Source organism: Campylobacter sp. CNRCH_2014_2452 (assembly GCF_025772865.1).
Taxonomy (GTDB): domain Bacteria; phylum Campylobacterota; class Campylobacteria; order Campylobacterales; family Campylobacteraceae; genus Campylobacter_D; species Campylobacter_D lari_D.
In genome coordinates this window covers 57,672-115,342 of record NZ_JAKMSX010000004.1, presented here as the reverse complement: position 1 = coordinate 115,342, position 57,671 = coordinate 57,672, and the positions used below count along the sequence as shown (strand labels likewise).

Annotated in this window: 60 protein-coding genes (2 of these 60 cut by a window edge); 21 read left to right on the top strand and 39 right to left on the bottom strand. The window is 28.6% G+C overall.

The genetic code is table 11. The features are described 5' to 3' along the window. On the bottom strand, positions 1-1,340 hold the 5' portion of the coding sequence (locus L8X38_RS03710) for an ATP-dependent Clp protease ATP-binding subunit (RefSeq protein WP_263661336.1). 1,234 nt of this gene lie to the left of the window's left edge; 1,340 of the gene's 2,574 nt are visible here — the first part of the coding sequence; it begins with the start codon at positions 1,338-1,340; the stop codon falls past the left edge of the window. A gap of 206 nt (positions 1,341-1,546) precedes the next feature. On the opposite strand from L8X38_RS03710, the gene L8X38_RS03705 reads away from it, so the two are divergent. From L8X38_RS03705 to L8X38_RS03660, 10 genes are read left to right on the top strand one after another with little or no spacing between them, the layout of a single operon-like run. Beyond that, on the top strand, positions 1,547-2,863 hold the full coding sequence (locus L8X38_RS03705) for a S41 family peptidase (protein ID WP_318529583.1): 1,317 nt from the start codon (positions 1,547-1,549) through the stop codon (positions 2,861-2,863). 7 nt (positions 2,864-2,870) lie between these two features. Continuing rightward, on the top strand, positions 2,871-3,578 hold the full coding sequence (purC, locus tag L8X38_RS03700; protein WP_263659703.1) for a phosphoribosylaminoimidazolesuccinocarboxamide synthase: 708 nt from the start codon (positions 2,871-2,873) through the stop codon (positions 3,576-3,578). An 8-nt stretch (positions 3,579-3,586) separates the two neighbouring features. Further along, positions 3,587-3,823, top strand: coding sequence for a phosphoribosylformylglycinamidine synthase subunit PurS (gene purS, locus L8X38_RS03695; RefSeq protein WP_133318938.1), 237 nt, complete (start codon positions 3,587-3,589; stop codon positions 3,821-3,823). Continuing rightward, on the top strand, positions 3,820-4,470 hold the full coding sequence (gene purQ, locus L8X38_RS03690; RefSeq protein WP_133318939.1) for a phosphoribosylformylglycinamidine synthase subunit PurQ: 651 nt from the start codon (positions 3,820-3,822) through the stop codon (positions 4,468-4,470). The genes purS and purQ overlap by 4 nt, the downstream gene beginning before the upstream one ends. Then, positions 4,464-5,669 carry a hypothetical protein gene (locus L8X38_RS03685; RefSeq protein WP_263659677.1) on the top strand — a complete coding sequence of 402 codons (1,206 nt, stop codon included), beginning with the start codon at positions 4,464-4,466 and terminating at the stop codon, positions 5,667-5,669. Before purQ ends, L8X38_RS03685 begins: the two co-directional genes overlap by 7 nt. Continuing rightward, the gene (locus tag L8X38_RS03680) at positions 5,647-6,336 is read left to right on the top strand and encodes a lysophospholipid acyltransferase family protein (RefSeq protein ID WP_263660309.1); all 690 of its coding nucleotides are present in this window, start codon (positions 5,647-5,649) and stop codon (positions 6,334-6,336) included. Before L8X38_RS03685 ends, L8X38_RS03680 begins: the two co-directional genes overlap by 23 nt. Next, positions 6,333-6,701, top strand: coding sequence for a fluoride efflux transporter CrcB (gene crcB / locus L8X38_RS03675; RefSeq protein WP_220566236.1), 369 nt, complete (start codon positions 6,333-6,335; stop codon positions 6,699-6,701). Before L8X38_RS03680 ends, crcB begins: the two co-directional genes overlap by 4 nt. 11 nt (positions 6,702-6,712) lie before the next feature. After that, positions 6,713-8,542, top strand: a complete 1,830-nt coding sequence (gene htpG, locus L8X38_RS03670) for a molecular chaperone HtpG (RefSeq protein ID WP_263661335.1) — start codon at positions 6,713-6,715, stop codon at positions 8,540-8,542. Continuing rightward, entirely contained in the window at positions 8,539-8,874 is a 336-nt protein-coding gene (locus tag L8X38_RS03665; protein ID WP_263661334.1) for a rhodanese-like domain-containing protein, read from the top strand. The genes htpG and L8X38_RS03665 overlap by 4 nt, the downstream gene beginning before the upstream one ends. Continuing rightward, on the top strand, positions 8,874-9,251 hold the full coding sequence (locus L8X38_RS03660; protein WP_220566233.1) for a rhodanese-like domain-containing protein: 378 nt from the start codon (positions 8,874-8,876) through the stop codon (positions 9,249-9,251). The genes L8X38_RS03665 and L8X38_RS03660 overlap by 1 nt, the downstream gene beginning before the upstream one ends. A 12-nt stretch (positions 9,252-9,263) precedes the next feature. Here the strand turns inward: L8X38_RS03660 and mog are convergent, their stop codons facing one another. The 17 genes from mog to L8X38_RS03575 all read right to left on the bottom strand — a co-directional run bounded on the left by mog (position 9,264) and on the right by L8X38_RS03575 (position 27,394). Further along, a complete protein-coding gene (mog, locus tag L8X38_RS03655; RefSeq protein WP_039618174.1) occupies positions 9,264-9,791 on the bottom strand; it encodes a molybdopterin adenylyltransferase in 528 nt (175 codons plus the stop codon). Positions 9,792-9,793: 2 nt separating this feature from the next. Further along, positions 9,794-11,392 (bottom strand): AAA family ATPase, encoded by a 1,599-nt coding sequence (locus L8X38_RS03650; RefSeq protein ID WP_263661333.1) that lies wholly within the window; start codon positions 11,390-11,392, stop codon positions 9,794-9,796. Beyond that, positions 11,382-12,638: a tRNA (N(6)-L-threonylcarbamoyladenosine(37)-C(2))-methylthiotransferase MtaB gene (gene mtaB, locus L8X38_RS03645; protein ID WP_263661332.1), complete on the bottom strand. Its 1,257-nt coding sequence runs from the start codon at positions 12,636-12,638 to the stop codon at positions 11,382-11,384. Before mtaB ends, L8X38_RS03650 begins: the two co-directional genes overlap by 11 nt. Then, positions 12,635-14,164 carry a mechanosensitive ion channel family protein gene (locus L8X38_RS03640; RefSeq protein WP_263661331.1) on the bottom strand — a complete coding sequence of 510 codons (1,530 nt, stop codon included), beginning with the start codon at positions 14,162-14,164 and terminating at the stop codon, positions 12,635-12,637. Before L8X38_RS03640 ends, mtaB begins: the two co-directional genes overlap by 4 nt. Continuing rightward, positions 14,161-15,219 carry a 3-dehydroquinate synthase gene (gene aroB, locus L8X38_RS03635; protein WP_263661330.1) on the bottom strand — a complete coding sequence of 353 codons (1,059 nt, stop codon included), beginning with the start codon at positions 15,217-15,219 and terminating at the stop codon, positions 14,161-14,163. The genes L8X38_RS03640 and aroB overlap by 4 nt, the downstream gene beginning before the upstream one ends. Before the next feature lie 7 nt (positions 15,220-15,226). After that, positions 15,227-16,633, bottom strand: coding sequence for a COG3400 family protein (locus tag L8X38_RS03630; protein ID WP_263659668.1), 1,407 nt, complete (start codon positions 16,631-16,633; stop codon positions 15,227-15,229). Positions 16,634-17,546: 913 nt separating this feature from the next. After that, positions 17,547-17,918 (bottom strand): hemerythrin family protein, encoded by a 372-nt coding sequence (locus L8X38_RS03625; protein ID WP_263661329.1) that lies wholly within the window; start codon positions 17,916-17,918, stop codon positions 17,547-17,549. A 108-nt stretch (positions 17,919-18,026) separates the two neighbouring features. Continuing rightward, entirely contained in the window at positions 18,027-18,332 is a 306-nt protein-coding gene (locus L8X38_RS03620) for a hemerythrin family protein (RefSeq protein ID WP_263661377.1), read from the bottom strand. 181 nt (positions 18,333-18,513) lie between these two features. Then, positions 18,514-19,728 (bottom strand): MFS transporter, encoded by a 1,215-nt coding sequence (locus L8X38_RS03615; RefSeq protein WP_263661328.1) that lies wholly within the window; start codon positions 19,726-19,728, stop codon positions 18,514-18,516. A gap of 2 nt (positions 19,729-19,730) precedes the next feature. Next, positions 19,731-20,528: a cysteine ABC transporter substrate-binding protein gene (locus L8X38_RS03610; protein ID WP_375154872.1), complete on the bottom strand. Its 798-nt coding sequence runs from the start codon at positions 20,526-20,528 to the stop codon at positions 19,731-19,733. Positions 20,529-20,636: 108 nt separating this feature from the next. Continuing rightward, a complete protein-coding gene (locus L8X38_RS03605) occupies positions 20,637-21,374 on the bottom strand; it encodes an amino acid ABC transporter ATP-binding protein (RefSeq protein ID WP_133318954.1) in 738 nt (245 codons plus the stop codon). A gap of 1 nt (position 21,375) precedes the next feature. Further along, positions 21,376-22,035, bottom strand: a complete 660-nt coding sequence (locus L8X38_RS03600) for an amino acid ABC transporter permease (RefSeq protein ID WP_133318955.1) — start codon at positions 22,033-22,035, stop codon at positions 21,376-21,378. Further along, positions 22,028-22,675 carry an amino acid ABC transporter permease gene (locus L8X38_RS03595; RefSeq protein WP_133318956.1) on the bottom strand — a complete coding sequence of 216 codons (648 nt, stop codon included), beginning with the start codon at positions 22,673-22,675 and terminating at the stop codon, positions 22,028-22,030. The genes L8X38_RS03600 and L8X38_RS03595 overlap by 8 nt, the downstream gene beginning before the upstream one ends. A 44-nt stretch (positions 22,676-22,719) precedes the next feature. Next, the gene (locus L8X38_RS03590) at positions 22,720-23,322 is read right to left on the bottom strand and encodes a Crp/Fnr family transcriptional regulator (RefSeq protein WP_263661327.1); all 603 of its coding nucleotides are present in this window, start codon (positions 23,320-23,322) and stop codon (positions 22,720-22,722) included. After that, the gene (gene recG / locus L8X38_RS03585) at positions 23,315-25,138 is read right to left on the bottom strand and encodes an ATP-dependent DNA helicase RecG (RefSeq protein ID WP_263661326.1); all 1,824 of its coding nucleotides are present in this window, start codon (positions 25,136-25,138) and stop codon (positions 23,315-23,317) included. The genes L8X38_RS03590 and recG overlap by 8 nt, the downstream gene beginning before the upstream one ends. Next, a complete protein-coding gene (locus tag L8X38_RS03580) occupies positions 25,128-26,348 on the bottom strand; it encodes a M16 family metallopeptidase (protein ID WP_263661325.1) in 1,221 nt (406 codons plus the stop codon). The genes recG and L8X38_RS03580 overlap by 11 nt, the downstream gene beginning before the upstream one ends. Beyond that, on the bottom strand, positions 26,348-27,394 hold the full coding sequence (locus tag L8X38_RS03575; protein WP_263661324.1) for a dehypoxanthine futalosine cyclase: 1,047 nt from the start codon (positions 27,392-27,394) through the stop codon (positions 26,348-26,350). The genes L8X38_RS03580 and L8X38_RS03575 overlap by 1 nt, the downstream gene beginning before the upstream one ends. 105 nt (positions 27,395-27,499) lie before the next feature. On the opposite strand from L8X38_RS03575, the gene L8X38_RS03570 reads away from it, so the two are divergent. Beyond that, positions 27,500-28,693: an MFS transporter gene (locus L8X38_RS03570; RefSeq protein WP_133318961.1), complete on the top strand. Its 1,194-nt coding sequence runs from the start codon at positions 27,500-27,502 to the stop codon at positions 28,691-28,693. On the opposite strand, the gene L8X38_RS03565 is transcribed toward L8X38_RS03570, so the two are convergent. After that, positions 28,690-29,472 (bottom strand): CheR family methyltransferase, encoded by a 783-nt coding sequence (locus tag L8X38_RS03565; protein ID WP_133318962.1) that lies wholly within the window; start codon positions 29,470-29,472, stop codon positions 28,690-28,692. The two genes, L8X38_RS03570 and L8X38_RS03565, sit on opposite strands and share 4 nt — an antisense overlap. 11 nt (positions 29,473-29,483) lie before the next feature. Further along, positions 29,484-30,035, bottom strand: coding sequence for a CheB methylesterase domain-containing protein (locus L8X38_RS03560; protein ID WP_133318963.1), 552 nt, complete (start codon positions 30,033-30,035; stop codon positions 29,484-29,486). A gap of 143 nt (positions 30,036-30,178) precedes the next feature. On the opposite strand from L8X38_RS03560, the gene rpiB reads away from it, so the two are divergent. The 6 genes from rpiB to ychF are packed head-to-tail and all read left to right on the top strand — an operon-like array spanning position 30,179 to position 34,621. Continuing rightward, complete coding sequence (gene rpiB / locus L8X38_RS03555) at positions 30,179-30,616, top strand: ribose 5-phosphate isomerase B (protein ID WP_133318964.1); 438 nt, start codon at positions 30,179-30,181, stop codon at positions 30,614-30,616. Continuing rightward, positions 30,613-30,945 carry a hypothetical protein gene (locus L8X38_RS03550; RefSeq protein ID WP_133318965.1) on the top strand — a complete coding sequence of 111 codons (333 nt, stop codon included), beginning with the start codon at positions 30,613-30,615 and terminating at the stop codon, positions 30,943-30,945. The genes rpiB and L8X38_RS03550 overlap by 4 nt, the downstream gene beginning before the upstream one ends. Continuing rightward, positions 30,942-31,481: an adenine phosphoribosyltransferase gene (gene apt / locus L8X38_RS03545; RefSeq protein WP_412175234.1), complete on the top strand. Its 540-nt coding sequence runs from the start codon at positions 30,942-30,944 to the stop codon at positions 31,479-31,481. The genes L8X38_RS03550 and apt overlap by 4 nt, the downstream gene beginning before the upstream one ends. Position 31,482: 1 nt before the next feature. Next, on the top strand, positions 31,483-32,076 hold the full coding sequence (locus tag L8X38_RS03540) for a DedA family protein (RefSeq protein WP_263661323.1): 594 nt from the start codon (positions 31,483-31,485) through the stop codon (positions 32,074-32,076). After that, complete coding sequence (locus L8X38_RS03535; protein WP_263661322.1) at positions 32,073-33,524, top strand: leucyl aminopeptidase; 1,452 nt, start codon at positions 32,073-32,075, stop codon at positions 33,522-33,524. Before L8X38_RS03540 ends, L8X38_RS03535 begins: the two co-directional genes overlap by 4 nt. Then, positions 33,521-34,621 (top strand): redox-regulated ATPase YchF, encoded by a 1,101-nt coding sequence (ychF, locus tag L8X38_RS03530; RefSeq protein ID WP_258109061.1) that lies wholly within the window; start codon positions 33,521-33,523, stop codon positions 34,619-34,621. The genes L8X38_RS03535 and ychF overlap by 4 nt, the downstream gene beginning before the upstream one ends. Before the next feature lie 7 nt (positions 34,622-34,628). On the opposite strand, the gene L8X38_RS03525 is transcribed toward ychF, so the two are convergent. The 12 genes from L8X38_RS03525 to L8X38_RS03470 form a co-directional block, all read right to left on the bottom strand. Continuing rightward, positions 34,629-36,392, bottom strand: a complete 1,764-nt coding sequence (locus L8X38_RS03525; protein ID WP_263661321.1) for a tetratricopeptide repeat protein — start codon at positions 36,390-36,392, stop codon at positions 34,629-34,631. Positions 36,393-36,600: 208 nt separating this feature from the next. After that, the gene (locus L8X38_RS03520) at positions 36,601-37,353 is read right to left on the bottom strand and encodes an autotransporter outer membrane beta-barrel domain-containing protein (protein ID WP_263661320.1); all 753 of its coding nucleotides are present in this window, start codon (positions 37,351-37,353) and stop codon (positions 36,601-36,603) included. Between the two features lie 43 nt (positions 37,354-37,396). Then, on the bottom strand, positions 37,397-40,867 hold the full coding sequence (locus L8X38_RS03515) for a hypothetical protein (protein ID WP_263661319.1): 3,471 nt from the start codon (positions 40,865-40,867) through the stop codon (positions 37,397-37,399). A 187-nt stretch (positions 40,868-41,054) separates the two neighbouring features. Then, a complete protein-coding gene (gene cmoA, locus L8X38_RS03510; RefSeq protein WP_263661318.1) occupies positions 41,055-41,759 on the bottom strand; it encodes a carboxy-S-adenosyl-L-methionine synthase CmoA in 705 nt (234 codons plus the stop codon). Continuing rightward, the gene (locus L8X38_RS03505; RefSeq protein ID WP_263661317.1) at positions 41,749-42,600 is read right to left on the bottom strand and encodes a bifunctional riboflavin kinase/FAD synthetase; all 852 of its coding nucleotides are present in this window, start codon (positions 42,598-42,600) and stop codon (positions 41,749-41,751) included. The genes cmoA and L8X38_RS03505 overlap by 11 nt, the downstream gene beginning before the upstream one ends. After that, positions 42,566-43,288, bottom strand: a complete 723-nt coding sequence (locus tag L8X38_RS03500; RefSeq protein WP_263661375.1) for a TlyA family RNA methyltransferase — start codon at positions 43,286-43,288, stop codon at positions 42,566-42,568. Before L8X38_RS03500 ends, L8X38_RS03505 begins: the two co-directional genes overlap by 35 nt. After that, positions 43,278-45,233, bottom strand: a complete 1,956-nt coding sequence (gene ligA, locus L8X38_RS03495; protein ID WP_263661316.1) for an NAD-dependent DNA ligase LigA — start codon at positions 45,231-45,233, stop codon at positions 43,278-43,280. The genes L8X38_RS03500 and ligA overlap by 11 nt, the downstream gene beginning before the upstream one ends. Before the next feature lie 2 nt (positions 45,234-45,235). Beyond that, a complete protein-coding gene (folP, locus tag L8X38_RS03490; RefSeq protein WP_263661315.1) occupies positions 45,236-46,378 on the bottom strand; it encodes a dihydropteroate synthase in 1,143 nt (380 codons plus the stop codon). Beyond that, a complete protein-coding gene (locus L8X38_RS03485) occupies positions 46,365-46,976 on the bottom strand; it encodes a DNA polymerase III subunit delta' (protein ID WP_318529545.1) in 612 nt (203 codons plus the stop codon). Before L8X38_RS03485 ends, folP begins: the two co-directional genes overlap by 14 nt. Before the next feature lie 41 nt (positions 46,977-47,017). Then, positions 47,018-47,554 (bottom strand): HobA family DNA replication regulator, encoded by a 537-nt coding sequence (locus L8X38_RS03480; protein ID WP_263661313.1) that lies wholly within the window; start codon positions 47,552-47,554, stop codon positions 47,018-47,020. Next, positions 47,555-48,757 carry an aspartate kinase gene (locus L8X38_RS03475; RefSeq protein WP_263659611.1) on the bottom strand — a complete coding sequence of 401 codons (1,203 nt, stop codon included), beginning with the start codon at positions 48,755-48,757 and terminating at the stop codon, positions 47,555-47,557. Next, positions 48,757-49,227, bottom strand: a complete 471-nt coding sequence (locus L8X38_RS03470) for an RNA pyrophosphohydrolase (protein ID WP_133319199.1) — start codon at positions 49,225-49,227, stop codon at positions 48,757-48,759. Before L8X38_RS03470 ends, L8X38_RS03475 begins: the two co-directional genes overlap by 1 nt. 80 nt (positions 49,228-49,307) lie before the next feature. Between L8X38_RS03470 and hemW the strand changes: the two genes are divergently transcribed. Then, a complete protein-coding gene (gene hemW / locus L8X38_RS03465) occupies positions 49,308-50,357 on the top strand; it encodes a radical SAM family heme chaperone HemW (RefSeq protein ID WP_263661312.1) in 1,050 nt (349 codons plus the stop codon). On the opposite strand, the gene L8X38_RS03460 is transcribed toward hemW, so the two are convergent. Both L8X38_RS03460 and L8X38_RS03455 read right to left on the bottom strand, forming a co-directional pair. Continuing rightward, on the bottom strand, positions 50,354-50,671 hold the full coding sequence (locus tag L8X38_RS03460; RefSeq protein ID WP_263661311.1) for an ArsR/SmtB family transcription factor: 318 nt from the start codon (positions 50,669-50,671) through the stop codon (positions 50,354-50,356). The two genes, hemW and L8X38_RS03460, sit on opposite strands and share 4 nt — an antisense overlap. Before the next feature lie 8 nt (positions 50,672-50,679). Beyond that, positions 50,680-51,660, bottom strand: a complete 981-nt coding sequence (locus tag L8X38_RS03455) for a permease (protein ID WP_263661310.1) — start codon at positions 51,658-51,660, stop codon at positions 50,680-50,682. 154 nt (positions 51,661-51,814) lie between these two features. On the opposite strand from L8X38_RS03455, the gene tatB reads away from it, so the two are divergent. From tatB to queA, 3 genes are read left to right on the top strand one after another with little or no spacing between them, the layout of a single operon-like run. Then, entirely contained in the window at positions 51,815-52,207 is a 393-nt protein-coding gene (gene tatB / locus L8X38_RS03450; RefSeq protein WP_133319203.1) for a Sec-independent protein translocase protein TatB, read from the top strand. A 2-nt stretch (positions 52,208-52,209) separates the two neighbouring features. Next, positions 52,210-52,950: a twin-arginine translocase subunit TatC gene (gene tatC / locus L8X38_RS03445; RefSeq protein WP_133319204.1), complete on the top strand. Its 741-nt coding sequence runs from the start codon at positions 52,210-52,212 to the stop codon at positions 52,948-52,950. Further along, on the top strand, positions 52,937-53,965 hold the full coding sequence (queA, locus tag L8X38_RS03440; RefSeq protein WP_263661309.1) for a tRNA preQ1(34) S-adenosylmethionine ribosyltransferase-isomerase QueA: 1,029 nt from the start codon (positions 52,937-52,939) through the stop codon (positions 53,963-53,965). Before tatC ends, queA begins: the two co-directional genes overlap by 14 nt. Here queA and mrdA read toward each other — a convergent pair. The 5 genes in view from mrdA to L8X38_RS03415 are tightly spaced (at most 1 nt apart) and all read right to left on the bottom strand, a layout consistent with a single transcriptional unit that may run on beyond the window. Next, entirely contained in the window at positions 53,958-55,784 is a 1,827-nt protein-coding gene (gene mrdA / locus L8X38_RS03435; RefSeq protein WP_133319206.1) for a penicillin-binding protein 2, read from the bottom strand. The two genes, queA and mrdA, sit on opposite strands and share 8 nt — an antisense overlap. Position 55,785: 1 nt before the next feature. Further along, positions 55,786-56,277, bottom strand: coding sequence for a hypothetical protein (locus L8X38_RS03430; protein ID WP_263661308.1), 492 nt, complete (start codon positions 56,275-56,277; stop codon positions 55,786-55,788). Beyond that, a complete protein-coding gene (gene yihA / locus L8X38_RS03425; RefSeq protein ID WP_133319208.1) occupies positions 56,267-56,866 on the bottom strand; it encodes a ribosome biogenesis GTP-binding protein YihA/YsxC in 600 nt (199 codons plus the stop codon). Before yihA ends, L8X38_RS03430 begins: the two co-directional genes overlap by 11 nt. After that, positions 56,863-57,321: a lipopolysaccharide transport periplasmic protein LptA gene (gene lptA, locus L8X38_RS03420; RefSeq protein WP_133319209.1), complete on the bottom strand. Its 459-nt coding sequence runs from the start codon at positions 57,319-57,321 to the stop codon at positions 56,863-56,865. Before lptA ends, yihA begins: the two co-directional genes overlap by 4 nt. Next, positions 57,303-57,671, bottom strand: partial view of a hypothetical protein gene (locus L8X38_RS03415; protein WP_263659606.1) — the 3' portion only. The gene runs 138 nt beyond the window's last position; only the last 369 of its 507 coding nucleotides appear in the window; the start codon falls outside the window, past its right edge; it ends in the stop codon at positions 57,303-57,305. The genes lptA and L8X38_RS03415 overlap by 19 nt, the downstream gene beginning before the upstream one ends.

The following is a 57,671-nucleotide window of genomic DNA, read 5'->3' as shown; positions in this document are numbered from 1 at the left end:
TCTTTTTTAATCTCTTCTAATCTTTTTTCATTAACTTCATTTTCTTCCATTTTTAAAGCTTCATTTTCTACTTCCAAACTTTCAATTTGTTTTCTAACCTTTCTTAAAGAATTTGGCTCACTTTCTATTTGCATTTTTAATTCCGCTGCAGCCTCATCAATTAAATCAATTGCTTTATCAGGTAAAAATCTATTAGTTATATAACGCTTAGATAGCTTTGCAGCTGCCACTAAAGCACTATCATTGATAGTTACATTATGATGAATTTCTAATTTTTCTTTTATACCTCTAAGCATAGCCAAAGCTTCATTTACACTAGGTTCAGCTACATTTACAGGCTGAAATCTTCTTTGTAAAGCTGCATCTTTTTCAAAATATTTTCTATATTCTTTTAAAGTTGTAGCACCTATAGTATGAAGCTCACCTCTTGCTAAAGCAGGTTTTAAAATATTTGCTGCATCCATGCTCCCTTCATTTGCACCTGCACCTACAATGGTGTGAATTTCATCTATAAATAAAATTACATTCTTATGTTTTATTACTTCATTTACAACTGCTTTTAATCTATCTTCAAATTCACCTCTGTATTTTGCCCCTGCTATTAAAGCACTCATATCTAAAGCTATAACTTTTTTATTTTGCAACGAAGTAGGAACATCTTTTTTTACTATCCTTTGTGCTAAAGCTTCCACCACAGCAGTTTTTCCTACCCCTGGCTCACCTAATAAAATAGGATTATTTTTAGTTTTTCTGATTAAAATTTGCATTAATCTTTGAATTTCTTCTTCCCTACCTATAACAGGATCAAGCTCATTGTTTTTAGCTTTCATAGTCAAATCAATACCAAATTTAGATAAAGAATCAAGTGTTTCATCACTTGTTTTGGTTTCTATTTTAGCTCCTGCTCTAATGAATTCCAATTCTTTTTTAAACTCATTTAAATCTACAAATTTAGACAAAAGTTCCTTAATAACCCCGCTAGCACTTTCTGAAACAAGCCACATATCCACAGCTAAATAACTATCTTTATTTTCTAAAGCCAAGCCTTTTGCTTTTTCTAAAGAATTAATAAATTCATTTGAAAATTTAATATTGTCTTTATTTACATTTGAGCTAGTAGGAAAAGATGAAATTTTACTTTTTACTTCTAACTCAAATGCCTCTTTAGAAACATTTAATTTATTAAAAACTTGATTAAGCAAACTGGAGCTATCAACACTTAAAGCCCATAATAAATGCAAAGGTTTTATTTCGCTATTCTTAGAATGAATGGCCAAAGAAATTGCACTTTCTATATTTGAAAGCATAGAATCTGTTAAAAAATCTTGTATATTTGCCATTTTTACTCCTTTTTACTTTTATATGAAGTGTATTATATAACTTTAGTCTATTATTGTCAAGTTTATTTAGTTATATTTATAAATAATTTTTTATATATACACGCTAATATCATAAAAATATTTACTTTATTTACGATTTTTTAAGCAAAAATAACTAAAATTAGATAATTATTTTATGAATTCATATTTATTTTGGAGTTTTTCCTTTGAAGACAAAAAGAAATCTTATTATCGCAGCTAGCATTTGTAGTTTAATAACCGCTTCTTTTATTTTTACTAACTTGCAAGCTAAAAATCCCGCTCCTAGCGAAGCAGAAAAGAAAATAGAAGCTTTATCTAAACTTACAAGAACTATGTCTATCATAGAACAATATTATGTTGATGATGTTAATTATACAGATTTGGTTGATAAATCCATAGCAGGTTTACTTACAAATTTAGATGCCCACTCTTCCTTCTTAGATGAAAAAGGTTATAAAGAGCTTAAAGAGCAAACTAATGGGGAATTTGGTGGACTTGGCTTTACTATTACCCAAAAAGATGGAGCAATTAGTGTTGTAGCTCCTATAGAAGGAAGTCCAGCGGATAAAGCAGGTATTAAAACTGATGATATTATCTTAAGAATTAATAACGAATCAACTTTAGGTATGACTTTAAATGAAGCTGTTTCTAAAATGCGTGGAGAGCCTAAAACAAAGGTTACTCTAACTATTTATAGAAAAGGCGATGCAAAGCCATTTGATGTAAATTTAAAAAGAGATATCATAAAAGTAGATAGTGTTTATACAAAATTAATTGAAAATGAAAATTTACTTTATTTAAGAGTGACTAATTTTGATAAAAATGTTGTAGATGAAGCTAGTAAAGCGATCAAAAAACATTCTGATACAAAAGGAATTATACTAGATCTTAGAACCAATCCAGGTGGTATTTTAAATCAAGCAGTGGGTTTGGTAAATCTTTTTGTAGATAAAGGAGTAATCGTTTCACAAAAAGGTAAAATTGAAAGCGAGAATGTAGAATTTAAAGCAAATCCTAGTAAAAAAATCACTAATGCACCTTTAGTAGTGCTTGTAAATGGTGGCAGTGCAAGTGCGAGCGAGATTGTAAGTGGGGCTTTGCAGGATTTTAAACGCGCTATTATCATAGGAGAAAAAACCTTTGGAAAAGGTAGTGTGCAACTTATATTACCTATGGATGAAAAAGGTAAAGAAGGCTTGAGACTTACTATAGCAAAATATTATTTACCAAGTGGTAGAACTATACAAGCTGTTGGAGTTAATCCTGATATAGAAGTATTTCCAGGAAAAGTAAGTAAAGAAGAAAATCACGGCTTTGAGATCAAAGAAAGTGATCTTAAAAAACACTTACAAGCTGAACTAGATAAAATCGGACATCAAGAAAAGAAAAAAGACAACAAAGAAGATAAAAATATCATTACCAAAGAACAAATTAATAATGACATACAACTAAAAACCGCAATAGATGCGATTAAAATTTTAAACATTACAAAAGGAGAGTAAAATGGCTATGAAATTAGATCTTTTATATGAAGGAAAAGGTAAAAAAATGTTTAAAACTGATGATGAGAATTTGCTCATCACAGAATTTAAAGATGATTTAACAGCTTTTAATGCAGAAAAAAAGGGTAATGAAGCAGGAAAAGGTGCATTAAATTGTAAAATTAGTACTGAAATTTTTCATCTCTTAGAAAAAGAAGGCATTAAAACCCATCTAGTAGAAACCATCAGCGAAAAAGAACAAATTGTTAAAAAATGTAATATTATACCCATTGAAGTTATTACTAGAAATGTAGCTACAGGATCTTTAACAAAAAGATTAGGCATTAAAGAAGGCACGATTTTACCTTTTGCTGTAGTTGAGTTTTGTTATAAAAATGATGATTTAGGTGATCCTATCATCAATGATGAGCATTGTTTGATTTTAAATCTAGTAAAAAGTGAAAAAGATTTAGAATTAATCAAAAATACCGCAAGACATATCAATTCTATTCTAGTAAAATTCTTTGAATCTAAAGGTTTAAGATTGATTGACTTTAAATTAGAATTTGGTATTGATAATGAAGGAAATATGATCTTAGCTGATGAAATTAGTCCTGATAGCTGTAGATTTTGGGATAGCAAAACTAATGAAAAATTAGATAAAGATCGCTTTAGACAAGACTTAGGTAATGTAAAAATGGCCTATGAAGAAGTCTTAAAAAGAATTTTAAATTAGGAAAAATAATGAAAGTAACTATAAATATCACACTTAAAAATGGGGTTTTAGATCCTCAAGGCAAAGCCATAGAAAAGGCTTTGCATTCTTTGGATTTTAATAATATTGCAAATGTTAAAACCTCAAAACAAATTAGTTTTGATATAGCTTGTGATGATAAAGAAGAAGCTTTTAAACAAGTTGATTTAATGTGTAAAGAATTACTTGCAAATACTGTGATAGAAGATTATGAGATAATATTATGAAAGTAGCTATTATTCGTTTTCCTGGAACTAATTGTGAGTTTGATACAGCTTATGCCTTTGAAAAATTAGGGGTAAAAACTGAAATCATTTGGCATGAAAGACAAGATTTTAGTGCAGATTTAATCGTATTACCTGGAGGTTTTTCTTATGGAGATTATTTAAGATGTGCTGCTATTGCAAAACTTGCTCCTGCTATAAAAACACTTAAAGAGCATGTTCAAAAAGGTGGATATGTTCTAGGCATATGTAACGGCTTTCAAATTTTATTAGAACTTGGACTTTTAAAAGGAGCTATGAAACATAACAATAGTTTAAGTTTTATTTCTAAAATGCAAGCATTGCAAGTAGTATCAAATAATAATGCTTTTTTGAAAAATTTTCAAAAAAATGATATCATAGAATTACCTATTGCCCATGGAGAAGGAAATTATTTTAATAGCGAAGATGGTATTAAAATGCTAGAAGATAAAGATATGATCTTACTAAGATATATCAACAATCCAAATGGCTCTTTAAACGATATAGCAGGAATTTGTGATGAAAATAAAAAAGTCTTTGGATTAATGCCACATCCTGAAAGAATGTGCGATGATATTCTTGGATCAAAAGTAGGACTTAAAATGTTTGAAGGATTTTTAAATTGCTAAAAACCTTCAAATTTTTTTGTCTTTTTTTACTAACTTTTAACTTATATGCTCAAGAAAATAGTGTTTTTGAAGATTATAACACTTTAGAAAAAAATTACAATCAATTAGATGATCAAGCTAAGCAAATTTATCAAACCATCGCTCCAAGTGATGAGAGTAATTATGAAAGTAAAATCGATGATGAAAATTTCATCCCTCAAGGTTCTTTAGTATTAAACGCAAAAGAATACACTGATGAAGCTTTCATAGATGAAGCTTTTACTATAGATCTTGAGGTTATTACCACAACTAATGTGAGTTTTGATTTAAATGTGAGTTTTGAAAAAAGTGATGATATGCTTTGGATCAATCCTAATCCTATTTGGGAACAAAAGGCTAATTCATATCATACAAAATTATGGTTTGAAGCTAAAAGTTTAAATGCTAGTTTAAACAAAATCATCGTTTCATTAAGCAGAAATGATCATATTTTTCAAAGCTCATCATTAATTATAAAGCCCATTAAACTTAAAAAAATCGATGCTCCTTCTAATAAATACTCACATATAGTTGCAAGCAATTTGGAAGTTAAACAAGTAAAAGCGAGTAGTTTTGATAATGATAGTATAATTTTATTTATAGAACTTGCAGGAGAAAACACAAATCTAGCAAGTTTTAACATAAAAGATATCCAAAAACAAGGTGTAGAGGCTATTAAAGGCGATTTTGAAAAACAAAGTGGATTTTATTATGCTATTTTAGATAAAAGTAAAACGCGTTTTGATTTTTCTTATTTTAATTTAAATTCTAAAGAATTAAAAGATTTTTCCTTAAAAATAGAACTTAAAGAAGACAGTATAAGTACACAAAGTGATTTAAATCCAAAAACTAATGATTTTAATTTTTACAAACAAGTTTTTTTATGGAGCTTGTGTGGTATTTTCGCTTTATGGTTTGTATTTAAAAAAAGCTACACAGCTTTAGGTTTGGCAATTTTGGCTCTAATAGCAAGTTTTTTAGCTCAAAATAACATATATAAAGCTATATTAAAAGCTGAAAGTAAAGTACAAATTTTACCAACTCTAAACTCAACTCATTTTTATTCTGGGAAATACAAACAAGAAGTAGAAGTGTTAGATTCAAGAGATGAATACAGAAAAATTTTATTTAATAATGGAAAAATAGGCTGGGTGAAAAGTGAAGATTTATCAAAGATTTAAAGCTTTAATATTTTGGGTAGAATTTATTTTATCTATTATATTTTTATGTATTGCCTTTTTATTATTGCAATCGCAAGAAAAAATTTGGAAAATCAGAAAAGTATGGTCAAAACTGCAAAAATATGTAATAAACTATAAAATTCAAACCCAAGGTTCTATACACCCTCAAGCTAATTTGCTTTTAATCAATCATCAAAGCTTGCTAGATATAGTTATTTTGGAAGATTTATGCCCAAAAAATATATCTTGGATAGCTAAAAAAGAACTAGGCGAACTCCCTGTTTTTAAAACTTTGATTAAAAAACCAAAAATTATTTGTATAGATAGAAGTCCAAAAGGCCTAGTAAAGCTTTTAAAAGAAGCCAAAGAAAGATTAAACGAGGATAGAATTTTAGCCATTTTTCCAGAAGGCACAAGATCTAAAACACAAAAACTTTTAAAATTTAAAGTCGGAGCTAAAATTTTAAGTGAAAAGCTTAAGTTAAAAGTCCAGCCTGTGGTAATTGTTGATTCAGCTAAAATTTTAGATACCCAAAATTTTAGCGCAAATAGTGGTGTTTTAAAAGTGGTATTTCTGGATCTTGTTGATACAAGTAAAGATGATTGGCTTGAGCAAACTAGAGAAAAAATGCAAACAATCTTAGATAGCGAAAGGTCACAAGCTTGATTGGTACGATTTTAGCTGTAGGTTTTGGAGGCTTTTTAGGGGCCATATCCAGAATGCTTACTAGCAACTTTTTTAATAAAATCATTCCTCATAACTTTCCTTATGGGACATTAATGGTCAATATAATAGGATCATTTTTAATAGGTTTATTTTTTTCTTATGTAAATTCTAAAGGTGTGCATATTTTTACTAAAAATTTAATTAGCACTGGTTTTTTGGGTGCCTTTACAACTTTTTCAACTTTTTCTTATGAAAATTTGTTATTTTTGCAAAATGGTGATTATTTTCACTTTTTTATAAATATTATTTTAAATGTTATCCTTTGTCTTTTGGCAGTATGGATTGGTTTTTTAATTTTTAAATAAAGGAGATATAAATGCAATTTCAAACTGAAGTTAATCAACTTTTACAACTTATGATTCATTCTTTGTATTCTAACAAAGAAATTTTTTTAAGAGAGCTTATTTCTAATGCAAGTGATGCACTTGATAAACTTAGTTATTTAAGCGTGAGTGATGATGCTTATAAAAATTTAAAATTTGAGCCAAAAATTCAAATTAATTTCAATCAAGAAGCAAAAACCTTAACTATAAGTGATAATGGTATAGGTATGAATAAAGACGATTTAATCAATCATCTTGGAACCATTGCTAAAAGTGGCACAAAAAGCTTTTTAGAGAACTTAAGTGGTGATGCCAAAAAAGACTCTCAACTTATAGGACAATTTGGTGTAGGTTTTTACTCTGCTTTTATGGTAGCTTCCAAAATAGAAGTTTTAAGCAAAAAAGCATTAGATGATAAAGCTTATCTTTGGACTTCTGATGCTAGTGGCTATGAAATAGAAGATGCAAATAAAGATGAACAAGGCACTTGCATAACCTTGCATTTAAAAGATGAAGAGTTTTTAAACTCATACCGCATTGAAAGCATAGTAGAAAAATATTCAAATCATATACAATTTCCTATTTTCATGGAAAAAGAAGAATATTTACCACTAGAAGAAGGCGAAAAAGAACCTAAAAAAGAATTAAAAAACACTCAAATTAATACAGCAAGTGCCTTATGGAGACAAAATAAAGCAAGTTTAAAAGCTGAGGATTATGAAAGATTTTATGAACAAAACTTCCATGATTCAAACAAACCTATGCTTTATATCCACACAAAAGCCGAAGGTTCTATAGAGTACAATTCTTTATTCTTTATACCTGCGCAAGCTCCATTTGATCTTTATAGAGTAGATTATAAAAGTGGTTTAAAACTTTATGTTAAAAGAGTTTTTATAAGTGATGATGATAAAGAATTATTACCAACTTATCTAAGATTTGTGCGTGGGATTATTGATGTAGAAGATTTACCGCTTAATGTTAGTCGTGAAATCTTACAAGAAAATAAAATCTTAAAAAGCGTTCAAGAAGCAAGTGTTAAAAAAATCCTAGCTGAACTTAAAAAATTCAAAGAAAAAGATAAAGAAAATTATCTTAAATTCCATGAAAATTTTGGAAAAGTTTTAAAAGAGGGTTTATATGGTTTTGGCGAAAATAAAGACGCTATAGCTAAGCTTTTATATTTTAAAAACTCAAATAAAGAAGAATTAATTGATCTTGAAGAGTATAAACAAAACCTAGCTGAAGGTCAAAATGAAATTTTTTATATTAGCGGAAAAAATGAAAAACTTTTAAGAAATTCTCCGCTTCTTGAAAGCTATAAACAAAAAAATATCAATGTTTTATTACTTGATGAGGAAATTGATACCATAGTTATGCCTATGATGAATGAATTTGAAGGTTTAAAATTTAGCGCTATTAACCATCTAGCTAGTGAAGAAACTAGCGAAGAACAAAAGGCTGAATTTGCAAGCTTACTCATCAAAATAAAAGAAGTTTTAAAAGATGAAGTTGAAGAGGTAAAACTTAGCCAAAGACTTTCAAATAGTCCAAGTTGTATTGTTTATGATCAAAATAAACCTGATTTTGCTATGCAACAAATTCTTAAACAAATGGGGCAAGAACAGCAAGTTAAACCTATACTTGAAATCAATCCTAATCATGAAATTTTAAAAGCCTTAAAAGAAAATGATACTTTAGCTAATGAAATGGCACATATTCTTTTAAATATGGCTAAGCTTAGTGAAGGTATGGGTATAGACAACCCTAGCCAATTTAACAATGCTTTAAGTAAAATCGTTTCTAAGGCTTTAGAAAAATGAAAAATATAGCTATTTCTAAAGATATTTTGCACGAGTTTTGCATTATAGATGTAAGAACTCCTAGCGAATGGAAAAGCGGGGTTATAAAAGAAGCTTTACTCATCGCACTTTGCGATGATAATGGCTTTATGAATGAAAACTTTATCCAAGAGTTTAAAGAAAAAGTAGATTATCAAAATAAAAACATAGCCTTTGTATGTGCTACAGGCTCAAGAAGCAAACATACTGCTATGATGATAGAAGATGCTCTAGGTATAGAATGCACTAATTTAGATGGTGGCATGGTAGCACTTTTATCACAAGGTTATGAAGCTACAAAAAAGGAAAATTAATGATAAAAAAAATACTTTTATCTTTAATGCTTTGTACTAGTTTTGTTTTAGCAGAAGTTAAAAATATAGATATTAATGCGGATATTTTGGAAAATTATCAAGTAATCGATATTAGAAAACCTAGCGAATGGGCACAAACTGGCACAATAAAAAATGCCATTAAAATTAGCTTTTATAATGAAGATGGCAGTATAAATAAAAATTTCGTCGAGGAAATTAAAAAGATTTCAAGCAACAAACCTATTGCTATAGTTTGTAGAAGTGGAGCAAGAAGTGCTAAAGCTTCTGCTTTACTAGATCAAAATGGCATAGAAGTTGCTAATTTAAAAGGTGGTATGAATGCACTTTTATCGCAAGGTTATGAAACCTCAAAATAAGTCTAACTAGACTTATTTTTTCTTTGGTCTAAACACAGAAATTACTTCTTCATTATTTTCAATATAAGCTCCACCTATCAAATCTACGCAATAAGGAATAGCAGGAAATATAGGTTCAATACATTCTCTTATAGCTTTTGGATTACCCGGTAAGTTAATAATTAATGATTTTCCTTTTATACCTGCACTTTGTCTTGAAAGTATAGCCGTTGGTACATATTCTAAGCTTTTTGCACGCATTAACTCCCCAAAACCTGGAAGCATTTTATCACACACTGCTTGCGTTGCCTCTGGTGTCACATCACGCAAAGCAGGTCCTGTACCCCCTGTGGTAAAAATCAAATCACATTTTACTTCATCTGCCAAATAAGCTAATTTTTCTATGATTAAATCATACTCATCAGGAATTAGCTCATAATAAAAGCTTTTTTCATTTTTTATATAAGAATCTAAAATTTTTTCTATCTCTACTCCGGATTTATCCTCATAAACTCCGCTACTTGCTCTATCTGAAAGTACTAAAATTCCTATTTTTACCATTTTCACTCCATTATGATTTTTTCTATATCTTGTTTTTCTATTTTTTCATTTTCTAAAAGAATGCTAGCTAATCTCACTACTTTTTCTTTCATTAATTCTAAAAATTCTTTCACTTCTTGCTTTTGCTCTTGTAATAAACCCTCATTTGCCATAGCGAAAGTTTCCATAAAAACGAGCAATTCTTTAACCTTTAAAAGATCACTTTGTGCATTAGTGTAACTTTCATTAAAAATAAGCTCCATAGCAACTGAACCTGCTAAAAAAACTTTTATTTTATTTAATAATTCTGATTTTGATTTGATAGTATTTTCATATTCTTTAAACCTATCTTCAATTAGAGTAATTTTTTCAAATTTAACATCAAAATAAAAAGCACACAAGGCTTTAGCTGCTTGATATGTGGCTTGAATTTTTTTTTCCTTGTCGCTTAGAGAAAAAATCTTTTTTTTACCCATTAAAACTTTATTAAGCACTGCAAAAAAATCATTTTCTTCTATTAAATCTGATTTTCTTCTTATAGCATTAATAGCCGCTTCATTAACTAAAGTCTCCAAGGCAGCTCCACTAAAACCCACACTAGCTTTTGCAATTTTTTCCAAATCTACGCTAGATTTTTTTTCTTTCATATAATTTTGCAAAATATGCATTCTATCTTTAAAATCAGGCAAAGATATAAAAATTCTTCTATCAAAACGCCCTGATCTTAATAACGCATTATCCATAAGATCGATTTTATTTGTAGCAGCCATCACTATAACACCACTATTATCTTCAAATCCATCCATTTGAGTTAAAAGTTGATTTAGCGTATTATCTCTTTCTACATTGGAAAAATCCCCTCTACTTTTACCAACTGCGTCAATTTCATCTATAAAAATAATACTTGGAGCTTTTGATTTAGCTTTTAAAAAAAGCTCTCTAACTCTTTTTGCACCCATACCTACATAAATTTCTACAAAACTAGCCCCACTTTGATAAAAAAATGGCACCCCAGCTTCACCTGCTACTGCTTTTGCTATCAAGGTTTTACCTACTCCAGGAGGGCCTACTAGTAAAACGCCTTTTGGCATTTTCACGCCAAAATCTTTATATTTTTGAGGATTTTTTAAAAAATCAACGATTTCCAAAAGCTCCACCTTAGCCTCATCAACCCCTGCTACATCTTTAAATTTAACTTCACTTACTACATCTTGTATGGTGTTATTTTGTTCATTTTTTTCTAAAATATTTTTTTCTAAAGAAAGTAAATTTTGCCTATCTTTGTTTTTTTTATTAAGAAAGAGTAAAAAGCTTATGAGAAAAGCAAGTAAAATAAATATCAAAAAAAACTCACTCAAATCATAATCTTTAGCATATTCTAAAGGAATTTTTTGCCACAAAGCATTTAAATCCACTACATCTTTAGCGATTAAAAAATTTCCTTCTTTGCTTTTTAATAATATTTCATTATTTTCTACTATAGCCTTTTGGATTAAATTTTGTTCTAAAAGCTCTTCATAAGCAGCCTTGCTAATATAATCTGGTTGATTTTTTAAAAATGCAATCAATATAAAAACACAAAGCAATAAAAATGAAGCTAAGATAATCTTTTTATTTTTCATCCTCTAACCTTACATAGTTACAATCTTCTTTGCATTCATATTTTTCAATACTTATCCATTGTTTAGCAATATCTTCTTTGCTTGTAATTTTGATTTTATTAAAAAATTGATCATAGCCTTCATAAAAACCATCTTTTTTACTCTCGACTAAAATTTCTAAAATATTTTTTTGGTTTTTTCTAAACTCATAATTATTTTGTGCGACTATATCTTTTAAAATATTTAATCTTTCTTTGGCTATATCACCATTAATTCGCTCACTCATAGAAGCAGAATGCGTTCCATCGCGTGGTGAGAAAATAAAAGCATGGATATGTGTGAGTTTAAATTGTTTGAAATTTTCTAAAGCTTCTTGCCATATCAACTCACTTTCCCCAGGATGTGCCACGATAAAGTCTGTTCCTAAAGCAAAACCTTTTTGATTTAACTCATTAAACAATGCTAAATCATTTTGCGTGTGTGATCTTCTACGCATGATGCGTAGCATTTTCTCATGAGTGTGTTGCAGGGCAATATGCAAATGCTTTTCAAGCCAAGGTTCATCTAAAATTTCTTTAAAACTCTCATCAATTTGAGCAGGTTCTAAACTCCCAAGTCTTACTCTTTTTATACCATTAATCTTGCCTATTTCTTGCAGTAATTTTCCAAGTGTAGTTTTATCTTTTAAACCATAACTTCCTATATTAGTACCCGTTAAAACTACTTCACTATAGCCATTTTGAGCCAAAAGTTTGATTTGTTTTATTATTTCCTCACTTGGCATGCTTCTTGATTTACCTCTAACACTCGGGATTATGCAATAACTACAAGCAAAGTCACATCCTTCTTGAATTTTTACAAAAGCTTTAGTGTGATTTTCATAATTACTTACGATTTTTGTATCGATAAAGCGTAAATTTCCAAGCTCATAAAAGGCTTTATCCTGTGAGATTAACTCGTTAATTTTATCTTTATTAGAAGCTCCTAAAACTCCAAAAATTTCTTTTTTATTAAAAAAATCCTTTCCCTTGCTTACAGCACCACAGCCTGTAAGTATAACCTTAACTCCATTTTTTTTTACACTATTAATATAACTTCTAAGCCCACTATCAGCACCATTTGTAACCGTGCAAGAATTTATCACTATCACATCAGCTTCTTGTTCATTTTGTGTGACAATATGATCTTTAATATAAGTTTTTAATAATTGCGTATCATAAATATTAGTTCTACAACCAAAAGTTTTAAAATATACCTTTTTTTTCAAATATCTTCCTTATTTTCTATAAATTCATGTTTTGCCATATATAAATTTTGTGATGGATAGGCTATTTTTATATCATCATGTTTATTAAATTCATTGATAATTTCTTTACTTATATTACTTCTTAAAACCAAGGCCGCATAAGAATTTGTCATATACCAAGCAGAAATTCTCATACCATAACCTTCTAAAAATGTAAAAAACCTAGGTTCTACTTTAGGATTTCTAATGCTGTATTCATTTCTTAATTTATTCATGGATTCTTTTGCAATTTTTGTATAGCCTTTAGAAGCTTTTATAACGATTTCTTCTACTATATCTAAGGCTTTTTGATGATTTGAATCAAAAGTTAAAGTAATATCAAGTCCATCCCAAATTGTTTTCATCCCATGATGAGTATAATTTGATATAAGATTGGTAAAAATAAAGTTATTTGGTATGAAAATTATCCTACCACTTCTTCGATTATCTGTATAAGTTAGTAAAGATATATCTTCATACAAAGTTATTCTTAAAAATGAAATATCAATTATATCGCCGATATAATGTGTATTGTTTTGAAAAACTCTCACCCTATCGCCCACTCTAAAACTTCCACCAAAAACTATCACACACCAACCAAGCATAGACATAAACATATCTTTCATAGCAATAGCCAAACCAGCAGAAGCAAAACCAAGAACGGTCACTAAATAGCTGATATTTTCAATATATCCAAAAAGCAAGATTAAAACAATTACATTGATATTAATAAAATTAATGATTTTATTTGCTGTATAAAAGCGATCATTATCGCCTATATATTTTCTAGCTATAAATTTGAGTAAAAATGCTATGGCTACAACTATAACAATAGCCAAAACTATATTGAAAGCTCTTACACCCTGAATTTTAATTGAAGCTGTCGTTTTTTCAATCTCTTCTTGAATTTTTTTCTCATACACAGAATAAGAAATTTCTCCAAAACGCAGAGTTTGTGAAAAATCTCTAACCATCTGATTGGATATTTTTAAATATTCATCATGCTCTTTATTAGAAGATAATTTAGCTATTTCAGCTACTAAAACATTTTCTTTTATAAGCTCATCTAAAGTTTGCTTAAAACTATTCAAGAGATTAATGTATTCTTCTTTGTCGCGTCTTAATTTTTTTATATGTGAGTATGCTGAAATAATAGCTAAAGGATTAGTTAGCTTATCTATTTTATCAACTTCTTCAGGTGCCAAAACCATCTTTGAAAAATTTGCACTTTTATACTCACTTAAAAGCTCTAGTCTTTCTTTTAAAATTAAAATTTGTCTTTCTATAATGCTTTTATTGCGTTCATTAGCTTTTAAACTTTCTTTTTCTAAAGCCAAAATTTCATCTTGAGTTTTTTTGTAAATGTTAAAATTATTATATTTAATTATCCAAGTATTATATGCTAAATTATTATGTAATTCATTTAATTTTTGTTCTAAATGCTTTATATCATCTTGCGCTAAAAGTAATGTAAAGGGTAAGAGCAAAATCAATATATTTTTTTTCATGCAAACACCTCTAAAGTGTGTAAAATATCTTCTTTAGATATATCATTTTTTATACAAGCTTTTCCTAAACCACAAGCTAAAACAAAATTAATCTTTTGAAAATGTGTTTTTTTATCTAAGAAAAAGGCATTATAAAACTCTTCTATATTTGAAATTTTATAAGATATGGGTAATTTAAATTTCACAAGCAATTTTTGTACTCTTTGGCATTCTTGCTCGCTTAATAACCCCAAATTTAAAGCTAGAATATTTGCCATGTTCATACCTATAGCCACGGCTTCACCATGTAAGTACTTTTTATATCCTGTTTGATTTTCTATAACATGAGCAAAAGTATGACCATAATTTAAAAGCATTCTTAAGCCACTTTCTTTTTCATCTTGTGAAACCACATTAGCTTTAAGTTCTATACTTTTTTGGATGATTTGAGCTAAGGTAATATCATCAAGTTTAGTATTTAAAAATTTATCCTCATCTAAATTTTCTAAAAAAGATAAAATTTTTTCATCAAAAACCACAGCCATTTTGATAAATTCAGCCATACCAGCAGCTAGTTCTCTTGAAGGTAAGGTTTTTAAAAACTCACTCTCACAATACACCACTTTTGGCTGATAAAAAGTGCCTATTAAGTTTTTACCAAATTTATTATTCACCCCGGTTTTACCACCCACACTTGCATCCACACAAGCTAGTAAAGTTGTGGGAATATTGATAAATTCTATCCCTCTTTGATATATACTTGCTACAAAACCACCCATATCAGAGATCACCCCACCACCAAAGCTTATAAGCAGACTTTTTCTATCTAGCTTATAGGTACACATTTGATCTAAGATATATTCTATAGTTTGTAAATTTTTATACTCTTCGCCATCTTTGATTTTTATAACAAAAAGTTCTTTAGCATGAATTTTTTTCAAAAGTGTATCCAAATGTAGTTTTGCAACTAATTCATTAGTTAAAATCACTACTTTAGTATCAAAATTTAATTTTTCTAACTCATTTATATAGACATTATAACTTGTATTTTTATCTAAATTTACCTTAACTTGCATTATTTTCTCACAATGATGGTATAAACAATTGATAATTTTTATTCATCTTATAATATATCGTATTTAAATCCGTTTTTAAAATTTTATTGAAATTGTTTCCTAAAATTTTTTCATTAAATGGTACAAAATGCAATATATTTTGTTTGTAAGAAAATTTATTGATAGGATTATGTTCTTTTTCTTCTATCAAAAGTAATTTTTCATCATGAAGTTTTGAAAGGCTTTCAAAATACTGATGATATTCAAAAATTTCGGCTTTATTTAATTTTAAAGCATAGTAATACAAGGCAAGGCCTAGTTGAATTTGCTTGTTAAAATCAAGCATAATAGAAGCAATACCCTCTACATCTTCAAAATTTGAACTTAAAACTACAGAAGATTTTAAATCTGCAAAATCCCCTTTACCTGCTTTTAACACAGGAAGTTTTAAAGTAAAAAGAAAACTTTTTTCTTTTTCAAAAAGATAATCCTCCACCACTAGTAAACCTATGCTAGTATTTTCCACAAAAGGTTTAATGTTTTTTATATTTGTGCTTTCAAAGTCAAATATCACTTCAGTGCTATTTTTATGCAAGGATTTAAGTTTATAATACATAGGAGTTAAAGTAGGATTAATCACCTTAAAATAAAGTTTTTTGCTATTGATTCTTACATGCAAAAGCAAGCTTGCAAAAATAAGCTTTTCTATAGCAAACTCACTCATTTTTTTCATATCTATAATACAAAGTATATTATCTCCAAAAGGCGATGGAAAGCGTCCTAAGCTTGTTTTAACATTAGTAAAAACACTTTGCAAAACTTTAGGATCACCCACGATTAAAATGCTATCATTTGGCATTAAAATAAGCCCAGGTCTTGCCAAAATAAATTCATTATTTCTATAAACCATTACGATTTTAAAGCGTTTTTGGCTAATAGAGCTTATGTGCCTATAAGCAAAACTTGACCCTGCAGGAATTTTAACCTCCATAATCTCACCTTGTCCAAGCCCTATAAATTGTGCCATTGAAGGCATATTATCCAAACAACCTGTCAATCTTGTACTTAAAGTATCATAAATATTAATTACCTCACAAAAATTATCATCAATTTGGCTATTCCACAAATCCATAATAACTATATTTAATCTTGGATGTAATTTTCTTAAATTTTGATAGCAAGCTAATGTATCTGCTTCTTCTTGCATATAAATAATAGCTTGATGAAAATTTTCTTTTAATAAATTTTCTAGCTTAATCAAACTCGTAGGATCAAATTTAAAAAAAGAAATTTGTTCATTCTCTAAGTCTAAGTCTACGCTATCATCATTATAATACACAACACTCAAAGACTCTTTGAAGGTTTTGTTATTATAAATTTTCTTTAAAAAATCTTTCGCAAAAGGTCCATCAGTCAGTAATAAAATCTTATTCATTCACACCTCTAAAATATAAAGCATAATTATAGCAAAGTTATAGTTTATATTTTAAAGTTTTTGTTTTTTCAAAATATATTCCACTACTTAATATATCTTTTAAATTAACAAAAATTATTATTTTTCATTCAGTAAAAATCTTAATGATGGATACTTATTTAGCTTATAAAAGGATTTTAAAGTTAAAGAGATATAATAAATATTCCTCACATGTCAATTAAAATCTACTTAAAAAAACTGTATAATATATTTTTTGGATAAAATTATCACAAATTTAGAAATAATTTAACATCTTAAAACTAAAATATATCAACAAGAAAAAGTTCATTTTGTCTAAAACTACTTTAAAGATTTAAAAATAAAAATTATATCATTTAAATAAAACAATTTTTATAAAAAACAATATTTAAAGACAAAATAAAAATAAAACTTACAAGAATCAACTATTTAAGTGAAATAAAAATATCAAAAAGAGAGAAATTTTTGTAAAATAATGCTATTGATATACAAATAGTAATTGCAATAAAAAATTTATTATTTATAAATTTTAATAAATTTAACAAAAAAATAGTTTAGAGGACGGTAGTTCATGTTGCTTCAAACTATAAATTCTACTACAATATGCCTCGGAAAAAGATAATGAATTAATAAACTACTATGTTAAATATACTATTTAACTTAAAAATCAACTAGATAACTTTATATGCATTTGATTTTAATTCCAACTTTTTTGAGCATTTGCTGCACTTATAAGATATATTTAAATAATTTATTTTCATATGTAAATCATAATTCGCCTTATGGATAACACCAATACAATCACATGTATACTCAAATATTTCTTCGCTTTTTATCATCTCGTTTTGTTTTGATAAATTTTGATTAGATGAATTTTGAACATAATCTCTTATTTTCATATCATGTATACTAAAATGATTAAAAACCATGATGATACTATATTATAAAGTTCATTTTTAAGTTCATTAGTACTACAACACTCATATAATAGACTTTTCATAGATTTTACAATATTTTTATGCATTATTATATGCTCATCTAAATATGGATATTTAATTTCTCTCATATATTCCTCTTCATCATCAAAATGATTTTTCATATATGAAAATAACTCCATTAATACTTTTTTTAATTCTGTTTTATAAATATATCTATTTGAAAGTCTAAAAACTTCTAAAGTTAAAGCAAAAAATCTCTGATGCTGTAAATCTATTTTTTCATTGCCTAAACAATATTCATCACTCCAAGAGGGAAAATTACTTACCATATATCCCCCGCCGATTAAATCAATCGAATATTTTGCTGACAAATTTTACAATCATACTTAGCACCATTAAAAATTTTAAGATACATATTATGTGAAATTTTATATTTTTTATTTAAGCATCCACAAGTATAAAAAACATATTCTTTTTTTCTTAAAATTAGCATATTTTATATCTTCCTCTAAAATATGCTTAATAATATTATCATCTATAAAATCACTAAATTTTGTTTTAAATTCATTTATGTTTGATGTGTTTTTAACTAAAGAAGCTAATGAAGACATAATTTTTTTATGCTCTTTCATATGTATATCGATATATGGGTAAGCAATCCTTTTCATATATTTTTCTTCATATTTTGCATGATCTTTAAGTTGTTTTAAAAATTCAATCGAAAGCATTCTAACTTCATTAATACTTACATGATTTTTTTTATAAAATAAATTTCTTTAGCTAAATCAAATAAGCTTTTATGTTGTATATCAATAATACTATTCCAAACGGTATATTTTTGAGTCCATATTTTCATATATAATATTCCTTATTTTGTAGTATATATAATAGTATTATCCATAAAATAAATATTAATATATATAATTATTTAATAAAAAATTTATTTAAAAAACAACTTAGCAAACTAGCAATAATTATAAAAATAATATAAATATAAAAATACTCCTTATATACAAAATTAACAATAAAAGGGGTTATAAAACCCAAAATCGCATAAGAAATATTATAAGCAAAAGAAAGACCACTCGATCTTAACTCTGTGGTAAAAATTTGAGTCATAAAAATAGGAGCAAAAGCTATAATACCTTGTGCAAAACAAGCAAGCAAATAAAATAACAAAAACCACTCATTATAAAAGCTAAAACTAATGCCAAAAATTCCAAAAAGTAAAGTGAAAATCAAACAAATTTTAAAATGTCCTAAAAAATCTGCTAAATATCCTTGCGCTAAACTTCCTAGTATGATCATCACTATGGCCAAATTTTGATATAACAAAGCAGTAGTTTTGCTAACTCCTAATAAGCTTTCAAAATATTGTGGCAGTATCATTAAAGTAGCCACCCCACTTGTTAAAACCACAGTAAGTAAAGCGCATATTAACATACTTTTTTTATGTGTTTTTAAAGCCTGCAAAAGTGGGAAATTTAAAATTTTTTCTTTTGCTTTTATATTTTTAAAAGCTGGTGTTTCATTCAATTTCGTGCGTAAAAATAAAGCCAATATACCAAAAAATCCTCCTATAAAAAAAGGAATTCTCCAAGCAAAGCTTTCTACTTCTTCTTTATCAAAATACGCATATATAGTCAAAGTCGCTAAATTTCCAAGCAATAAACCTAAAGTCAAAGTCGCTGAAATAAAACCAAGCGCCAAACCAAGTCTTTTTTTACTCACAAATTCACTCACAAAAATCCAAGCACCGCTAACTTCAGCTCCTATAGCTAATCCTTGGGCTATCCTAATAACAAAAAGCATAAAAGTAGCCAAAAGCCCTATGCTTTCATAAGTAGGTAAAAAGGCCAAAATAAAACTTGGTACAACCATTAAAAGCATGCTAATATAAAAAACATTCTTACGCCCTTTTATATCTGCAAAATGCGCTAAAACAACAGCACCAAAAGGTCTGGCTAAATACCCTGCCCCAAAGGCTACATAAGTATAGATTAATGGCCAAAAATCATCATTTTGAGGAAAGAAAATTTTTGCAAAAACACTTGCAAAGAAGATAAATAAAACAAAATCATAAAATTCTAAAATACCACCTAAGGAAGCATAGATGGTATTTTTAAAAGCTTTTTGCATTATTAAATTTTGCCACCTTCGATTACTACATCATCAGCTTTTATATCATCGCTAAAAAATGGCTTTAAAGTTTCATCATAAGCTTTGTGAAAAAATTGTTCATTTTGTAATTTTAAAATCAAATCATTGATAAAATTTAACATAGCTTCGTCACCTTTTTTTACAGCAGGAGCTATAACATCATGATTTCCAAGTTCTTTAATCACTACTTCAAAATTTGGATTTTCTTTAGCCCAAGCAAAAAGCAATGCATTATCATGACTTAACGCATCACCTCTTTTACCAATTAAAGCTGCAAAAGTTTCTGTATTTTGATCAAATTTAATCGTTTTAATATCTGGCATATTTTTTGTAAAATACGCATCAGCTGTTGTGCCTTTATTTAAAATTAAAGTTTTATTTTTTAAATCATCTAAAGTTTCAATATCTGACCCTTTAGGAGCCACCACCCCAAGAGCAACTTTCATATAAGGTAATGCAAAATCAACCACAGCTTCTCTTTCTGGGGTTTTTGTAAAATTTGCTAAGATTAAATCTACTTTATTTGATTCTAAAAATTCTACTCTATTTGCTGCTTCAACAAGTACAAATTGCACTTTTGACTCATCACCCAAAAGTTCTTTTGCTATGCGTTTAGCAAAATATACATCATAACCTTGATTTTTCCCTTGTGCATCTAGGTAGCCAAATGGAGGTTTATCGCCAAATACACCTATACGGATTACACCTTGCTGTTTGATTTTCTCTATGGAATTTTCATTAGAGCTTGAATTTGAGCATGCACTAAAAAAAAGTGCCATCAAAAATGATAAAAGAAAAATTTTTTTCATGTTTTATCCTTATGATTAAAAATTTAAATTTTTAAACCTTATATTATTTTTTTAAATAAATATTTTAAAAAAATAAAATTAACGATGAAAATCAAACAAATTGAGAAATTTTTTCGCACGATCTGTCTTTGGATTTTCAAAAAATTCATCAGGATTTGAAATTTCTACTATTTTACCATCATCCATAAAAACTATTTTATCAGCAACTGCTCTTGCAAAACCCATTTCATGTGTAACTATAAGCATAGTCATACCATCTTTTGCCAAATTTAAAATCACATCTAAAACTTCACGCACGATTTCAGGATCAAGCGCTGCTGTAACTTCATCAAAAAGCATGATTTCAGGGTTCATACAAAGACTTCTAACTATGGCTATGCGTTGCTTTTGTCCACCGCTTAATTCTTTAGGATAAGCTTTTATTTTATGCAAAAGTCCTACTCTATCAAGCCAGTATTTTGCTTCTTCTAAAACCTCTTCTTTTTTTCTTTTTTGCACCTTTAAAGGTCCTAAAAGTATATTTTGCTCAACATTTAAATGATCAAAAAGCTCATAAGATTGAAACACCATACCTATTTTTTGACGAATTTGAGTCCATTTTTTATAATTTTTATCAATTTTCTCATCATCTACTAAAATAGCTCCATCAGCCATTTCTTCTAGGCCATTAATACATCTTAAAAGTGTAGATTTCCCACAACCACTTGGACCTAGTATAACCACTACTTCTTTTTGATTTACTTCTAAATTAATATCTTTTAAAACATGATGATCATCATAATATTTTTGTAAATTTTGTATTTTTAAAATGCTCATATTAGCTCCATTTTTTCTCTAAAAACTTTGAATATACTGACAAAGGATAACAAAGTATAAAATAAATCAGTAAAATCAAACCATAAATCACAAAAGCCGCATAAGAATTTTGAAATAAATTAAGCTCAATCACTTGTTGACCTACTTTAATAAGCTCTATACCGCCGATTAGATAAATCACTGAAGTGCTTTTGATGATTCTTGTGAAAAGATTAATACTCATTGGCAATAATCTTCTCAAAGATAAAGGTATAATGATAAAAAGATAAACTTCAAATTTATTAAAACCTAGTGAAAGTCCTGACTCATACTGATGTTTTGGTATACTTGCTAAAGATGATCTAACCAAATCCATCATCTCAAATACACCCCAAATACTAAAAACAATAATACTTGAACCCAAAGCACTCAAATGCCATCCAAACCATTTCGCCAAGCCAAAATGCACTATAAAAAGCCAAACAATCAAAGGCATAATACGCACAAACTCAAGCATAAAACGACAAAAAACATAAAGGAATTTGTTTTTAGAATGCATTAAAATTCCAAAAAAAACTCCTCCTATGAGTGAAATCAAAACGCTAATCAATGAAAGCTCTAAAGTAACCTTTAAACCTTGCGCTAGTCTAAAAAAGGTATCTTGATTTAAAATTTCAAACATAATTTAACCTTTTTTCTATACGGTTTAACACTAAAGATAAAGGTAAAATCAAGATCAAATAACAAAGCACCAAAGCAAATAATGCTTCGTTACTTTTATAATAAAGCCCTATAAGATCTTTAGCCACATATACTAAATCTGCTAAAGCAATAATGCTTACTACAGAAGTTTCTTTAAGTAAAAAAATGATATTTGCACTAATGCTTGGCATAGCTATACCCAAAGCTTGAGGCATAATAATATAACGGAAATTTTGCCATTTGCTCAAACCCAAAGAAAGTCCTGATTCATATTGTTGTTTTTTAACCGCTTCCATACCCGCTCTTAAACTTTCAGCCATATAAGAACCACCTAAAAAACTAAGTCCTATCACAGCACAAGCAAAAGAGCTAAGTTGAATTCCAAATTCAGGTAAAGCATAATATAAAAAGAAAAGTTGGATTAGCAAAGGTGTGTTTCTTGAAAATTCTATATAAATTTTACAAATTGTGTTTAAAAAGGAAAATTTAAAATAACTCACTCCCACACAAAATAAACCTACTAAAAATGAAAAAAACACCCCATAAATAGCAAGTTTTAATGTAAGCCAAGAAGCTTGTATAAACATAGGGCTAAACTTGACTAAAAAATCAAAATCCATGAAACCATCCATACTTTAAAATATAATATTGTAACAAATAAGACTTAAAAAGACTTAATTAAATTTTGCATTTTTTCTTTATTTAAAATTACTATTTTACCTTTATTTGTGCAAATAAGCTCATTTTGTTTTAATTCTTTTAAAAAACGCGACAAAGATTCTGGGGGTAAATTTAAAATCACAGCGATTTCTTTTTGTTTTAAATTTTGTAGTTTTTCTTCATTTTCTAGTAAAAAGCTGACTAATCTTGACTTTAAATCCAAAGATTTTTGTCTGATAAAATTTTCTAAAATTCGAATTTTACCGATTAAAGAAGTCAAAAGTAAAAAACTAAATTCTCCATTTTCTAAGCATAATTTTTTAAATTCATTAAAATCAAAAACACAAATTTCACAATCTTGCTCACAAATTGCATTGGCTGGGTAATCAATACCCTCAAACACAGGCATTTCAGCTATAAAATTTACTGGAGTTAGAGTGTGTAGTGTTAGCTCAAAACCTTTTGCATTTACCTTATATATACGCACTTTTCCACTTAGTAAAATGTAAATTTTATTTGCTTTTTCACCTTGAAAAAATAAAATATTTCCTTTCTTAAAATACTTCTTTTTGCCCTTTGAAATCAAAATTTCAAAATGTTTATCCATTTTTTTCTTCCATATTTTTAATACTTTCTTTTGCTTTTAAAACCAGCTCTTCATCATCTGCAAAATCAAAAAATTTAAAGTGATTTCCATGTTGCACTCTGCCATCTAGTAAATCCCCACTTAACCTGTTTTTTAAATCAAGCTCAGCTATTTTAAACCCATCTAAAGTTTTAGCAAATTCAAGCAAACGACTTGGAATTTCTTTTTGCTTAGTATATAAATAACAAAAGCTCTCAAGCCCTACTCTACCTACCCTACCTCGAAGCTGATGTAAGGTAGCAAGCCCAAGTCTTTCAGCCCCAACAACTACAATCACGCTTAGTCTTGGTAAAGAAATTCCCACTTCAACCACGGTCGTAGAAAGTAAAATCGTGCCTTTTTCTCTAAATTCTTGCAAAATTTGATCTTTATTTTTATCTTTTCCATGAGTCACATAAACATTTTTGTATTTGTTTATCCAATACCCTTGTGCTTGTTCTAGCGATAAATAATCTATATTTTCACTTTCATTTACCAAAGGATAAATGATGATTACTTGATGATTTTTAGCTAGTTCATCGTCGATTTTTTTAAGCAAATATTTAAAATCTTTATCTTGTATGCAAAAAGTTTTAATGTCTTTTTTAAAAGGCATTTGTTTAATAAAACTAAAATTTACAAGCTCACTTTGTATCATAGAAAGTGTTCTTGGTATAGGTGTAGCAGAAAATTGCACGATATGTGGAGCATATTGAGAGTTTTTACTAAGCTCACTTATTTTTTGTCTTTGATTAGAGCCAAAGCGATGTTGCTCATCTATCATCACTAAAACTGCTTCAAATTCTTCTTGATGAATGAGCGCATGTGTACCTATGATAAAATGGGCTTGTTCTTTTAATTTTGCTAAATCTTTATCTTTTTTACCACCCTTTAAAAGCAATACATTAACAAAATCAGGCAAAAGTCTTTTTGCTTCATGATAAATTTGCTCTGCTAATATACTAGTTGGAGCCATTAAAATAGCCTTTTTAGGATATACTAGCAAACTTGCAGCAAGTATGACCAAAGTCTTACCACAACCCACATCACCCATTACCACACGCCTTTTAGCGACTTTATTTTGCAAATCTTTTTTAATATCTTCTATTGCTAAAAGCTGATCATTTGTAGGGCTAAATTCTAAACCTTTAAGCCAAGAGCTTATATCAAAAAGTTCTATTTCATAAGCATTTTGTGATATTTTTTTACCCTTTAAACGCCTTAAATGATTAAAAATTTCTATATATTTTAAATCTTTAACTATGGCATTAAAATTTTCATAAAGAATTAAATCATCATAATTGTGTAAATTCAAAAGTAAATTGATATATTTTTGTTCTAAATTTAGCGCTTTTAAGTTAGCTTCATTGACATATTTTAAAATAAGCTTTTTGATGCTTTCATCTTTAATAGAGCTAATTTGGTATTTAGGGATTATTTGACCTATGTTTTTTACTATTTTTGGGTTTATAAACTGCCAAATTCCATTAAAAAAATTCATCTTTGCATGGATACAAACCAAAGCATTATGTTTAAAAATTTTAAAATGCCATCTATTAGGATGAAAAATTACTATATTTGCTTTTATACCCCATTCTAAACATTCACAAAGTATAGAAAGCTGGGAGTGATGATTTTGTATGCTAATAATTTTTACATTTTGAGTGCAAAATGTATCTTTTGGAAACTTTGAAATTCTAAAATCATCAAATTTTTTAGGTAAAATCAAAGCCAAATCGATACAATTTTTAACCCCTAAAGCATGAAGTAGTTTTAAGTCCTTTTCTTCAACTTTCATTTTCTATGCTTGCAAAACTCACTTTGGTAATTTCACTATGTGCTTTGATGAAGTCATTTAATTCATCTAGATTAGTGTTTTTAATCTTTTGCATTTCTTCTTTTAAATTTCCAAGTTTTAAACCATGCAAATATTCATTTAGCATTATATCTAGTCTTTTAGCCAAGTTTTCATACCTTAAAGGCATAGATCCTACTAAAAATTGTTTAGCTAGTTGAAATTCTTTTTCATTGACTCCATTTTGGACAAAGTTTTCAAAAACTTCCTTAACTAAAGCTTTAGCCTCATTAGAACTTTCATTTTTAGTTTGCAAATACCCAAAAACTCTACTATAATTTAAATTTACATCAAGCATAGCATATGCTGAATACGCCAAGCCTCTTTTTACACGCACTTCTTCCATCAAACGCGAACCAAAACCACCTTGACCTAAAATAAACAAAGCAAGTTTAGCTAAATACATTTTCTCATCATTAATTTGTATATTAAATGGAGAGCAAAAGTATATATAAGCTTGCTCAGTGCTTTTTTGCTCACTTACTTCTATACTCTCATCAACGAGCTTGTAGCTTTTGTTTTGATTTGGGGCATTTCTTTTTAGAATTTGGCAAATTTTTTCTACTTTAATCTTTACTTCATCTTCTTTAATATCTCCACCAAAAACAAATAAAGCATTATCAAGTACTAAATTTTCACTCATAAAATCTTGTAATTCTTTTAAACTAATCTTTTCTATGCTTTCTTTAGTCCCATCAAGACCACTAGCAAAAATTTCATCTTTAAAAACATTCTTATTCAAAAGTCTTTTTGCTTGATAATCATAATTAGTATTTAAACTTGCAAGTTCACCCAAAGCTAAAGTTTTTAATCTTTGTAAGATTTTTTCATCAAAACGCACATTTAAAAATAATTCTTGTAATTTTTCTAAAGCAAAATCAAAATGTTCTTTCAAGCATTTAATACTAATTTGAAAATGTTCAAAACTAGCCTTAGCATAAAGCTCTATAGCACGGTATTCTAAGCTTTTAAAAAACTCATCATTACTTCCTTCATTTAAAAGCCTAGCAAGCATACTTGCACAACCTCTATTGTGTTTTTCTGCTATTTTTCCACTATTTTTAAAAATGAGCTTAAAAAATACTACAGGAAGCTCATTTTCATACTCATATATTATGTCTATTTTAGTTTCATTAAAGTCTAAATTTAACATTAAAACCTTTCTAAAATATTATAAGCTGTATCGCGTTTGGCAGGTAATTCCCCTATATCTTTAATAAGTTCTATCATTTGTTCTTGATTCATTCTGTATTTTGCACCAGCTGCGGCTACAACATTTTCTTCCATCATAGTTGAACCTAAATCATTTGCACCAAATTTTAAAGCAAGTTGACCTATTAAAGAGCCTTGTGTTACCCATGAACTTTGTAAATTTTTAAAATTATCTAAATATAATCTTGCTAAAGCTAGCAATCTTAAATATCTATTAGAGCTTTGTTTGATGATTTCAGGATGTTTTTTGATCAAAGGAGTATTTTCGCTTTGAAATGACCATAAAATAAAAGCTCTAAAGCCATTTGTTTTATCTTGTAAATTTCTTAAATGATCAAAATGTTCGATGATTTCCTCATCATTTTCAACCGTACCAAACATCATTGTAGCAGTACTTTTCATACCTATATTATGCGCACTCTCATGCACCCTAAGCCAAGTAACTGTGTCACATTTGTGTGGCGCTATAATATCTCTTACCCTATCGCTTAATACTTCAGCACCCGCTCCAGGTATAGAAAAAAGTCCTTTGACTTGTAATCTTTTTAAAACCTCTTCTATAGAAATTTTAGAAACTCTTGCTATATAAACTATCTCTACTGCTGAAAAACCATGCACGGTAATCGTTGGATAATTAGTTTTTATATAAGAAAGCAAATCTTCATACCATTCTATTTTAAGTTTTGGATGTACCCCGCCTTGAAATAAAATTTGCGTTCCACCTATAGCTTGTAATTCTTCTATTTTTTGCCCTATTTCTTCATATCTTAAAATATAGGAGTCATCATCTTTTTCTTTTCTACAAAAAGCACAAAAATCACAATCAATACAGCAAATATTTGTATAATTTATATTTCTATCTACCACAAAAGTAGTTATTTTTTCAGGATGAAGCTCCAATTTTCTCTCATAAGCCATTGCACCTAGTTCATATAAAGGTGCATTTTGGAGCAAATTTAACGCTTCTTTTTTACTTAATCTACTCATTCTTAAACCTTTTTTGTAAAAAGGATTATTATAACATTTAAATGTAAAATAATCTTAAAGACGATATAATCAAGCCCTTTAATTTCATATATTCATAGGATACTCATGACTTATAGGTCTTTACTTAAAAATAATAAAACTTTTCGCCTTTTAGCAATAGTACAATTTATAAGTTATTTTGGTGCGTGGTTTTCTCAAGTAGGTGTTTTTACCCTTTTAACTAAAGAACTCGGTGCACCTGCTAATATCATAGGTTTTTCAGCTATTTTTGTTTTTTTACCTTCTATTATACTTGCACCTATAAATGGGGTTATAGTAGATAGATTTAAACCTAAGAATTTATTACTCACAATGATTAGTATTGAAATGATTTCTATTTTTATGTTAATTTTTGTAAATTCTTTAGCCATGCTTTGGTTGTTATACTTTTTAACCTTTGTTCGTATGGCGGTTGCAAGTATGTATTTTCAAACAGAAATGTCAGTTTTACCTAAAATTTTAACCCCACAAGAATTAAAACTAGGCAATGAGCTTCATAGTATCATATGGGCTGTATCATATGCTTTGGGTATGGGTGCAGCAGGGCTTTTTATAGATCTTTTTGGAGTAAAGCCAGCCTTTATAGCTGATACTTTAATGCTATTTTGTGCTATGCTTATACTCAAAACTTTGATTTTACCTAATGAAAAAAATACCACACAAAATAATCTTTTTATATTAATCAAAGAAGGCTTAGTTTATGTATTTAATAATAAAAAAATCATTCATTTGATTTTACTTCATGGGGTTGTAGGGATAACTGCTTATGATGTTTTAATCACTCTTTTAGCAGAATATGAATACGCAAAAGTTATTTCCATACCTCTAGCCATAGGGCTTTCTAATGCCATAAGAGCCATATCTTTACTTATAGGCCCTTATGTGCTTAGTCCTTATATTAATAAAAACACTTTGGTATATTTATACTTAGCGCAAGGTGTAGGTATAATGCTTTGGGCTTGCTTGCAATTTAACTTTTATCTTGCTTTTGTAGGCTTGGTAATGGCTGGTTTTTGCACTTCATCTTTATGGAGCTATACCTATACACTTTTACAAAATGATTGCGACAAAAGATATTATGGCAGAGTGATTGCTTACAATGATATGGTATATTTAACCTTTAGTGCAATCATTGCTTTTTCAACAGGATATTTATTTGAATTTTATGGAATAAAACTAAGTCATTTTACTTTTGGCTTAGGAGTATGTTTTATCTTTGCAGCAATTTATTGGTGGTGGTTTAATAAAAAATATAATTAATCCACCTTAGAATAATAAACTCCACCTGCTGAAAAGTTTTTTTCAAAATAAGCTGTTTCAGGCACAAGATCTGACTTTCCTGGGTAAATTCTACCTTCTTTATTCAATATCCTATAAAAACGCTCCATAAGTCTTATTTTAAAATCTTGATCAAAATATATCATCATATTTCTTGAAAAAATCACATCAAATTTTCCAAATTTAAATAAAGAATCATCAAAGACATTACAAAGATCAAAACGGCATCTGCAAGCTAGGGTTTCTTTTTTAAGATGATACATTCTATCTTTTACATCAAAATAACGCGTTTTTTGCATAGTGTTTAATCTAGATACTGAACGCTCTGAATAAATCATTTCATTACATTTATCTATCATTTTTTTATTAATATCTATACCAACTATATTCATACCTTTAACAAAATTCTCACTTGCTAAAATAGCTAAAGAATACACTTCTTCGCCGCTTGAACATGGAGCACAAAGCACATTTACAGGGCGATCAAGAGATTTTATATAAAAAATCACATCTTTTAATTGCTCTAATTCTCTAAAAAAATAAGTCTCACAAACTGTAATAAAATCCATAGTTTCTTGTTTTAAATTTCTTTGAAACTGCACTTTTTCATTTAATTCACTAAGACTGCTCAAGCCTAATTCTTGTAAAAATTTAGGAAGTTTAATAGATAATATATCCTTTTTCGCATTTAAGTTATTTCCACTTATTTGCTCTACGATTTTTACAAAATCATTCATTTCATTTTCTGTAATCTTTATCATCTTTTTTTGTCCTACGATTTGATGAAATTTGTTATTTCTTTTTTGAGTTCTATTAAACTCATAGGTTTTAAATTTGGATTAGTATCTCTAGCTTTTTTTGGCATACCATATACTATAGAATCTGCCTCATTTTCGCACAAACACCTTACTCCTGCTTTATAAAGTTCAAACAAAGACTTAGCACCATCATCGCCCATTCCTGTCATAATCAAAGCTAAAATTTTATGATATTTGCAAAGATTAACAGCAGAATTAAATAGCACATCAATCCCTGGATTAAAACTACTAGTTTCATCTGTAGTATTTAATGTTAAGGTATTGTTGCCACTTAAAATCATATTTCTTTGACAAATATAAATTTTATTTTTCAAAACTTCCTTATCACTTGGTATAATCACCTCGCTTAATGCTTCTTTGTTAAATTGATTTACAAAAGAAGGAATAAACGCAGGATTCATATGCTGAGCAATCACTACTGCACAATCTTTCAATTCTACATCATTTAGTAAAAACTTTAGTTGGCTTGGGCCACCTGTTGAAGAACCAATTAGAATAAGCTTCATTTTTTACCTTAAATAATTATTGTTATTATATCAAATAAATATTTGAAAACATAAAAAAATAATTATATATAAGAAAGAAAAATTTTAATTAAATATGATAAAATTAATACTTTAAATTTCAAAAATGATAAAGTGAATGTTAAATGTTAAGAGAAAAAATTTATATTGCAAGTGATCATGCTGGTTTTATTTTAAAGCAAGAAATTACTAAATTTTTACAAGAAAAAAATATTACTTTTGAAGACTTAGGTCCTTTTAGTGAGGATCGTTGTGATTATCCTGATTATGCACATTTATTAAGCTCTAAAATAAACGAAAAAAGTTTTGGAATTTTAGTGTGCGGATCAGGAATTGGTATGAGTATAGCAGCAAATCGTCATAAAAATATACGCTGTGCTTTGTGTAATGAATCTTTAAGTGCTAAACTTTCAAGAGAACATAATGATGCAAATGTTTTAGCACTAGGAGCTAGATTAATAGGGGTTGATATGGCTTTTGAAATTATCTCAAATTTTATCAACACTTCTTTTAGCGGCGGAAGACATTGTGCAAGAATTAGCAAAATAGAGGAAAGATTATGATCTTAAGTTGGCTTGTATTAACTGTATTAATTTGTATTAGTATTTATATGACTATTATGCTACTTTATTATAAAACCCTGCTTCATAAAGAAAAAGTAGCAAAAGAATTTATAAAAAATAACCTTGATGATACTGAAATTGTTATTAGAAAACTACAAGTACAACTTCAAAGAAGTTTGGGTAATATTGATATTTTAACTGAAGAATTAAACAAAAGTAAAGCAGACTTAACCTCTCTTAGAACAAGAAATTCACAATATCGTATTGAAAATGAAAAACTAAGACAAAGAATCAAAGAATTAGAAGCAAAAATAGAGGCATTATTATGATAAAAGAGCAAGATAAAAAATATTTACTAGATAGCATTAGAGCTATTAAGGACTTTCCAAAAGAAGGGATTGTTTTTAGAGATATTACTACTTTATTAAACAACAAAGAAGCATTTGCGTTTTTAATGGATCATTTAGTTGAAAAATATCAAAACGCAAAGCTTGATTATATCGTTGGTATAGAAAGTAGAGGTTTTATTTTTGGAGCTGCCTTGAGCGCTAGTTTAAGACTTCCTTTTGTACCTATAAGAAAACCTGGAAAGCTACCTTCAAAATGCTTACAAGAATCTTATAGTTTAGAATATGGCAGTGATACTATAGAAATTCATATCGATGCTTTTAATAATCAAAAAGCAAATGTTTTACTTATAGATGATCTTATCGCTACAGGTGGCACAGCTATCGCTGCTGTGAAACTTATAGAAAAACTCAATGCAAAATGTGTTGAAGCTTGTTTTTTACTAGAGTTAAAAGATCTAGATGGTGCTAAAGAATTAGCTAAATTAACTTCTGTTTATAGTGTTTTAGAGGTATAAAATGGAAGAATTTTTAAAACAACTTTTGTATGATTATAAAAATTGGGCTTATATTATTGTGTTTTTATGGTGCATACTTGAAGGAGAACTTGCACTTATTTTAGCAGGTATTTTTGCACATGAAGGCCATGTAAATTTAGGACTTATTATCTTTATAGCAGGCTTAGGTGGCTTTGTAGGCGATCAAATATACTTTTATATAGGAAGATATAACAAAAAATACATTCAGAAAAAACTTCGCACCCAAAGGCGTAAATTTGCCATAGCACACTTACTTTTACAGCGTTTTGGTTGGCCTATTATCTTCATACAAAGATATATGTATGGTTTTAGAACTATTATACCTATGAGTATAGGATTAACTCGCTATAGTGCTAAAAAATTTGCGTTTATTAATCTTATTAGTGCGTGGGCTTGGGCTGCTATAACTATTTTACTTGCATGGTTTTTTGGAAAAGAAATTTGGCTTGCAGTAGAATGGGCTGGAAATCATTGGTATTTTGCAGTGCCAATTATTGCTGGCTTTTTATTAGCTTTATTTTTAGGAATGAAACAAATAGAAAAATCAATACTTACAAAAAGGACTCACAAATGACTTTTAATTTTATAGAAGAAAATATCGGCTCTATAAATGCTGATTTTGAAATCATTTTAATACAAGATAAAAAAATAGAAAAATACACTCAAAGTCAAGAACTTTTCAAGCTTTCAAGCTATAAAGGTGAAGGAATTTGCATAGATATGCAAAATAAAATTCTTTATAGTGAACTTAAAAGCTTAGAATATGAAGATATAAGGCTTGCTTTTGCAAATGCATACAAAGCTTTAAAAAAACTTGAAATTCAAAGCGTAAAAACAAAAAGTGTCATAGGAAAATGTGTAGTAAATAGCTTTAATGCTATGATTCAAGGATTTACTTTTGGTGCTTATGAATTTAACAAATACAAAAAAGAAAAAACACCAAGCAAGTTAGAGAATATTTTCATCTCAAAAGATGAAATCAATGACAAAACATACAACCTAGAAGAAGCTTGCATAGGTATAAACTATGGTCAAATTTTTTCAAATGCTTGTGATTTTGCAAAAAATATCGTTAATGAAATCCCGCAAATTTACACTCCTGCCAAAATGGCCGAAGATGCGCTTGAACTGAGCCAAAATAATTCTAATATTTCATGTAAAATTTATGAAAGCGATTTCTTAGAGCAAGAAAAAATGCAAGCATTTTTAGCAGTAAATCGTGCTTCAATTCATCCCCCAAAACTCATTCATCTTTCTTATAAACCACAAAATCCAAAAATGAAAGTAGTGTTTGTAGGTAAAGGGCTAACTTATGATAGTGGTGGACTTAGTTTAAAACCTGCTGATTACATGCTAACGATGAAATCAGATAAAAGCGGCGGTGCGGCTGCAATGGCTATTATCAAAGGTGCAAGCGAGTTAAACCTTGATATAGAAGTTCATTCTATCATCGGCGCAACTGAAAACATGATAGGCGGAAATGCTTATAAACCTGATGATGTGCTTATTTCAAGAGAAGGTGTGAGTATAGAGGTTAGAAATACCGACGCAGAAGGAAGATTAGTTTTAGCAGATTGTCTTTCGCTTGCTCAAGATCTAAAACCTGATTTATTAATAGATCTTGCTACTTTAACTGGAGCTTGCGTAGTAGGACTTGGAGAATACACAAGTGCCATCATGGGAAATAATGAAGATTTGCAAAATGAATTTTACAAAATAAGTAAAAAAAGTGGAGATTTAGCTACTATTTTACATTTTAATCCGCACTTAAAAGAGCTTATAAAATCAAACATAGCAGATGTTAGTAATACCTCTTCAAGTCGTTATGGCGGGGCCATTACTGCGGGATTATTTTTAAATTCTTTCATTAGAGAAGAATACAAAGACAAGTGGCTACATTTAGACATTGCAGGACCAGCTTATTTAGAAAAGACTTGGGGTTATCATAATTTTGGTGCAACCGGAGCAGGTGTTAGAATGTGCCTTTCATATTTACTTTATCTTTCAAGGAAACAAAAATGAGTTTATCAGTTGGTATAGTAGGACTTCCAAATGTTGGAAAATCTACCACTTTTAACGCTCTAACAAGAGCACAAAATGCTGAAAGTGCAAACTATCCATTTTGCACCATAGAACCAAACAAAGCAGTGGTACCTGTGCCTGATCATCGCTTAAAAGAACTAGCAAAAATTGTTAATCCACAAAAAATTATACGCTCAAATATAGAATTTGTTGATATAGCAGGCTTAGTAGCAGGAGCTAGCAAAGGTGAGGGTTTGGGTAATAAATTTTTATCTAACATACGCGAAACAGAGATGATTTTACATATTGTGCGTTGTTTTGATGATGAAAATATCACCCATGTTGCGGGCAGTGTTGATCCTGTGCGTGATGTACAAATCATAGAAACAGAACTTATACTAGCAGATATAGAACAACTTAGCAAAAAAATAGAAAAACTCACTAAAGGTGCAAAGGCCAATGAAAAAGGCGCAAAAGAAAGTTTAGCTTTAGCTAATGAGCTTTTAGAGCATTTAAATCAAAATAACAGTGCAAGTTCTTTTGCTAATAAAAATGAAGTCTATCATGCTCTTATAAAAGAACTAAGATTGCTTTCAGCTAAAGAAGTGATATATGGAGCAAATGTAGATGAGAATTCGCTTTTAGAAGATAATGAATTTGTAAAAGATCTTAAAGAATTTGCAGCAAAATCAGGCCATGAAGTAATCAAACTTTGCTCTAAAATAGAAGAAGAAATGATAGCTTTAAGCGATGAAGAAAATTATGAATTTTTAAAATCTTTAGGTATAGAAAGTAGCGGGCTTGAAGTAGTTATACGCACAGCATTTTCAAAGCTAAACTTGATTAGCTATTTTACAGCAGGTCAAGTAGAAGTTAGATCATGGACTATACAAAGAGGTTGGAAAGCACCAAAAGCAGCAAGCGTGATCCATAATGACTTTGAAAAAGGTTTTATCAAAGCTGAAGTAATTTCTTATGAGGATTATATCGCTTGCAAAGGCGAAAGTGGTGCTAAAGAAGCAGGAAAACTACGCCTTGAAGGGAAAGATTATATCGTACAAGATGGCGATGTAATGCATTTTAGATTCAATGTTTGATAATTTATCAAACATTGATTTGTTTTTTAATTAAGCTTTGCAATTTATCCTTAGTATCATATTCATTAGAAAAAGTAAGTAAATTCGCTTTAGGCCAAAAATAACTTTTAGGATTTTCAAATTTACCCCAACGCCAATCAAACCTAGGTGCTAAAAGTACTATTGTAGGTATATCTAAAGCTAAGGCTAAATGCGCAATAGCACTATCTATACTTACAATACAATCAATATCTTTTAAGTTATCTAAAGTATCATTCCAATTTTTTAGCTTTACTCCCCTATTTTCAATTTCTTGAGGTAGATTAACATTATTTACCCCATCTACTTGAAAAGAAATAATCTCACAACATAAATCTTTTAATGCATTATACAAAAATATAAAATCTACATTTCTCAATAAATCAGTATTTATAGCATTAGGAGTAAACCAAAAAATTCCTATTTTTTTAATTTTATTATTTGGTTTTTCTAAAGCAATAATAGGCGTTCTTAACTTAGAAATTTCATCTAATTTAATATCACAAAGCAAAGGTAAAGAGCAAATCGGCATAGCATAATCAAACTCACTCGGAAAATCTTTTAAAATTTTCAAATTAGAAAAAAAATTATTTTGTTTATTAAGCTCTTTGAGTTGATTTTTAAACATTTTATACATAGCGCTTTGCGGAGCAAACAAAACCTTAGAGGCAATTTGACAAAGTTTTTCCAAACATCTAGCATACATGATAGTATCACCAAAACCTTGCTCACAAAAAACTAAAATTTCTTTATCTTTAAAAGCCTGTACTCCATCTTTATTAAAGGCTTGTATGGTTTTATTATAATGATAAGGTGAAAAAGTTTCATTATGGGCATAAAAAAGCCTACTTTCATATACTCTTTTACCTTCTTCAAAATTATCACTTTCTCCCATACGCATTAGCAAATATGCCAAGTCAAACTGATAAGTTGCATGTGGATGCAAACTCAAAGCTTTTTGGTATGCATCATAAGCACCTTGATAATTAGCACTTAGTTCTAGTGCTTTTGCATAATTTTGCCAAAATTGAGCATTATTTTGATTATACTCACATAAATTCGAAAATAATTCTAATGACTCTTGCAATCTCAAAAGCTTAAAAAGCAAATATGCTTTTTGTGGTAAAATTTGTGTATTTAAAAACTCATGAATTTTAACTATAGTCAAGTTTTCTTGGGTTTTCTCTTGTAATCTATCTTGTAAATTAATACTATTTGTAAAATTTTTTTCTACTAACTCCCCACTTTGTAATTTTGATATCATAATTTGTGTAAAATCACAAAGTTCATTATGTGCTTCAAGTGCCTTTTGGAAATTTGTTTTAAAATAAAGCTCAGCGTAATTTTTCCACAAATCAAGATTATACATATCTTTTTCTAAAGCAAGCTTATACAGTTTTTCTGCATCTTCTAGGCTTCCTGTATTTTGATAAGCAAAAGCAAGTTCCAAATTAAGCTCATCTTTTAAAAAACATTGTCTTTGTAAAAGCTCTTCAAGTAATCCAATACCATCATTAAAATTTCCATTATATAAAAGTGCTTTTGCAAGCATTAGTCCATTAAAACTAGTAGGATATAAATTAAAAATTTGTCTTGCATAATGTAAAGTTTTACCATAATCTCCTATTTTAAAAGAAGCCATCATCGCATATTCTAAAGCATTTTTAGGATCTTGCTCCAAATATTCTTCACTACACTCTAAACACTTTTGATGGTTATTATTATAATAATGATATATTATTTTATCTAACATTATCTCCTCTATGATATTACATTAATATATTTTTTAATTCCCTAGAACTTACTAAAAACTAAATCATAATAAATATATTATGATTTAGTTCGAGCTTACTAATATTTTTAAAGGAGGCGAAAATAAATATGTTGTTTAGCACTATTTCAAGTAAGCTCTAGGGAATTAAAATTACATATCAACTATTTTAGTTGATATGTAAAAATACTTACCACCATAAACCTAGTTTTAAAAACATAGTATGAGAAGTGGTATTATCAAATGTAAACACACCCGCATAATTTAATGATATATCAGAATGTTTATTAAGAGCATAAGATAATCCAAATTGCCCAAATCCATAGTATTTGGAAGTAATAACATCGGCTGTTAATGTATTTTCATCTAATTTCAACTTACCTCTTGCATCAGTATATAAATTTACTATAGATCCTATGGTTATATTAGATTTAAACTTATCAGTCCATGGCTTATACCATTTTAAAGCTGCACTTGCATCAACAAAGTTAAATTGACCTGCCAAATAATGTTCTTTTGTTCCACCTAAGTGATTTAAACTAAAATTCTTACTACTCATACCATAATAACTTAGTCCAATTTCTGGAGATACTCTAGCTACATCTATAGCATTATAATAATTAGCACCTATTTTTGCCTCAGCGCCATATCCATATACTAATGTATTTGCTTTAGAACTAGCAGGATTATTTTTATAAGACTTTTCTATATTTGTCTTGGTATAATCAAATTTTGAATATGCACTAAAATAGTATTCATCTAATCCTTTTCTTTTTAATACATTATAATAAGTTAAACCACCATAATATGTTTTATCATCAAAATTTAATCTTTGTGTGTTTTGTTTTTTAGAGCTATCCTCATGACCTAGATAAAAACCTATAACACCATAATCTTTTGGCAATTGCTTAAATGAACCACCAATCAAACCTGCAGTATCCATTCTTAATTGCCCTACACTTTTTCCAATTTTAGCTGAAGAGTGATTATAATATGGATTTAAAAAAATAATATGTTGTATTTGAATCAAGATATTTACGATTATTTTTAGATAAATCAGATTGCAAATTCAATCCAGCAGCATTTCTTAACAAATTAGACACATTAATGCTTCTTAATCTTGCAGAATATACCATAGATTTAGCTAAAGTTTTACCACTTAACTCATTAATATCTACACTAACTCTATATTTTCCTTTTTCCGAAGGAACATTCATAAAATAATAAATATCTGTTAGACTATGAATATTTTTTGCATCAATGCCTTTATCATCATTAGTATTATTTCCTATACTATTACCTTTTTCATCAATAAAAAAAGTATTACTATCATATATTTTTTTAGTATCTAAATTTGCAGTATTAATATAAACTTCATCTACTTTAATACCACCAAGATTATTACCACCTAATACAACCGAATTTTTTAATCTATCTTCTTTATTTAAAAATTCAGGCGCATCAAAATACCAACTATTGATACTAAAAACACCTTTGCCATTATTTTCAATATGGTATCCATTTTTATTCTTATTTAAAACACCACTAATATATTTTGCATGTTTTCCAGAACCTTGAACATAACCATTAATCAGAGTGAAAGAATTGCTATTAGTAATTCCTCCTATTGTTCCATAATTAGTTAATTTCATTGTACCATCATTTTCAATATCATCATGAATTATTGCTTTTTTAGTATTAACTAAAGATTCTATAGTTCCAGTATTTTTAATACCACTATAAATATTGCCATTATTTAATAACGAAGTTATAGAATTAGCATTATATATACCATTGAAAATAACCGCATTATTATTTACTTGGCCAATATTACCATGGTTTTTAATACCATAAACTTGATCATTAGACATACTGTAAAGTGTAGCTTCTTTACCTATGGTTGAATTATTTATTATATCCCCTATAGTACTTTTATTACTTAAGTTTATACCATTAGTTATAGTTCCTGCATTATTGATGTTTGCTATGGTTGATTGATTTAGCTTAATATCTTTGTTTATAGTCCCTTCATTAGAAATTGTGTTTATTTGAGAATTAGAATTTAATTCTATGCTACCTTGTATATTAGAAGTTTTTTCATTATTAATGTTTGCTATATTGGAATTATTTAAGGTAATGCCACCTGTAATAGTTTTTGTGTTTTTTAATGAAGTAATAAAAGAATTATTAGCTAAAGTTATAGAATTTGCTTGATTGTTATTAGTGATATTTTCTATTCCACTATTAGCTAGAGTAAGATTATGCATTGTTCCACTATTAGCATTAGTAAAGTTTTTAATAGAACTAGCATTTAGTGAAATAGTATTATTAATGCTACCACTATTAGTGATATTAGTTATTCCACTATTAGCTAAAGTTATAGAATTTACATTGCCACTATTAGTGATATCCCCTATAGCACTTTTATTACTTAAGTTTATACCATTAGTTATAGTTCCTGCATTATTGATGTTTGCTATGGTTGATTGATTTAGCTTAATATCTTTGTTTATAGTCCCTTCATTAGAAATTGTGTTTATTTGAGAATTAGAATTTAATTCTATGCTACCTTGTATATTAGAAGTTTTTTCATTATTAATGTTTGCTATATTGGAATTATTTAAGGTAATGCCACCTGTAATAGTTTTTGTGTTTTTTAATGTTCCAATTATTTTAGCATTATTAGTTAAAGAAATATTTCCTTGTATAGTTCCATTATTGATTAAAGCATTGCCTGCGGTATTTATTTGACGATTATTCTGTAATGCTGTTATAATACCTTGTTTTAAAGTGATTGCATTAGAAGTATCATCTTTACCTATAGTTCCTTCATTATTAATACCGGCATTAACTCCTGCTATTAAAGCATTAGAACTAGTTAATATTATAGAATCTACCTTAGAAGCGCTATCTATATTTATTCCGTTAGTATCACCTATTATACTTCCTGCATTAGTAAGGGTGCCACCTATAGCTTCCTCAAAACTAATACCAGCTTGTTTTCCCAGTATGGTTCCTGAGTTGCTTAGATTTTCTAGAGTGGATTTTTTTAAAACCATAGAAGATGTTTGGCTATTTAATACTCCTGAATTAACAAAAGATTTTATAGTTGAACTATTTAAATTGAGAATTTCTTTTTGTGAATCAATACCAGCTATATTAGTAAAATTTGACATAGTTGAATTTGTTAAAGATATACTAGGACCTGTAATAGATATAATACTTCCATAATTTTTAAAATCTACAATAGTGCTATTATTAACTCCAATAGCAGTAGCACCTTGTATGGTTCCTTTGTTAGTAAAATTTTGTAAAGTTGATTGCTTTTGCATATACAACCCGTGTTCTTTTCCTAATATTTTACCTTTATTATCTAAATTATCTAGTGCTCCTTTACTTTTATAATTACTACCTACTCTAAGACCTTTTTTTTCACCACTAATAACTCCTAAATTGTTTAAAGTTTTTATTTTACCCCTATCTTCAATAGTTATTCCATCCCTACTACCAATTATATCTTTTGAGTTATACAAATTATCCAATATTGATCGTTCTCTAACTAAAATACCATAATTATTACCTTTAATAGCTCCATTATTATTTAAATTTTCTAAACTTTTTCCAAGATAGATGCCATCGGTTTTAGCTACTATACTTCCTCCGTTATCAATCTTCTTTACTTTTGAACCATACTCTATAGAAATACCTCCTCTATTTAGACCTTGAATTAATCCACTGTTATTAATATTATCAATAGTGGAGCTATATCTAATCAATATTCCAAAATTGCTTCCTTGTATGGTTTTTTTATTTTCGATAATAGTAACTTTACTATCGCCTATATAAAAACCATCATATTTTGCGAGTAGATTATTATTATTTGTAAATTTATCAATAGTTCCATCATAGATTAAAATACCATGATTTCCATCTATTAGATTATTATTTATGATACTTGCTACATGTGAGTTATTTCTAATAAAAATCCCATCTCCCTCTACAAATGGGTCTTGAGTCCCTTCAGGAGGTAATTCAGGTTTTTCTACTATTTCCGATTTTCCACCGATAATGGAACCATTATTAATAATCTTTATATTTTTAGAATTTTCATCAATCATAATAGCATGTTGATTATTTTTAGAGATTTTACCTGAATTGCTAACATGTATATCATACCCATCAACATTTTTTAACCAAAGTCTAGCTGAAGCATCTGTGTTTATGGTGCAGTTTTTACCATCTAAACATCCAGCACCACTTACATTTTTTTCTAACATTCCTGCTTTAGAGATTTTTATAGAACCAGAAGAAGATGGATCGCTTATAATAACACTAGAATTAGCACATGTTGCTAAAAAAGATATAGTTGCCAAAGATAAAAAAATATTTTTAATTCTTTGGGTATTAGAATAATTAAAATTTTCCTTTGCATTTAATCTTTCTAGAGAGGAATTCATTATACCCCCCCCCATATCGATAATAAGACATTATTACACCTCTTTTTTAGTAAAATATCACTTATTATCACACTATATAATAAATTATTTTAAAATATATAAATAATTATTAATTTATAAATAATAAATATTTTTAACAATTATAAAAAATTATACAAAGCGATTTAAAAAATTAGCTATTAATTTATCATTTAAAAGCTATGAAAGTTTCAAAATTTACCCACTTAAATACGCTTTCTACTTTAGAAAATCCTGCCTTTTTAAGCATAGTTATGTTTTCATTTTGAGTATAAGGAATGAGGACATTTTCTAAGGCTTCTCGTTTGCTTGAAATTTCTAGCTTACTATAACCTTGCTCTAGTTTATATTGCTCATAAATTTGTATCATTTTTTTAGCTATTTTTACATCTTCATAAAGAATTTTTTCACTAAGCACAAATATACCATTTTCTTTTAAGTTTTGATAGATTTTATCAACTAATTCTTGTCTTTTAGGTGGGCGGATAAACTGCAAAGTATAAGTAGCTATAAAAACATCATTTTTAAAAAACTCAAAATCATCTAAATTTTTTTGATGAAATTCCATCCTAGCCCCAAAGGCTTGACATTTGTTTTTGGCGATCTCTAACATAGCATTAGCCTCATCAACCCCGCTTAAAAGAAAATCTTTTCTTTTTTCATAAAGTGCAAGCAATAAACTAGCCGTAGAACAACCAAGATCACAAATTCTCGCATTTTGTGGTGCAAAATGATCAATAAGTTCGACTATGAGTTTTAAATTTTGCGTATAAAAAGGCACAGATCTTGACACCATATCATCAAAAACACTTGCTACGCTTTTATCAAATTCAAATTGTTTTTCTAAGGGTTTTTTAAAAATTTCATCTTTCATTTAATTTTCCTAAAATTTCTTTTGCTTTGTCAATATCTTTACTAATTTGTGCTTTTAATAAAGCTAAGTCGTTAAATTTCTCATTAGCTCTTATATAGTCAATAAAACTTAACTCAACTGAAATTGCTTTTGTGTTTGTGAAATTTTCATCTAAAATATGCGTTTCTAAAGCAAAATTCTCATCAGTAGATCTTATGCCTATAAAACTTACACTATGATAGCTTTTATTTTCAATCTTTACTAAAGTCGCATATACACCATCTTTAGGTAAAAAGAAGTCTTTTGTATGTAAATTTAAAGTTGCAAAAAGCTCTTTAGCGCCTATGCCTTGCCCTTTTATGATATTTGCTTGTATAGTATAAAATCTACCTAGAAAATTTTTAGCTTCTTTGACTTTTGCTTCTTTAAGTAAGGTTTTAATCATACTTGTATGAACACTTTTATTTTGAATTTTAAACTCATCTACGATGATAGTGTTTATACCACAAAGACTTTGTATGTCTTTGGCACTGGATTTTCTTTCTTTGCCAAATTTAAAATCATAACCTACGATGATCTTTTCTAGTTTGGGAAATTTTTGCTTTAAAAGTTTTAAAAAATCCTCGCCTTTATAGTCCTTGATTTTATCAAAATCACAAAAAATCAAAGGAAAATCAACCAAATTTACTCTAAAATCCTTAGGTGTTAAGGCTTCTTTTTCCTCTTTAGTGATGATAAATAAGGCGCCATTTTCATCTAAATGCTTAAAAAGCTCAAAATGCCCCAAATGCATACCATCAAAACGCCCTATGGCTAAATTTGTGATCTTAGTTTTTTCTATAGGCGTAGAAAAACTCAACATTACCTTCTTTTCCTTTTAAGTGTGACTCTTGACTTGCTTGCAAGATCCAACCAAGCTTTGCACAAGCTTTTTCAAAGCTTTCTTTAGCATTTTTGATGGCTTTGGTATCTTTTACCACTCCGTTTTTATCGCGCTTAGCATTTTTACCTACTTCAAATTGAGGTTTAAAAAGCAAGATGATAAGATCTTTAGCAAGTTTATCTATATGAAAAATCAAATGTGTTAAAGATATAAAACTCACATCACAAGTGATAACATCATATAAAATTTCACTTTTAAACTCACGCAAATCAGTGTTTTCACAAATTTGGATATTTTCTAAATTTCTTAAGCTCTCATGAAGTTGGTTAGAACCTACATCTAAAGCTGTAATGTGTTTAGCATTATTTTGGTGTAAAATTTGCACAAAACCTCCGGTCGATGAACCTATATCTAAACAAATTTTATCTTTGATAGTAAATGTATGCTCTTGTAAAAAATGCTTGAGCTTAAAAGCAGCTCTGCTTACAAAAAGCTCTTCTAAAAGCGTGAGTTTTAAACTCTCATCTTCTAAAGGATTTAAAGATGTGATTTTAAAAGAGGTTTTTTTAAACTCACTATTGAGTAAAATTTGCTTGTTTTCTATAAGCTCACAAGCTTTATTGCGAGAAATGTTTAACTTTGCACTTACAAAGACATCATACCTCATCATCATCACCTAAAAGAGCGTTAAACTCAGCTTCATTGATGCACTTAACCCCTAAGCTTTGAGCCTTTTCAAGCTTTGAGCCTGCTTCACTTCCATATAATACAAAGTCAGTTTTCTTAGACACACTTGAACTTACCTTTGCTCCAAAGTTTTCGATTAGTTCTTTAAAATGATCGCGTGATTTGCTTAAAGTGCCTGTGATAACAAAGGTTTTATTAGAAATATTATCATTTATAATAAGCTCTTTTTTCTCATCTTCTAAATGTAAAATTTCATAAAAATGCTTAATGCGATTTGCATTGACATGGGTAAATTCTTCTAAGCTTTTAGCCATTTGTTCGCCAAAGCCTTCTAAATTTGCATAAGCTTCATAGCTTTGCATAAACCATTCAAAGCCAAAAGATTGAGCTAATTTTTTAGCTGCTACTTCGCCAATATGCTCTATACCCAAAGCAGTGATAAACCTTGATAAGGGGCATTTTTTTGCATTTTCAATAGCACTTAGAAGATTGTTGATTTTTTTCTCTTTAAAACCTTCCAATCCTTCAAAATCACTATATTTTAAGAAAAATATACTTTCTATGTTAGTGATTTTTCCTTCTTTAAATAAAAGCTCGACGATATTTTCTCCAAGGCCGTCTATATTTAAACACTTTTTAGATACAAAATGTATGATAGAATTTACAAGTCTTGCTTTACAATCTAAGTTTTGACATTTTAAAAAAGCACCCTCATCTAAAAGTTCACTTAAACACTCAGGACAAAGAGTTGGTTTAGCAATCTTACTTTCTAAACCATCACGCCTTTGAGTAAAAACTTTAGTGATTTTAGGTATAACATCTCCACTTCTTATCACACTTACGCTATCGCCTATCATCACTCCAAGTCTAGCTACCTCATCAAAATTATGCAAGGTTGCAGATTTTACTACAACCCCATCTAAATTTACAGGCTCTAAAACCGCCACAGGGGTAATCACCCCACTTCTTCCAACTTGCAAATTAACCCCAAGCAATGTTGTAGTTTTTTCCAAAGCAGGAAATTTAAACGCAGCCATAAATTTTGGAAATTTCACGGTATAACCCAAAAGCTTACAATGAGCTAAATCATCTACCCTTACAACCATACCATCCATCATCATAGGCTTTTGATCTCTTTTTTCTAAAAGCTCGTGATATTTTTCTAAAACCTCATCTAAAGTCTTAACACAAAAAACAAAATCATCTTTTAAAAAACCAAGACTTCTTACAAACTCCATTACTTCAGAGTGCTTGCTAAATTCTAAAGAATTCTCCCCCACTCCCCAAGGATAAAATTTTAAATTTCTTTCTTTTGTAATGCTTGTATCAAGCTGTCTTAGTGAACCACTTGCTGCGTTGCGTGGGTTTGCAAATAAGCTCAAGCCATCTTTAGCTCTTTTTTCATTGATTTTTTCAAAATCTTCTTTTAAAATTACCACTTCGCCACGAATTTCTATCTTGTCTTTATAAGGAATTTTTTGAGGTATGTTTGATATTTCTTTTACATTTAAAGTAATATCCTCGCCTACTTCTCCATCACCCCTTGTAGCACCGCTGATTAAAATACCATTTTCATAAGTAAGATTTAAACTCGCTCCATCAAATTTAGGTTCTATGAAAAAATCAAATTCACATTTAGCTCTTTTTGCCCAAGCTCTAAGCTCAGCTTCATCAAAAACATCTTCCATAGACCACATTTTTGCACTATGTGCAAGTTTGTAAAATTCACTTTGTATAGTTGGGGCGATATTTTGCGTAGGAGAATCTTTAGAAATCTTTTCTTGATGAAGCGTTTCAAATGCTTTTAACTCTCTTATAAGTTTATCATATTCTTCATCGCTTGCTAAAGGCTCATCATCTTCATAATAAGCCCTCATCCATTCTTTTGCCAATTTTACCTTTTCTAAATACTCTTGATAAGTCATCACTACTCCAAAGAAAGTTCATCCATAGCTTTTGCAAGTTCAAACATTTGCTTATGTTCATACACATCATGCACTCTTATAATGCTGGCACCATTTTTAAAAGCCTCTAAATGCAAATAAAGCGTACCCGCTAGTCTTTGCTCAACACTTGAGCTAAAATAAGCATTTATCATACTTTTTCTACTAGCTCCGATTAAAAGTTCTTTTTCAAAGCGTAAAAAATGCTCTAAATGTTTGATTAACATCATATTATGCCAAGGACTTTTACCAAAACCAATGCCAACATCTAAAATCACATCTTCTAAACCAAGCTCACTTAATCTTTCTAGTTTTTGAGCAAAAAAATCATCAAGCTCAGCGAGTACATCTTCATAATGCGGGTTATCTTGCATATTTTGTGGGGTATTTTGTATATGCATGAGTGTATAAGTGGCTTTGTATTTTAAAGCTAGTTTGGCTAAATTTTCATTTTTAAAACCGGTGATATCATTAATAAGCTTAAAGCCTTTATTTAAAGCATATTCTAAACAATACTCATCAAAACTATCTAAACTAAAAATACATTTTTCATAAAGTTTTTCTTTATAGATTAAATCTAGGGTATTTTTTAAGCGTTTAAACTCTTCTTCTTTCCCACAATACACACTTCCAGGCCTTGAAGAAACCCCGCCTATATCTATATAATCAGCCCCTTGAGAAATCATGAGTTCGATTTTTTCTAAAACTTCATTTTCTTTAACCCTACTTTGAGCGTTAAAACTATCTTCATTAATATTAATCACACCCATAATTTTTGCATATTTTGGTTTAGCGAAATTAGACTTTAAAAATAGTGCTAAATTTTTAAGCTTAAAATCTTGTAGTTTTTCTTTTTCTATAAGCTTTTTAGCTTGATCTTGTGTTACCATAAGTAAGGCATTAGTATGTTCTTTACCTAGTATAACTTCTTTATGTGTTACAAGTTCAGCTCCAACCCTTAGTGCGTCTTGTTTAAGTATATTTGCAGCAGGTGCTCTTAGTTCTTTGATAAGAAAAAAATGAATTTGAGTTTTTTCACTCATAATTTTCTCACCTGCTTTATGTGGCTTTATATATTTAGAAATTTGCTCAAAGTCTGTGTTAGGATTGATTTTAATGATTTTCATTTTTTCTCTCGTGTAAAATTAAAGCTATGGTGCTTAGTAAAATAGTTGGCTTTGCATTTAATTTAGCTAACTCATAAGCTTTATAAAAAAAATCAATTTCTTCATCGTTTAATTTTATATCTTGTTTAAAACACTCATAGCTTAAAACACTAATTAAATCTAAACATTCATGCTTGTCTATATTTTCATATTGTTTTAATAATGAAGCAATTTGAGCTAGATCCATTTTTTTAAGATCTAAATTTAAAGACATCTTTTCTTTTTGAATTTTATGCTTTTCTATGATAAATCTTGAAAGTATAGTAGGTAAAAAAACATTTTTTGAAGGAGCTACGATAATAAAATATACATTTTTTGGTGGCTCTTCAAAAAGTTTTAATAAAAAATTTTGTGCTTCTTCACGAAAAGACTTAGCTAGTATAACAATAATTTTAGCTTGTGCTTCAGCCATATAACTTTCTTTTATAATAGCCCTTGCCGTTGCTTGAGCGTTTTTGTCATAAGTTAAGTCATTTAATCTTAATTCTAAATCAGGGTTTTTAGGTATGAAAAATCTAAGATTTTTTGTTCCATATTCTTCTGTGAGTTTTTCTTGCATAAACTCAAAATCATTATGGATAATGATTTTATTTCTTAGATTCAAATTTCTACCTTAGAAAAAAGCACAGCCTCTAAGCTTTGCTCAAATACTTTATATAAAGAAATAAGTTTATAGTCTAATTCCTTATCGCGTGAGGAAAGATAAAAGCTATTTTGCAATTGCTCATCAAAAAGCCAAAGCATACTTTCTGCTTTAGAATTAGCGATTTTAAATTTAAATCCTGTATTAGTTCCTATATAAAAAAAAGCATAACCATTAGGAAAAGAAATACTCAAAAGATCATTTAGCAAATCTATATCTTCTTGGGTATTGCAAGCCTTATTATAAATTCCTTTTAAAGACACAAAAGGCACTAAAGGTCTTGTGGTACTAGCATTGATTTGGCTTAAAAAATACTCTTCAAACCAAGCTCTTTGCTCATCAGTAATCACAATAAAAGTATAACCTTGTAAAAGCAAAGCTAATTTAGAAGCTATCAAAGGCGACCATTCAAGACGCCTTTCTTCTAACCAACTTGTATAAGTGCCATTTTCTCGGATTTGCTCTAGGGTAAATTTTAAAAAACTATTGCTCATTTATACATCTAGTTTATAAACTTCATGCAATACTCTTACAGCTAATTCGCCATATTTTTCATGCACGATGACTGAAATTTTAATTTCGCTTGTAGAAATCATTTGTATGTTAATATTTTCATTTGCCAATGCTTTAAAAGCTGCTGAAGCTACTCCAGAATGTGATTTCATACCCACACCCACAACTGAAACTTTTACCACTGCACTATCTGTTTCTATATTAGCATTAGCACCTAAAACTTTTTTCATAGCATTAGTTGCTAAATCAAGCTCGTTTTCAGGCACAGTAAAGCCCAAATTTGTAGCTCCATCTACACCTACATTTTGGATAATCATATCTACATTGATATTTTCATTTGCTAAAGTTCCAAAAATTTCAGCAGCAATTCCTGGCTTATCATCAATATTTCTTAAAGTAACCCTTGCTTGGTTTTTATCTAGTGCTATACCACTAACCAAAGCTTGTTCCATATTTTCCTCCTTAGTAATGATCGTCCCTTCATTTTCATTAAAGCTACTTCTAGTAACTAATTTTACATTTAATTTTTTAGCAAGCTCTACAGAGCGATTTTGTAAAACTTTAGCTCCCAAACTTGCAAGCTCTAGCATTTCTTCATAAGAAATTTTATCTAGCTTTTTAGCCTTTGGCTCAATTCTAGGATCGGTAGTATATACCCCATCTACATCAGTATAAATTTCACACAAATCAGCATTTAAAGCTCCTGCTAATGCAACTGCACTTAAGTCACTTCCACCACGACCCAAAGTAGTAACATTACCCATTTTGTCGATACCTTGAAAGCCAGCAACTACTACAATATACCCCTCATCTAAAGCTGTATTGATATTTGTAGTATCAATGTGTTCAATTCTTGCCTTAGTATAAACATCATCTGTAATAATCCCTGCATTGCGTCCGGAAAATGCAGTAGCTTTTAAACCCATTTCATTTAATGCAATAGCAAGTAAAGATGAAGTTACACGCTCACCACTACTTAAAAGCATATCCATTTCACGACCTGAAGGATTTTTACTAAAATGATGTGCAAAATCAATAAGCTCATTAGTAACTCCACTCATTGCAGAAACTACTACAACTAACTTATCACAAGTTTTTTTACTTTTTGCCACTCTTTTAGCAACTTCATCAATACGCTCAAGCGTTCCTACACTCGTTCCCCCATATTTTTGTACGACCAGCATTAAATATACCCCCTTTCTTTAAAATATTTTAAAACCCTAATATATATAGGCTTTTTAAAATGATTAATCATATCATACACATCTTCTAATGAAGCAAATTTATAAGCATCAAATTCAGGATTTTTAGTATTTAGATTAACAATAGCTTTGTTTTTTAATCTAACTAAAAAATATTTTTGATTTTGACCATCATAAGGATACATTTTTTGTGCAACCTTAGGTGGAAAATCATAACTAATCCATTCAGGATGTTCGGCTAAAATTTCAATCTCATCTGTACCTATTTCTTCTTTTAATTCTCTAAATAACGCACTTTTAGCATCCTCTCCCTCATCTATTCCACCTTGAGGAAACTGCCATATATTTTCCATATCATTGCGTTTAGCGAGTAAAATTTTACATTCAAAAGGATAAGCTGATGATAGCACTATTGCGGCTACATTTGGCCTATATTTTTTTTCTTTTTCCATGATTTTCTTATCCTTGACTTTTTAATAATATAATTCTAACAAAAAAATACGAATTTATAATCACATTTTAAAGAAGTTTTATGCATTTATATATACATATACCATTTTGCGAAAGTAAATGTTTTTATTGTTCTTTTACTTCACTTAAAAAAAAAGATTTTGAAAAAGATTATCTAAACGCATTAATGCAAGATATAAAATATCAATTAGATTTTTTCAAGCTTGATAAAAATTCCATAAAAACTATTTTTATAGGTGGTGGTACTCCTAGTTTAATGAGTGTTAATTTTTATGAAAAAATTTTTATTTTTTTGCAAAGTTATTTACAAAAAAATAATGAAATAAGCATAGAAGCAAATCCTAACTCAAGCAATTTTTCTTGGCTTAAAGAGATAAAAAATTTAGGTTTTAACCGCATTTCTTTTGGGATGCAAAGTTTTCATGAAAAAAAATTACAATTCCTTGGGCGTATTCATGATCAAAAAAGCATTTTTACAAGTATAGAAAATGCAAAAAAAGCAGGATTTAATAATATAAATTTAGACTTAATTTATGATACAAAACTCGATGATAGTAAAATGCTTGATTATGAAATTTCTAAACTCGCTTTAATTGATATTAGCCATGTGAGTGCTTATAATTTAACTATAGAAGAAAAGACAAGATTTGCCAAAAAAAATCATTATAAAAAAAACGCTCCACGCCTTGCAAAACATTTTATCAAAGCTATTGAAAACCTTGGTTATAAACAATATGAAATCAGTAATTTTGGACAAATTTGCAAACATAATCTTGCTTATTGGCAAGGAAAAGACTATATAGGATGTGGTTTAAGTGCAGTAGGATTTTCAAAAAATCAAAGATTTTATACTAAAAAAAGTTTAAAAGATTATATAGCAAATCCTTGTTTTAGGGAGGTTGAAAATTTAAATTCAAAAGATTTGTGTTTAGAGCATATTTTTCTAGGACTTAGAAGCATTATAGGAGTGGATGAAACAAAGCTAGAACCTTTAGAAAAAGAAAAGGCAATGTTTCTTAGCAAAAAAGGGAAATTAATATATAAAAATGGAATTTTTTATAATACTAATTATCTTTTAAGCGATGAACTAGCTTTGTATATTAGCACTTAAGCTTTGCATTCACAAGAAATTCTTTTAAATTCAGGGAGTTTTATAGAAATTTCATTGATATTTTTTAATATATCGCTGCAAAAATTATTTAAATTTTCTTTTACTCCATAATATGCCCAAACACCCTGTCTATCTACTTCTAAAAAATTAGCTTCTTTTAAAATTTTTAAATGTCTTGAAAGCCTTGATTGACTCATATTTAAAGAGCTTTGTAAATCACACACACAAAGTTTTCCATATTTTTGTAAAAAAGCTAGGATTAAAATCCTACTTTCATCGTTAATTGCACTTGTTATTTTTAAAAATTCTTGCATAAAATTCCTTATATAAAAAACATTAAAAGTCCAAAACTAATTGCAATAAAAACAATCATACCTGCAAATAAAAACAAAAAGCTTGTTTTAAAAATTCTTTTAAGTAAAATAAGTTCAGGTAAAGAACACCCTGCTCCTGCTATTAAAAAACTCATCATTATACCAAGCGGAATTCCACTGGTAGTTAAAGCTAGTGCTACAGGAATCATAGCAGTGCAATTCATATAAAGCAAAACCCCTATAAATGCTGCTATAAATACACCCAATATCCCATAATCTTTCATATAATTTTGAAAAAAATCTTGTGGAAAAAAGCCGTGTATAAAAGCCCCAATACCCATACCAATAATAATATATGGCAGAATTTTTTTATATTCATTAAAGCTTTGCATAAATAATATTTTGATTTTATTTTCTTTTGTTTTAGTCTTAAATTTTAAAATTTTACTGCTAATTTTAGAATTTTTAACAAAAATAGAACTAGGTTTTTCACAGCATAAACTTTTAGAAGTATCATTAGAACAACACTTTGAAGTTTGCTCTAAATCATTTTTTAAAAAATCTTCATTAAAAAATCTTTGAGTGTTTATTTTTGAAACACAAAAAGCAATAAATAAAATCACGCTAAATAAAAATCCCACATAAAATAAAGAGATTTTTAAGCCAAAACTTACTACAAACATCACTACTATAATAGGATTAATTAAAGGCGAAGTTATCAAATAAGCTATACATACTCCAAGTGGTACTTTAGCTTTTAAAAATGCATTTAAAAGCGGTATGCTTGAACATGAACAAAAGGGAGTTAAACTACCCAAAAGAATAGCCTTTATATAACTTACAAAAGAATCTTTCTTTAAATGTTCATTGAAAAATTTAGCATAACGCTCATTAAGATAAGCAATGAGCATACTAACTAATATAAATAAAATAGAAATTTCAACAAATAAAATCAAAAAATCTTTAAAAATAAAAAATAACTTTTCCATAATCTTTCACTCCATTTCATTTTAAAATAAGCATAACAAAAATATATTAATATATCAATATATCTTTATATATTGATATTATAAAAGTAATAGTATTTTTAAGTATTTTTATGTAAAATGCAAACTATATATTTAAGCGAAAGAAGATAAAATAATGAGTTTTGGAGAAATTTTAGTTATTTTAGTTATAGCTATTTTAGTTCTTGGGCCTGAAAAACTACCTTCAACTATAGTTGAAATTGCAAAAATTTTAAAAGCCATTAAAAGTAATATTGATGAAGCAAAAGCAAGTATCAATAAAGAATTAAAAATAGCAGAGTTAAAAGATGAAGCACAAAAATACAAAGATGAATTTTCACAAACTAACGAAAATATCAGAAAAAAACTGAGTTTTGAAGAATTTGATCAACTCAAAGAAGATATTTTAAATAATACCAAAGAGTTAAAAAGTGAAATTAATGATTTAGAAAAAGATATACAAGAACTTTCGCGTGTAGAAGAAAAAACTCAAAAAGATGAAAAAAATACTCAAAAAATGGAAAGCTAAGAATGTTTGAAGAATTAAAACCACATTTAGTAGAACTTAGAAAAAGATTATTTATAAGCGTAGCTTGTGTTGTTGTAATGTTTTTTGTATGCTTTAGTTTTAATAGTTATATTATAGATATACTAAAAGCACCCGTTGAAGCAGCCTTACCTGAAATTTCAAAACAAATGACTTTCGTTGAATTACAAGAGCCTTTATTTACTGCAATGAAAGTTTCATTTTTTACAGCTTTTTTGATTTCTTTACCGGTTATTTTTTGGCAGTTTTGGAAATTCGTAGCACCAGGACTTTATGATAATGAAAAAAGATTAGTAGTGCCTTTTGTAAGCTTTGCTAGTATTATGTTTGCGCTTGGAGCTTTGTTTTGTTATTATATAGTCATACCTTTGGCTTTTAAATTTTTAATTGATTTTGGGGTGCAAACTCAAGATTTTAAACCTTTAATCAGCATAGGCTTGTATGTGGGATTTTTTACTAAACTTGTAGTTGCCTTTGGCTTAGCGTTTGAAATGCCTGTGATAACCTTTTTCTTTGCCAAACTTGGACTTATTGATGATGCATTTTTAAAAAAACACTTTAGGGTTTCAGTTTTAGTGATTTTTGTTTTTTCAGCTATGATGACACCACCCGATATAATCTCACAATTTTTAATGGCCGTTCCTTTGTGCGGACTTTATGGAATTTCTATTTACATAGCCAAAAAAGTTAATCCTAGTCAAAAAGAAAATGATGAAAACGATTGATAAAGATCTTTTGCTTTCTAGTTATGATTATGATTTACCTAATGAACTTATAGCAAATTTTCCTATCTTACCCAAGGAGAATGCTAAACTTTTAGTTTATGAAAGATGTAAAGATCAAATTTTACATTTACATTTTAAGGACTTAGCTAAAATTTTACCACCTTGTGAAATTATCTTTAATGACACTAAAGTAATAAAAGCAAGAATTTATGGATTTAAAGAAAGTGGTAGCAAAATAGAACTTTTCATTAATCACCCTTTAAAAAATAATGATTTTTTAGTTCAAATTCGTGGTAAGGTTAAAGAAGGACAAATTTTATATTTTGAAAATTCTTTAAAAGCTAAAATCAAAAAATTACACGATGATGGCACAAGAGAAGTAGAATTTTTTAATGATGAAAAAAAATTCAATCATCATGAAGTTTTTGAAATTTTAGAAAAAATAGGCCATATACCTTTACCACCATATATTAAAAGAGCAGATGAAGCACAAGATAACATTAACTATCAAAGCATTTTTGCCAAAAATCAAGGTGCGGTTGCTGCACCCACTGCAAGCTTGCACTTTAACGAAGCAATGATAAAAGAACTTAAAAAAAATCATAATATCCATACTATCACACTTCATGTTGGTGCGGGAACTTTTAAAGGTGTAGAATGCGAAGATATACGCGAGCATAAAATGCATTCAGAATTTTTCTATGTTGATGATGAAACTTGTGCTTTGATTAATTCTTCTAAAAAAATACTTGGTGTAGGCACCACAGTTACTCGTTGTATAGAGTATTATCATAGAAAAAAATTAAAAGAAGGTTTTTGTGATTTGTTTTTACACCCACAAAATACCCCACAAAGACTTGATTTTTTACTCACTAATTTTCATTTACCAAAATCAACTCTTATTATGCTTGTGGCTTCTTTTATAGGCAGAGAAAAAACTTTAGAACTTTACCATGAAGCTATAAAAAACAAATATCGTTTTTATTCTTATGGCGATGGAATGCTAATCATTTAGCTTTTTTCTTAATATATTTTTTATCAATATAACCCAAATCTATAAGTTTTTGATAAATTTTAGCAAGTACAGGTCCGCCTGCGCTACTACCACTTTTTCCATGTTCGATTAAAACTACTACTACATATTGAGGTTTTTCATAAGGCGCATAAGAAGTAATCCAAGCATGAGATCTTAAAAAATACTCTAAATCCTCTTCTTTAATACGCTTTTTTTCACTTTGGGAAATTCCAACTACTTGAGCTGTTCCTGTCTTGGCTGCTATAGTAATAGGAGAATTTCTTAAAAATCTTGCTGTAGTTCCACCATCAACATTGGCCACCTCATACATCGCACGCCTTAAAAGTGGAAGTTTTGATAATTCAAAAGTCGTAAAAACACTTTCATTATTGTCAAAATTTACCTTAGTAACATTATCATCAATGCTATGTAAAAAATGCGGTGTGATATTTTTAGCCGTAGCAATCATAGCTGTAAATTTAGCCACTTGCATAGGAGTAGCAAGAAAATCACCTTGACCTATGCTTGTATTTAAAGTTTCACCTTGATACCAAGGTTGATTGTATTTTTCTTTTTTCCAAATTCTATTAGGAACCGTTCCTATAAATTCATTAGGTAAATCTACTCCTGTTTTTGCACCAAAACCTATTCTTTCAAAAACAGAACTAATGATGTCAATACCAACCTCCAAAGCTCCTTTATAAAAATATACATCACAGCTTTCTCTAATAGCATCTGTCATATCTACATAACCATGACCTATAGCCTTCCAACATCTAAATTTTCTACCACCAAGTTCAAAATTAGAATCACACAAATATTTATGATTTTCATTCACTTTTCCACTATCTAAAAATGCTAAAGCTGTTCCCATTTTTATAACTGAACCTGGAGGATAAAGACCATTAATGAGTTTATTAGTAAAAGGATGGTTTAAATCATTAGAAAGTTTATCCCATTCTTCTTGACTAATACCGGTAACAAAAGGATTGAGATTATATTCAGGAAAACTACCCGCTGCTAAAATAGCTCCACTTTTTACATCCATTACTATAGCAGCGCCTGCTAAATTTTCAAAAATACTAGCCAAGTATTCTTGCAAATCAAGATCAATGCTTAAAGTGATATTACTTGAAGTAGGTTTTTTATAAGAAAGTTCTTCTATCTCTTTATTTAATGCATTTACTTTGCTAACCTTTTCACCCTTTTGACCTTGCAAAATTTCATTATAAGAACGCTCTATACCGCTACGCCCTACATAGCTAGTTAATCTTGCAATTTCATTTTCATTCATATCGTTTAAATTTGCTTTTCCAACATAACCTATAACATGGCTAGCTAAAGCATCATAAGGATAAAATCTTTGAGTAGTAGATTTAACTTGCATATTTTCACGCAAATTAAGCTTAGTAAAATGCTTAATCATAGCATCATATTCTATAAATGGAACTACTTCTATATAATCTTGATTATAATAAGAATCTGCTTTTATATAATTTCGTTTTAATTTAGTTATGTTTAAATCAGGAAAAGCATCTACTATAACCTGCAATTCCTGCTCTAAAAGATTTCTGTTTTTCTTTTTTATATATAAATATGGCTTTATAGAGATTGAAAAACCTAATTTATTTACTGCTAAGGGTCTGCCTTTAACATCTAAAATTTGCCCTCTTACAGGTGCTAAAAATTGCGTTTTAATGGCATTTTGTTTAGCTATTTCTTCATAATAAACATTAGATTTAATGCTTATATAATACACTCTAGCAAGTAAAAGTATAAAAAAACAAGCTATAAATCCCATCACCAAACGCATACGCATATTAGATTTTCCCTTTAAAAATAACAAAAGAAATCAAAGCTTCAACGACAAAAAACCATAGATATTCAATACCAAATTTTAAAATTTGACTATTATCTAAATATGCCAAAAATGCATCAAAAAGATAGATAAAAATATAAGCACAAAAGGTAAATATAACGAGCAAATAATGGCCTAGTTTTAATTTACTTTTAAACCAATCAACAAAAAGATGATAAAAAACGAAAAAAGCTATCCAAGAACTAAAAAGATAAAATCCATGGATAATATCAATTAATAAAAGATAAAACAAAGAAAAATACCATCTAAAATCAAGCTTATTAAGAGTTCTTTCTTTTTCTTTTAAAAGCACTATCATATAACAAAAAAACACGCCAAATAAAGGAGGCATCCAATAATAAACAGAGCTTAGCACTTGATAAAAAATCAAAGATAAATAAAAAAATAAATAAGAAAAATCAAATCTATTTTTTACTAAATTTCTACTCCTCATTAAAACCTAAGCTCTCTAAAATAATTTTTTGTTCTAATTTATCAATACCACTTTTTTTCAAATTTGAAACTAAAATGGCATTTTTATTTACATTTAAAATTTTTGCTTTTTGACTTTGATTGAGCTTATCTGCTTTTGTATAAACTATTATTTTTTTTTGATCAGCTCTAATAAAAGAATCTAAATACAAATCCAAATTTGCATCAATATCTAAATTTTCATGTCTTGAATCTATTAGATGAATAAAAAGTTTGATAGAACTACGCTCTTTTAAGAACTCATCTAAATTTTTATTCCAAATAGCCTTAGTTTTTTTGCTCACTTTAGCATAGCCAAAACCAGGTAAATCGATAAACATCAATTTAAATTTATCCTCATCTTTTTTACAATCAACTTCAAAAAAATTAATGAGTTGGGTTTTGCCTGGAGTTGAAGAACTTTTTGCTAAATTTTTATTCTTACAAAGAGTATTAATCAAAGAACTTTTTCCTACATTAGAGCGGCCTAAAAATGCAATTTCAGTATATATAGGCTGTGGAGCTTCATTTATTTTAGAAGCAGAAGTTAAAAATTTAGCATTTAATATCATTCTTTTACTTCAAATACAAATTTAGCAGGTTTTTTATCTTTACTAACTACTCTATAAGTCATATTTTTTCTATCTACTATAATTTTATCACCTATAAGCTCTTTTTTTGACTGCACTTCTATAATTTTTGCATTACCATTAATTTCATATGTATCTTTAGCTACATTATAAACAAACTCATCACCACTTCCATGATAAATCTTATCTTTCATCATAATTTTAAATTTAGCATCTTTAGTAGCTATATACTTAATAGGTTGTTTATTTTTCATATAAATGACTAATTTTTGCGAATTTAAAATATCTTTACCTTTTTTTACTTCCACATCACCGGTTAATATGCTCGTTTCATTTTTCTCATCCAAATAAAAATCTTTAGCATAAACTTCTATTTTTTGAGCACTAAATGCAAATAAATTTAACAAACACAAAAAAATTATTGCTCTAAAAACCATGCTTTTATTCCTTGAATTTTTAATTCTTTTTGATTTACATCATATAAAAAATTATCCCCAAAAACCTCATTCAACCCTATATATGCCTTAAATTTTTCATTGGAAAATAAAATTTTATTTTTCATATCATAAATTGCTTTTTGAGTAAAAATAGAAGTTTGATTTTGATCAAAATAACTTACATTACCTTCTAAAATGGATTTTTCATCATTTCTTACTAATAAATCCGAACTTAAATTATAATCAAGTGCTTGCACTTTAAAATCATCAAAAATATCTTTATCTTGGTATTTTATCCAACGACTTGCTTGATAACTAGCTTTTGTAACAGATGTATTAAGCTCATAATC

Coding starts and splice junctions, on each gene's coding strand:
- purC (WP_263659703.1), top strand. CDS start 2,871: ATGAAATTAGATCTTTTATATGAAGGAAAAGGTAAAAAAATGTTTAAA.
- purS (WP_133318938.1), top strand. CDS start 3,587: ATGAAAGTAACTATAAATATCACACTTAAAAATGGGGTTTTAGATCCT.
- purQ (WP_133318939.1), top strand. CDS start 3,820: ATGAAAGTAGCTATTATTCGTTTTCCTGGAACTAATTGTGAGTTTGAT.
- htpG (WP_263661335.1), top strand. CDS start 6,713: ATGCAATTTCAAACTGAAGTTAATCAACTTTTACAACTTATGATTCAT.
- L8X38_RS03665 (WP_263661334.1), top strand. CDS start 8,539: ATGAAAAATATAGCTATTTCTAAAGATATTTTGCACGAGTTTTGCATT.
- L8X38_RS03660 (WP_220566233.1), top strand. CDS start 8,874: ATGATAAAAAAAATACTTTTATCTTTAATGCTTTGTACTAGTTTTGTT.
- mog (WP_039618174.1), bottom strand. CDS start 9,791: ATGGTAAAAATAGGAATTTTAGTACTTTCAGATAGAGCAAGTAGCGGA.
- L8X38_RS03650 (WP_263661333.1), bottom strand. CDS start 11,392: ATGAAAAATAAAAAGATTATCTTAGCTTCATTTTTATTGCTTTGTGTT.
- L8X38_RS03640 (WP_263661331.1), bottom strand. CDS start 14,164: ATGAAAAAAAATATATTGATTTTGCTCTTACCCTTTACATTACTTTTA.
- aroB (WP_263661330.1), bottom strand. CDS start 15,219: ATGCAAGTTAAGGTAAATTTAGATAAAAATACAAGTTATAATGTCTAT.
- L8X38_RS03630 (WP_263659668.1), bottom strand. CDS start 16,633: ATGAATAAGATTTTATTACTGACTGATGGACCTTTTGCGAAAGATTTT.
- L8X38_RS03625 (WP_263661329.1), bottom strand. CDS start 17,918: ATGGTAAGTAATTTTCCCTCTTGGAGTGATGAATATTGTTTAGGCAAT.
- L8X38_RS03615 (WP_263661328.1), bottom strand. CDS start 19,728: ATGCAAAAAGCTTTTAAAAATACCATCTATGCTTCCTTAGGTGGTATT.
- L8X38_RS03610 (WP_375154872.1), bottom strand. CDS start 20,528: ATGGCACTTTTTTTTAGTGCATGCTCAAATTCAAGCTCTAATGAAAAT.
- L8X38_RS03605 (WP_133318954.1), bottom strand. CDS start 21,374: ATGAGCATTTTAAAAATACAAAATTTACAAAAATATTATGATGATCAT.
- L8X38_RS03600 (WP_133318955.1), bottom strand. CDS start 22,035: ATGTTTGAAATTTTAAATCAAGATACCTTTTTTAGACTAGCGCAAGGT.
- L8X38_RS03595 (WP_133318956.1), bottom strand. CDS start 22,675: ATGGATTTTGATTTTTTAGTCAAGTTTAGCCCTATGTTTATACAAGCT.
- L8X38_RS03590 (WP_263661327.1), bottom strand. CDS start 23,322: ATGGATAAACATTTTGAAATTTTGATTTCAAAGGGCAAAAAGAAGTAT.
- recG (WP_263661326.1), bottom strand. CDS start 25,138: ATGAAAGTTGAAGAAAAGGACTTAAAACTACTTCATGCTTTAGGGGTT.
- L8X38_RS03580 (WP_263661325.1), bottom strand. CDS start 26,348: ATGTTAAATTTAGACTTTAATGAAACTAAAATAGACATAATATATGAG.
- L8X38_RS03575 (WP_263661324.1), bottom strand. CDS start 27,394: ATGAGTAGATTAAGTAAAAAAGAAGCGTTAAATTTGCTCCAAAATGCA.
- L8X38_RS03570 (WP_133318961.1), top strand. CDS start 27,500: ATGACTTATAGGTCTTTACTTAAAAATAATAAAACTTTTCGCCTTTTA.
- L8X38_RS03565 (WP_133318962.1), bottom strand. CDS start 29,472: ATGATAAAGATTACAGAAAATGAAATGAATGATTTTGTAAAAATCGTA.
- L8X38_RS03560 (WP_133318963.1), bottom strand. CDS start 30,035: ATGAAGCTTATTCTAATTGGTTCTTCAACAGGTGGCCCAAGCCAACTA.
- rpiB (WP_133318964.1), top strand. CDS start 30,179: ATGTTAAGAGAAAAAATTTATATTGCAAGTGATCATGCTGGTTTTATT.
- L8X38_RS03550 (WP_133318965.1), top strand. CDS start 30,613: ATGATCTTAAGTTGGCTTGTATTAACTGTATTAATTTGTATTAGTATT.
- apt (WP_412175234.1), top strand. CDS start 30,942: ATGATAAAAGAGCAAGATAAAAAATATTTACTAGATAGCATTAGAGCT.
- L8X38_RS03540 (WP_263661323.1), top strand. CDS start 31,483: ATGGAAGAATTTTTAAAACAACTTTTGTATGATTATAAAAATTGGGCT.
- L8X38_RS03535 (WP_263661322.1), top strand. CDS start 32,073: ATGACTTTTAATTTTATAGAAGAAAATATCGGCTCTATAAATGCTGAT.
- ychF (WP_258109061.1), top strand. CDS start 33,521: ATGAGTTTATCAGTTGGTATAGTAGGACTTCCAAATGTTGGAAAATCT.
- L8X38_RS03525 (WP_263661321.1), bottom strand. CDS start 36,392: ATGTTAGATAAAATAATATATCATTATTATAATAATAACCATCAAAAG.
- L8X38_RS03520 (WP_263661320.1), bottom strand. CDS start 37,353: ATGGATACTGCAGGTTTGATTGGTGGTTCATTTAAGCAATTGCCAAAA.
- L8X38_RS03515 (WP_263661319.1), bottom strand. CDS start 40,867: ATGAATTCCTCTCTAGAAAGATTAAATGCAAAGGAAAATTTTAATTAT.
- cmoA (WP_263661318.1), bottom strand. CDS start 41,759: ATGAAAGATGAAATTTTTAAAAAACCCTTAGAAAAACAATTTGAATTT.
- L8X38_RS03505 (WP_263661317.1), bottom strand. CDS start 42,600: ATGTTGAGTTTTTCTACGCCTATAGAAAAAACTAAGATCACAAATTTA.
- L8X38_RS03500 (WP_263661375.1), bottom strand. CDS start 43,288: ATGAGGTATGATGTCTTTGTAAGTGCAAAGTTAAACATTTCTCGCAAT.
- ligA (WP_263661316.1), bottom strand. CDS start 45,233: ATGACTTATCAAGAGTATTTAGAAAAGGTAAAATTGGCAAAAGAATGG.
- folP (WP_263661315.1), bottom strand. CDS start 46,378: ATGAAAATCATTAAAATCAATCCTAACACAGACTTTGAGCAAATTTCT.
- L8X38_RS03485 (WP_318529545.1), bottom strand. CDS start 46,976: ATGCAAGAAAAACTCACAGAAGAATATGGAACAAAAAATCTTAGATTT.
- L8X38_RS03480 (WP_263661313.1), bottom strand. CDS start 47,554: ATGAGCAATAGTTTTTTAAAATTTACCCTAGAGCAAATCCGAGAAAAT.
- L8X38_RS03475 (WP_263659611.1), bottom strand. CDS start 48,757: ATGCTGGTCGTACAAAAATATGGGGGAACGAGTGTAGGAACGCTTGAG.
- L8X38_RS03470 (WP_133319199.1), bottom strand. CDS start 49,227: ATGGAAAAAGAAAAAAAATATAGGCCAAATGTAGCCGCAATAGTGCTA.
- hemW (WP_263661312.1), top strand. CDS start 49,308: ATGCATTTATATATACATATACCATTTTGCGAAAGTAAATGTTTTTAT.
- L8X38_RS03460 (WP_263661311.1), bottom strand. CDS start 50,671: ATGCAAGAATTTTTAAAAATAACAAGTGCAATTAACGATGAAAGTAGG.
- L8X38_RS03455 (WP_263661310.1), bottom strand. CDS start 51,660: ATGGAAAAGTTATTTTTTATTTTTAAAGATTTTTTGATTTTATTTGTT.
- tatB (WP_133319203.1), top strand. CDS start 51,815: ATGAGTTTTGGAGAAATTTTAGTTATTTTAGTTATAGCTATTTTAGTT.
- tatC (WP_133319204.1), top strand. CDS start 52,210: ATGTTTGAAGAATTAAAACCACATTTAGTAGAACTTAGAAAAAGATTA.
- queA (WP_263661309.1), top strand. CDS start 52,937: ATGAAAACGATTGATAAAGATCTTTTGCTTTCTAGTTATGATTATGAT.
- mrdA (WP_133319206.1), bottom strand. CDS start 55,784: ATGCGTATGCGTTTGGTGATGGGATTTATAGCTTGTTTTTTTATACTT.
- L8X38_RS03430 (WP_263661308.1), bottom strand. CDS start 56,277: ATGAGGAGTAGAAATTTAGTAAAAAATAGATTTGATTTTTCTTATTTA.
- yihA (WP_133319208.1), bottom strand. CDS start 56,866: ATGATATTAAATGCTAAATTTTTAACTTCTGCTTCTAAAATAAATGAA.
- lptA (WP_133319209.1), bottom strand. CDS start 57,321: ATGGTTTTTAGAGCAATAATTTTTTTGTGTTTGTTAAATTTATTTGCA.